This is a genomic window from Streptomyces sp. NPDC021212 (genome assembly GCF_044332925.1).
GTDB lineage: Bacteria > Actinomycetota > Actinomycetes > Streptomycetales > Streptomycetaceae > Streptomyces.
Genome location: NZ_JBIRPZ010000004.1, coordinates 170,430 through 225,587, shown reverse-complemented (window position 1 = coordinate 225,587; position 55,158 = coordinate 170,430). Strand labels below are relative to the sequence as shown.

General features: G+C 69.9%; 51 protein-coding genes, 3 tRNA genes and 1 pseudogene (1 of these 55 cut by a window edge). 30 read left to right on the top strand and 25 right to left on the bottom strand.

The features are described 5' to 3' along the window. Positions 1 to 179 precede the first annotated feature (179 nt). On the top strand, positions 180 to 722 hold the full coding sequence (locus tag ACH4SI_RS12465) for an SRPBCC family protein (protein ID WP_398295651.1): 543 nt from the start codon (positions 180 to 182) through the stop codon (positions 720 to 722). A gap of 100 nt (positions 723 to 822) precedes the next feature. Here ACH4SI_RS12465 and ACH4SI_RS12460 read toward each other — a convergent pair whose 3' ends face one another. Further along, complete coding sequence (locus ACH4SI_RS12460; protein WP_398295650.1) at positions 823 to 1,134, bottom strand: hypothetical protein; 312 nt, start codon at positions 1,132 to 1,134, stop codon at positions 823 to 825. A gap of 209 nt (positions 1,135 to 1,343) precedes the next feature. Continuing rightward, positions 1,344 to 2,246, bottom strand: coding sequence for an SDR family oxidoreductase (locus ACH4SI_RS12455; RefSeq protein WP_398295649.1), 903 nt, complete (start codon positions 2,244 to 2,246; stop codon positions 1,344 to 1,346). A 128-nt stretch (positions 2,247 to 2,374) separates the two neighbouring features. Between ACH4SI_RS12455 and ACH4SI_RS12450 the strand changes: the two genes are divergently transcribed. After that, on the top strand, positions 2,375 to 2,944 hold the full coding sequence (locus ACH4SI_RS12450; protein ID WP_398295648.1) for a TetR family transcriptional regulator: 570 nt from the start codon (positions 2,375 to 2,377) through the stop codon (positions 2,942 to 2,944). Positions 2,945 to 2,979: 35 nt separating this feature from the next. Here the strand turns inward: ACH4SI_RS12450 and ACH4SI_RS12445 are convergent, their stop codons facing one another. Beyond that, on the bottom strand, positions 2,980 to 3,870 hold the full coding sequence (locus ACH4SI_RS12445) for a bifunctional DNA primase/polymerase (RefSeq protein ID WP_398295647.1): 891 nt from the start codon (positions 3,868 to 3,870) through the stop codon (positions 2,980 to 2,982). 419 nt (positions 3,871 to 4,289) lie between these two features. On the opposite strand from ACH4SI_RS12445, the gene ACH4SI_RS12440 reads away from it, so the two are divergent. The 8 genes from ACH4SI_RS12440 to ACH4SI_RS12405 all read left to right on the top strand — a co-directional run bounded on the left by ACH4SI_RS12440 (position 4,290) and on the right by ACH4SI_RS12405 (position 12,649). Further along, on the top strand, positions 4,290 to 5,525 hold the full coding sequence (locus ACH4SI_RS12440) for an acyl-CoA dehydrogenase family protein (RefSeq protein WP_398295646.1): 1,236 nt from the start codon (positions 4,290 to 4,292) through the stop codon (positions 5,523 to 5,525). Further along, positions 5,522 to 6,505, top strand: a complete 984-nt coding sequence (locus tag ACH4SI_RS12435) for a bifunctional MaoC family dehydratase N-terminal/OB-fold nucleic acid binding domain-containing protein (RefSeq protein ID WP_398295645.1) — start codon at positions 5,522 to 5,524, stop codon at positions 6,503 to 6,505. The genes ACH4SI_RS12440 and ACH4SI_RS12435 overlap by 4 nt, the downstream gene beginning before the upstream one ends. Further along, positions 6,505 to 7,623, top strand: coding sequence for an acyl-CoA dehydrogenase family protein (locus ACH4SI_RS12430; RefSeq protein ID WP_398295644.1), 1,119 nt, complete (start codon positions 6,505 to 6,507; stop codon positions 7,621 to 7,623). The genes ACH4SI_RS12435 and ACH4SI_RS12430 overlap by 1 nt, the downstream gene beginning before the upstream one ends. Next, positions 7,620 to 8,063 (top strand): MaoC family dehydratase, encoded by a 444-nt coding sequence (locus tag ACH4SI_RS12425; RefSeq protein ID WP_398295643.1) that lies wholly within the window; start codon positions 7,620 to 7,622, stop codon positions 8,061 to 8,063. The genes ACH4SI_RS12430 and ACH4SI_RS12425 overlap by 4 nt, the downstream gene beginning before the upstream one ends. Continuing rightward, positions 8,060 to 9,226 carry a lipid-transfer protein gene (locus ACH4SI_RS12420; RefSeq protein ID WP_398295642.1) on the top strand — a complete coding sequence of 389 codons (1,167 nt, stop codon included), beginning with the start codon at positions 8,060 to 8,062 and terminating at the stop codon, positions 9,224 to 9,226. The genes ACH4SI_RS12425 and ACH4SI_RS12420 overlap by 4 nt, the downstream gene beginning before the upstream one ends. A gap of 53 nt (positions 9,227 to 9,279) precedes the next feature. Then, positions 9,280 to 10,128 carry a DUF1906 domain-containing protein gene (locus ACH4SI_RS12415; protein WP_398295641.1) on the top strand — a complete coding sequence of 283 codons (849 nt, stop codon included), beginning with the start codon at positions 9,280 to 9,282 and terminating at the stop codon, positions 10,126 to 10,128. A gap of 179 nt (positions 10,129 to 10,307) precedes the next feature. After that, complete coding sequence (locus tag ACH4SI_RS12410) at positions 10,308 to 10,844, top strand: SigE family RNA polymerase sigma factor (protein WP_398295640.1); 537 nt, start codon at positions 10,308 to 10,310, stop codon at positions 10,842 to 10,844. Positions 10,845 to 10,996: 152 nt separating this feature from the next. Next, entirely contained in the window at positions 10,997 to 12,649 is a 1,653-nt protein-coding gene (locus ACH4SI_RS12405; RefSeq protein ID WP_398295639.1) for a long-chain fatty acid--CoA ligase, read from the top strand. A 66-nt stretch (positions 12,650 to 12,715) separates the two neighbouring features. Here ACH4SI_RS12405 and ACH4SI_RS12400 read toward each other — a convergent pair whose 3' ends face one another. After that, positions 12,716 to 17,095: a PAS domain-containing protein gene (locus ACH4SI_RS12400; protein ID WP_398295637.1), complete on the bottom strand. Its 4,380-nt coding sequence runs from the start codon at positions 17,093 to 17,095 to the stop codon at positions 12,716 to 12,718. A 212-nt stretch (positions 17,096 to 17,307) separates the two neighbouring features. Beyond that, positions 17,308 to 17,757: an SSI family serine proteinase inhibitor gene (locus tag ACH4SI_RS12395; protein WP_398295636.1), complete on the bottom strand. Its 450-nt coding sequence runs from the start codon at positions 17,755 to 17,757 to the stop codon at positions 17,308 to 17,310. A gap of 218 nt (positions 17,758 to 17,975) precedes the next feature. On the opposite strand from ACH4SI_RS12395, the gene ACH4SI_RS12390 reads away from it, so the two are divergent. Continuing rightward, positions 17,976 to 18,066, top strand: a tRNA-Ser gene (locus ACH4SI_RS12390). A 272-nt stretch (positions 18,067 to 18,338) separates the two neighbouring features. After that, positions 18,339 to 18,411 (top strand) — tRNA-Arg (locus tag ACH4SI_RS12385). 91 nt (positions 18,412 to 18,502) lie between these two features. Here the strand turns inward: ACH4SI_RS12385 and xerC are convergent. The 7 genes from xerC to ACH4SI_RS12350 all read right to left on the bottom strand — a co-directional run bounded on the left by xerC (position 18,503) and on the right by ACH4SI_RS12350 (position 24,211). Next, entirely contained in the window at positions 18,503 to 19,777 is a 1,275-nt protein-coding gene (xerC, locus tag ACH4SI_RS12380; RefSeq protein WP_398295635.1) for a tyrosine recombinase XerC, read from the bottom strand. Continuing rightward, the gene (locus ACH4SI_RS12375; RefSeq protein WP_398295634.1) at positions 19,777 to 19,965 is read right to left on the bottom strand and encodes a helix-turn-helix domain-containing protein; all 189 of its coding nucleotides are present in this window, start codon (positions 19,963 to 19,965) and stop codon (positions 19,777 to 19,779) included. Before ACH4SI_RS12375 ends, xerC begins: the two co-directional genes overlap by 1 nt. Continuing rightward, complete coding sequence (locus ACH4SI_RS12370; RefSeq protein WP_398295633.1) at positions 19,956 to 21,422, bottom strand: replication initiator; 1,467 nt, start codon at positions 21,420 to 21,422, stop codon at positions 19,956 to 19,958. Before ACH4SI_RS12370 ends, ACH4SI_RS12375 begins: the two co-directional genes overlap by 10 nt. Before the next feature lie 130 nt (positions 21,423 to 21,552). After that, complete coding sequence (locus tag ACH4SI_RS12365; protein ID WP_398295632.1) at positions 21,553 to 22,236, bottom strand: DUF2637 domain-containing protein; 684 nt, start codon at positions 22,234 to 22,236, stop codon at positions 21,553 to 21,555. A gap of 48 nt (positions 22,237 to 22,284) precedes the next feature. Beyond that, entirely contained in the window at positions 22,285 to 23,676 is a 1,392-nt protein-coding gene (locus ACH4SI_RS12360; protein WP_398295631.1) for a cell division protein FtsK, read from the bottom strand. Continuing rightward, on the bottom strand, positions 23,673 to 23,867 hold the full coding sequence (locus ACH4SI_RS12355; protein WP_398295629.1) for a hypothetical protein: 195 nt from the start codon (positions 23,865 to 23,867) through the stop codon (positions 23,673 to 23,675). The genes ACH4SI_RS12360 and ACH4SI_RS12355 overlap by 4 nt, the downstream gene beginning before the upstream one ends. After that, positions 23,864 to 24,211, bottom strand: a complete 348-nt coding sequence (locus tag ACH4SI_RS12350; RefSeq protein WP_398295628.1) for a hypothetical protein — start codon at positions 24,209 to 24,211, stop codon at positions 23,864 to 23,866. Before ACH4SI_RS12350 ends, ACH4SI_RS12355 begins: the two co-directional genes overlap by 4 nt. 145 nt (positions 24,212 to 24,356) lie before the next feature. On the opposite strand from ACH4SI_RS12350, the gene ACH4SI_RS12345 reads away from it, so the two are divergent. Continuing rightward, complete coding sequence (locus ACH4SI_RS12345) at positions 24,357 to 24,797, top strand: GntR family transcriptional regulator (RefSeq protein WP_398295627.1); 441 nt, start codon at positions 24,357 to 24,359, stop codon at positions 24,795 to 24,797. 111 nt (positions 24,798 to 24,908) lie between these two features. Here the strand turns inward: ACH4SI_RS12345 and ACH4SI_RS12340 are convergent, their stop codons facing one another. The 3 genes from ACH4SI_RS12340 to ACH4SI_RS12330 all read right to left on the bottom strand — a co-directional run bounded on the left by ACH4SI_RS12340 (position 24,909) and on the right by ACH4SI_RS12330 (position 27,538). Beyond that, complete coding sequence (locus tag ACH4SI_RS12340; RefSeq protein ID WP_398295626.1) at positions 24,909 to 25,802, bottom strand: GIY-YIG nuclease family protein; 894 nt, start codon at positions 25,800 to 25,802, stop codon at positions 24,909 to 24,911. 155 nt (positions 25,803 to 25,957) lie between these two features. After that, the gene (locus ACH4SI_RS12335; RefSeq protein WP_398295625.1) at positions 25,958 to 26,095 is read right to left on the bottom strand and encodes a hypothetical protein; all 138 of its coding nucleotides are present in this window, start codon (positions 26,093 to 26,095) and stop codon (positions 25,958 to 25,960) included. Positions 26,096 to 27,178: 1,083 nt separating this feature from the next. Then, positions 27,179 to 27,538 carry a DUF6415 family natural product biosynthesis protein gene (locus ACH4SI_RS12330; protein ID WP_398295624.1) on the bottom strand — a complete coding sequence of 120 codons (360 nt, stop codon included), beginning with the start codon at positions 27,536 to 27,538 and terminating at the stop codon, positions 27,179 to 27,181. A 119-nt stretch (positions 27,539 to 27,657) separates the two neighbouring features. Between ACH4SI_RS12330 and ACH4SI_RS12325 the strand changes: the two genes are divergently transcribed. The 6 genes from ACH4SI_RS12325 to ACH4SI_RS12300 all read left to right on the top strand — a co-directional run bounded on the left by ACH4SI_RS12325 (position 27,658) and on the right by ACH4SI_RS12300 (position 32,892). Then, on the top strand, positions 27,658 to 28,401 hold the full coding sequence (locus ACH4SI_RS12325; protein ID WP_398295623.1) for an XRE family transcriptional regulator: 744 nt from the start codon (positions 27,658 to 27,660) through the stop codon (positions 28,399 to 28,401). Positions 28,402 to 28,403: 2 nt separating this feature from the next. After that, positions 28,404 to 28,874 carry an NUDIX domain-containing protein gene (locus ACH4SI_RS12320; protein ID WP_398295622.1) on the top strand — a complete coding sequence of 157 codons (471 nt, stop codon included), beginning with the start codon at positions 28,404 to 28,406 and terminating at the stop codon, positions 28,872 to 28,874. 555 nt (positions 28,875 to 29,429) lie between these two features. Further along, positions 29,430 to 29,723, top strand: a complete 294-nt coding sequence (locus ACH4SI_RS12315; protein WP_398295621.1) for a hypothetical protein — start codon at positions 29,430 to 29,432, stop codon at positions 29,721 to 29,723. 659 nt (positions 29,724 to 30,382) lie between these two features. Then, positions 30,383 to 31,534, top strand: a complete 1,152-nt coding sequence (locus ACH4SI_RS12310; RefSeq protein ID WP_398295620.1) for a hypothetical protein — start codon at positions 30,383 to 30,385, stop codon at positions 31,532 to 31,534. 590 nt (positions 31,535 to 32,124) lie between these two features. Next, the gene (locus ACH4SI_RS12305; RefSeq protein ID WP_398295619.1) at positions 32,125 to 32,457 is read left to right on the top strand and encodes an ArsR/SmtB family transcription factor; all 333 of its coding nucleotides are present in this window, start codon (positions 32,125 to 32,127) and stop codon (positions 32,455 to 32,457) included. 66 nt (positions 32,458 to 32,523) lie between these two features. Further along, on the top strand, positions 32,524 to 32,892 hold the full coding sequence (locus tag ACH4SI_RS12300) for a class I SAM-dependent methyltransferase (protein ID WP_398295618.1): 369 nt from the start codon (positions 32,524 to 32,526) through the stop codon (positions 32,890 to 32,892). 228 nt (positions 32,893 to 33,120) lie between these two features. On the opposite strand, the pseudogene ACH4SI_RS12295 reads toward ACH4SI_RS12300, so the two are convergent. After that, a pseudogene (locus ACH4SI_RS12295) lies at positions 33,121 to 33,678 on the bottom strand (isochorismatase family protein); the annotation flags it as partial. 151 nt (positions 33,679 to 33,829) lie between these two features. On the opposite strand from ACH4SI_RS12295, the gene ACH4SI_RS12290 reads away from it, so the two are divergent. The 3 genes from ACH4SI_RS12290 to ACH4SI_RS12280 all read left to right on the top strand — a co-directional run bounded on the left by ACH4SI_RS12290 (position 33,830) and on the right by ACH4SI_RS12280 (position 35,595). Then, positions 33,830 to 34,471 (top strand): DUF4232 domain-containing protein, encoded by a 642-nt coding sequence (locus ACH4SI_RS12290; RefSeq protein ID WP_398295615.1) that lies wholly within the window; start codon positions 33,830 to 33,832, stop codon positions 34,469 to 34,471. Between the two features lie 83 nt (positions 34,472 to 34,554). Beyond that, positions 34,555 to 34,628 (top strand) — tRNA-Met (locus ACH4SI_RS12285). Between the two features lie 88 nt (positions 34,629 to 34,716). Continuing rightward, on the top strand, positions 34,717 to 35,595 hold the full coding sequence (locus tag ACH4SI_RS12280) for an amidohydrolase family protein (RefSeq protein WP_398295612.1): 879 nt from the start codon (positions 34,717 to 34,719) through the stop codon (positions 35,593 to 35,595). A 34-nt stretch (positions 35,596 to 35,629) separates the two neighbouring features. Here ACH4SI_RS12280 and ACH4SI_RS12275 read toward each other — a convergent pair whose 3' ends face one another. Further along, positions 35,630 to 36,511, bottom strand: a complete 882-nt coding sequence (locus tag ACH4SI_RS12275; RefSeq protein WP_398295609.1) for an LLM class F420-dependent oxidoreductase — start codon at positions 36,509 to 36,511, stop codon at positions 35,630 to 35,632. A gap of 181 nt (positions 36,512 to 36,692) precedes the next feature. On the opposite strand from ACH4SI_RS12275, the gene ACH4SI_RS12270 reads away from it, so the two are divergent. The 6 genes from ACH4SI_RS12270 (at position 36,693) to ACH4SI_RS12245 (ending at position 45,352) form a co-directional block, all read left to right on the top strand. Then, positions 36,693 to 37,430 (top strand): response regulator transcription factor, encoded by a 738-nt coding sequence (locus ACH4SI_RS12270; RefSeq protein WP_398295606.1) that lies wholly within the window; start codon positions 36,693 to 36,695, stop codon positions 37,428 to 37,430. A gap of 101 nt (positions 37,431 to 37,531) precedes the next feature. Next, entirely contained in the window at positions 37,532 to 39,295 is a 1,764-nt protein-coding gene (locus ACH4SI_RS12265; protein WP_398296049.1) for an ATP-binding protein, read from the top strand. A 25-nt stretch (positions 39,296 to 39,320) separates the two neighbouring features. Continuing rightward, the gene (locus ACH4SI_RS12260; RefSeq protein WP_398295603.1) at positions 39,321 to 40,619 is read left to right on the top strand and encodes a glycosyltransferase; all 1,299 of its coding nucleotides are present in this window, start codon (positions 39,321 to 39,323) and stop codon (positions 40,617 to 40,619) included. Further along, the gene (locus tag ACH4SI_RS12255) at positions 40,616 to 42,790 is read left to right on the top strand and encodes an ArnT family glycosyltransferase (protein ID WP_398295600.1); all 2,175 of its coding nucleotides are present in this window, start codon (positions 40,616 to 40,618) and stop codon (positions 42,788 to 42,790) included. The genes ACH4SI_RS12260 and ACH4SI_RS12255 overlap by 4 nt, the downstream gene beginning before the upstream one ends. A gap of 172 nt (positions 42,791 to 42,962) precedes the next feature. Further along, entirely contained in the window at positions 42,963 to 44,489 is a 1,527-nt protein-coding gene (locus ACH4SI_RS12250) for an MFS transporter (protein WP_398295597.1), read from the top strand. 77 nt (positions 44,490 to 44,566) lie between these two features. Then, the gene (locus ACH4SI_RS12245) at positions 44,567 to 45,352 is read left to right on the top strand and encodes a TetR/AcrR family transcriptional regulator (protein ID WP_398295593.1); all 786 of its coding nucleotides are present in this window, start codon (positions 44,567 to 44,569) and stop codon (positions 45,350 to 45,352) included. A 23-nt stretch (positions 45,353 to 45,375) separates the two neighbouring features. On the opposite strand, the gene ACH4SI_RS12240 is transcribed toward ACH4SI_RS12245, so the two are convergent. The 3 genes from ACH4SI_RS12240 to ACH4SI_RS12230 form a co-directional block, all read right to left on the bottom strand. Further along, positions 45,376 to 46,230 carry a YceI family protein gene (locus tag ACH4SI_RS12240; RefSeq protein ID WP_398295590.1) on the bottom strand — a complete coding sequence of 285 codons (855 nt, stop codon included), beginning with the start codon at positions 46,228 to 46,230 and terminating at the stop codon, positions 45,376 to 45,378. Between the two features lie 188 nt (positions 46,231 to 46,418). Then, positions 46,419 to 49,001, bottom strand: a complete 2,583-nt coding sequence (locus tag ACH4SI_RS12235; RefSeq protein WP_398295587.1) for an MFS transporter — start codon at positions 48,999 to 49,001, stop codon at positions 46,419 to 46,421. A gap of 8 nt (positions 49,002 to 49,009) precedes the next feature. After that, positions 49,010 to 49,495 carry a MarR family winged helix-turn-helix transcriptional regulator gene (locus tag ACH4SI_RS12230; protein WP_398295584.1) on the bottom strand — a complete coding sequence of 162 codons (486 nt, stop codon included), beginning with the start codon at positions 49,493 to 49,495 and terminating at the stop codon, positions 49,010 to 49,012. Between the two features lie 200 nt (positions 49,496 to 49,695). Here ACH4SI_RS12230 and ACH4SI_RS12225 point away from each other — a divergent pair, with 200 nt between their 5' ends. Beyond that, entirely contained in the window at positions 49,696 to 49,899 is a 204-nt protein-coding gene (locus ACH4SI_RS12225) for a hypothetical protein (RefSeq protein ID WP_398295581.1), read from the top strand. Between the two features lie 30 nt (positions 49,900 to 49,929). On the opposite strand, the gene ACH4SI_RS12220 is transcribed toward ACH4SI_RS12225, so the two are convergent. The 4 genes from ACH4SI_RS12220 to ACH4SI_RS12205 all read right to left on the bottom strand — a co-directional run bounded on the left by ACH4SI_RS12220 (position 49,930) and on the right by ACH4SI_RS12205 (position 53,044). Further along, the gene (locus ACH4SI_RS12220) at positions 49,930 to 50,784 is read right to left on the bottom strand and encodes a hypothetical protein (protein WP_398295580.1); all 855 of its coding nucleotides are present in this window, start codon (positions 50,782 to 50,784) and stop codon (positions 49,930 to 49,932) included. A 43-nt stretch (positions 50,785 to 50,827) separates the two neighbouring features. Then, on the bottom strand, positions 50,828 to 51,658 hold the full coding sequence (locus tag ACH4SI_RS12215; protein ID WP_398295577.1) for an RNA polymerase sigma factor SigF: 831 nt from the start codon (positions 51,656 to 51,658) through the stop codon (positions 50,828 to 50,830). 182 nt (positions 51,659 to 51,840) lie between these two features. Next, complete coding sequence (locus tag ACH4SI_RS12210) at positions 51,841 to 52,695, bottom strand: RNA polymerase sigma factor SigF (protein WP_398295574.1); 855 nt, start codon at positions 52,693 to 52,695, stop codon at positions 51,841 to 51,843. 184 nt (positions 52,696 to 52,879) lie between these two features. After that, complete coding sequence (locus ACH4SI_RS12205; protein ID WP_398295570.1) at positions 52,880 to 53,044, bottom strand: hypothetical protein; 165 nt, start codon at positions 53,042 to 53,044, stop codon at positions 52,880 to 52,882. A gap of 195 nt (positions 53,045 to 53,239) precedes the next feature. Between ACH4SI_RS12205 and ACH4SI_RS12200 the strand changes: the two genes are divergently transcribed. After that, the gene (locus ACH4SI_RS12200; RefSeq protein WP_398295567.1) at positions 53,240 to 54,265 is read left to right on the top strand and encodes a 6-phosphofructokinase; all 1,026 of its coding nucleotides are present in this window, start codon (positions 53,240 to 53,242) and stop codon (positions 54,263 to 54,265) included. Positions 54,266 to 54,352: 87 nt separating this feature from the next. Here ACH4SI_RS12200 and ACH4SI_RS12195 read toward each other — a convergent pair whose 3' ends face one another. After that, positions 54,353 to 55,158, bottom strand: partial view of a universal stress protein gene (locus ACH4SI_RS12195; protein WP_398295563.1) — the 3' portion only. 88 nt of this gene lie beyond the right edge of the window; the window shows 806 of its 894 coding nt (coding positions 89-894); its start codon lies beyond the right edge, outside the window — the gene reads right to left on this strand; its stop codon occupies positions 54,353 to 54,355.

Genomic DNA, 55,158 nt, shown 5'->3' with positions numbered 1-55,158 from the left:
CGAAGCACGTTATCAACGGGCACTGACAGCACTGGGGCACTTCGGCAAGCGGTGGATTCCTGGCTCAGCGGGCACGACCTCGCCCCTGGGGCAGGTAGCGGGCACGGTGACGATGAGGACGCGCTGTGCGCCCGAGGGGGCTGCGATGAGTCTTCGTCGTCTGCTCGGTCTACGCTCGTATGGATCAAGATTTCGGCGTCACCGGCGCCCGGGCAGAGGTCGAACTATCCGTCGACGTACCGATCGACCAGTTCTGGGAGGCGATCACGGACCTCTCACGCATCGGCGACTGGAGCCCGGAGTGCACGTACGCGGGTTGGCTGGACGGCTGGAGCGAGCCGACGGTCGGCGCGCGCTTCGAAGCCCGCAACCGTTTCCCCAACGGGCTTGTCACGCAGGTCGTATGCGTGGTCGTCGCGGCGGAGCGGCCGTCCTCATTCGGCTGGCAGGTGTTCGGGGGCTCCCCGGAGACCGAGGAGCATTTCGCCACCTGGCACTACGATCTACGGCCCGCCGAGCGACCGGATCAGACGGTGGTCCGTCAGTCGTTCACCCACGGGCCGGGCGACAGCGGAGCCCGCGCGGCGGTGCGGGCCGACCCCGAGAACGCCGCGGCGCTCCTGCGAGGACGGCTTGACCAGCTCCGCCGCAACATGACAACGACGATTGAGGCGATGGTCCGCGACGTCCGAAGCCGGAACACCGGAGGATCTGCGCGGTAGCCGCTCGGAAGAGGGCGCCCCTGCTGGAGGGACACCCCTTCCGCCTGTCCGCCGTCTCACCCCGTGCCGTGGGGGCCGGTCTGCTCCCGTACTCCGGGCGTCAGGGGATGGAGACGCTGCTGCCGAACTCGAACACCTTGGAGGCGTTCGGCGCGATCTGACCGATCCGTGGCCCCTGACAGTTCGGAAGTGCGAAGGCGGTGGCGACCTGGTTGGTGTTGTTCGACACGAACATCGGCCAGATGTTCGTCGTGTAACAGCCACTTGGGTTGGTGTGAGTGATCAGGCCGACGGTCAGGGTGCCCTCGGCCGCCGCGGCCGACCCCGCTGACGACAGGGCGAGGGCCACTGTCCCCAATGCCGACGCCGCCACAAGCCCAATACGACGCATCGTTGCCTCCTGCTCGGACACGATCCGGAGGAGACGCCGACCGCCTCCTGACCCATTGCTAGCGGCGGTCGCTTGACAGGCGCTCACGGCTCGCGTGAGTGCTGCCGGTGCTCCTCACAGCACGAGCGGATCGTTCCCGGGCCGCCCGGCGTGCCGATCTCCATGCCGGGTGGGCAGGGCTACAGAGCCCGGGAAGCCCCACCCACCGGCTCCGTGGCGCAGGCGCCGGGTCAGGCGGCCCGGGCGCCGAAGTAGTGGCCGCGGGCGAGGTCGTCGATGAGACCGGGGCCGGTCGGGTGCCAGTCCAGCAGCTCGCGGGTCAGCGTGTTGGACGCTGAGACGTCGGCGCCGAGGAAGCGTCCCAGCCAGCCGAAGTGCTCGTCCGCCTGCTCGGCGGGGATGGAGACCACCGGCAGGTCGAGGTGACGGCCGATCACCTCAGCGATGGTGCGGATCGGTACGCCCTCTTCGGCGGTGCCGTGCAGCACCGATCCGGCCGGTGCCTTCTCCACGGCCAGTCGGAACAGCCGCGCGGCATCGAGGCGGTGGACCGCGGGCCAGCGGTTGGAGCCCTCGCCGATGTAGCCGGAGACGCCCTTCTCACGGGCGATGTCGATCAGTCTCGGGACGAAGCCATGGTCGCCCTCGTCGTGGACCGATGCCGCGAGACGCACGAGGGACGAACGGACGCCGCGTTCGGCGAGGCCCAGCGTCGCCCGCGCGCCGGCCTCCCGGGGGCCGGCCGAGGCGGGGCCCGGCTGGTCCCGCTCGGTCGCCACCCGTCCCGGGGCGACTCCGAGCAGGCCGGAGGCGACGACGAGGGGGCGATCGGTGCCCTCGAGCGCGGCGCCGAAGGTCTCGATGGCGCGCAGGTCGGTCTTGACGGCGCCCTCGTAGTCCGAGAAGTCGTGGATGAACGCCAGGTGCACGACCCCGTCGGCCGCGGAGGCGCCCGCGTGCAGGCTGTCGGGGTCGTCGAGGGCGCCGCGGTGCACCTCGGCGCCCGCTGCGGCGATGGCCTCGGCCGAGGCGTTGGAGCGCGCGAGGCCGAGGACCTGGTGGCCCGCGCGGAGGAGTTCGGGAACGACGGCGGAGCCGATGAAGCCGGACGCGCCGGTGACGAATACACGCATCGGTGAGATCTCCAGGTGTGGTCTGTCCTCGACGCGCAGGGGCGCGTCCGGACGAGGTGATGTCAGTCGCTGTCATCGAGAGCGTACCACCACGATGTCAGTCACTGTCATCGCGTAGGATCGTGGTCATGGGTCGATGGGAGCCGGGCGCGCGTGAGCGACTTGAACGGGCGGCATTGGAGCTCTATGTCGAGCGGGGATTCGAGCAGACGACGGTCGCGGAGATCACCAACCGGGCGGGCCTCACCGAGCGGACGTTCTTCCGCCATTTCGCCGACAAGCGCGAGGTGCTGTTCGCGGGTCAGGTCGAAGTGCTGGAAGCCTGCGCGAACGCCATCGCCGCTGCGCCAGAAGCCGCAGCTCCCCTCGACGCGGTGGCCGAGGCCCTCCGGACTCTCTCCGTCCGCTTGCAAGAGCGTCGCGAACTCTCCCGGCAGCGTCAGACCGTGATCGCCGCGAACGCCGGGCTTCAGGAGCGCGAGCTGCTGAAGCTCGCCTTGCTCGCCTCGGCCATGGCCGACGCGCTACGCCGACGTGGTGTCGCGGAGCCGACCGCGAGCCTGATCGCCGAGGCCGGGGTCGCGGTCTTCAAGGTCGCGTACGAGCGCTGGATCGGCGAGCCGGGCGGGCGGATGCTGGCTGACATCGTCCAGGACTCCTTCCACCAGCTCAAGGACGCGACCGCGGGCAGGACCTAGCGGCACAACCGGGCCTTCGCGTCCCCGCCCGGCGGTCATGCGACCGGCGGCATGGTGCGGCCGGTGGTGCCGGTGGTGCCGGTGGCGCTGCGGGCCGCCGAGGCGACCGTGGCCTCCGCCTCGCGCCGGGTCAGGCCGGTATGGAGCGCGGCTTCGACGAGGGCCGGGGCCAGTTCGGGCCCCGCGCCCGTCTCGTACGCCCGGCAGGCGGCCCAGAACAGCCGGTCGTTGCGCCGCCCTTCCTGGGATTCGCGGACGAACCGTACGAGGGCGGCGTCGCGCCCGGCCGTTCCGCCGCCGCTCGGGTGGGCCGGCGGCGTACGCACCGAGGGTTGCAGCAGGCCGAGGAGCGCGGGTGGTGCGGGCGCGGGGCGCCAGGCGGGGGAGCCGGGCGCCAGGCGGTAGCGGCCGCGTGACGTGGCCGAGCCGGGGCCGACGAGATAGCCGCCCGTCCCGCGGATGTCGATGCCGGGGGCGATCCGGCCTGCGGAGTTGGGGACGGTGAGCCCGGGCGGCCCGCACAGCCACAGGTGGCGCCCGCCGCCGGGGGTGAGCACGGTGACGGTACGGGGGACCGTGAAGGCGTGCCGGCGGGCCAGCCGCGCGAGTGCGGCGGCGCCGTCGACGCGCGGTTCGTGCTTGAGGTCGAGATCGAGGCCGACGAGATGGTGCGGGGCGCGGCCGCAGGCGATGCCGTAGCCGGTGGCCCAGGGGGCGGCGGCGAACAGCGCCCGGATCGCCTCCGGGTCGGCGGACGCGTCGTGGACCCCGTGGCCGAGCCGCCCGCAGGCGCCGCGGCAGGGCAGGGGCACGGGGTCGTGGTGGTGAGGGGAGCGTACGGCGGGCAGCTTCGCGCGGGTCAGCGGGATCACGCGGAAGCCATGGGCCGCGGCGGCAAGGGCATGGGCGAGTGGAGTGTTCGCCATGTCTTCCATTTTCGGACAAGTGTCCGATAAGAGGAAGGGGGCCTGCCCGTCGGGTCGGCGCTCGCGGCGGCGCGTCGGGGTGCTCGGGGGTGTGCGGGTGCGTCGAAGGTTTGAACGGAGTTCATCATGCTTGCGTGGTAATACGTCGTTCGGTGCGGTTCGTCTGCCGTGTGGTGGGCAACTTCCGTCATGGCAAGTGTTCGCGCATGACCGGCACGAGTGAGTAGTGGTGATTCATTGAGGGAAACGGGACGGGTGAGGTCGTTTACGGTCACGCGGCGGCGCTTCGGTGCCGCCGCGCGGTCGTGTTCGGGCAGTGTTTGGTCAGTTCTTGACAGCATCAATTTATCTGACGGATAGTCAGAAAGCTTTCCCGTGCGGTCGTACGACACCGTCGAGCCCAGGGGAGTCCGCTGCTCATGCACCTCGCCCCCACGCCCCGCCAGCGGCAGCTGCGCGAGGAACTCCGCGCCTACTTTCGCGAGCTGATCACTCCTGAGACCCGTGCGTCCCTGCCGGGCGACCCAGCAGGGCAGCGGCGCCTCTTGCGGCGGATCGGCGCCGATGGGCTGCTCGGACTCGGCTGGCCTGTCGAGTACGGCGGCCAAGGGCGCGGCCCCGACGAGCAGTTCGTCTTCTTCGACGAGGCGTACCGGGCGGGCGCACCGGTCTCCATGGTCACGCTCAACACGGTCGGCCCGACCCTGATGCGGTACGGCACCGAGGCGCAGAAGCGGTTCTTCCTGCCGCGCATCCTCAGCGGTGAGATCGTCTTCGCCATCGGCTACTCGGAACCGGAGGCCGGCACCGACCTCGCCTCGCTGCGCACGAAGGCCGTGCGCGAGGTGAACGGGGCGAAAGAGGGGTGCCGGACCGGGTTCGGCACCAGTGCCGATCCTGATGGCGCGGGCACCGAATCGTGGCGGATCGACGGCGCCAAGACCTTCACCAGCAACGCGCAGAACGCCGACTGGATCTGGCTCGCCTGCCGCACCGACCCGGCGGCGCCCAAGCACAAGGGCATCTCGATCATCCTGGTGCCGACCGACGCCCACGGCTTCTCCTGGACGCCGATCGAGACGGTCGCGGGCCTGACCACGACCGCGACCCACTACGACGCGGTCCGCGTCCCGGCCTCCCACCTCGTGGGCGAGGAGAACGGCGGCTGGGGGCTGATCACGACTCAGCTCAACCACGAGCGGGTCGCGCTCGCCGCCATCGGCATGCAGGCCGAGGACTTCTACGACGCCGTCCTCGCCCACGCCCGTACCCCCGATCCGGACACCGGGGCCCGGCTCGCCGACCAGGACTGGGTACGGGCCCGGCTGGCGGAGGCGCACGCCCGGCTGGCGGCGACCCGGCTGCTCAACTGGCGGCTGGTCGGGGACGTGGGGGCGGGGACGCTGAGCCCGGGCGACGCGAGTGGCGTCAAGTTCGCGGGAACCGAAAGCGCGGTGGCGGTGTACTCCCTATGTCAGGAAATCGCGGGAGAGGCGGGGCTGATCCGGTCGGGGTCGCCGGGGGCGTTCGGGGACGGCGAGCTGGAGCGGATGAACAGGGCCGCGCAGATCAACACCTTTGGGGGCGGGGCGAGTGAGGTGCAGAGGGAGATTGTGGCGACGATGCGGCTCGGCATGCGGCGGGGGCGGCGATGACCGCTGAGGCGGCGATGAGCGCCGAGCCGGAGGAGCTGTACGAGAGGCTGAGGGCGTACGAGGGCCGAGTGGCGGCGAGCGGCGGCGAGGGCAGGGACCCGGTCAACGAGCCCATGATCAGGCACTGGTGCGAGGCGATGGGCGACACCAACCCCGCCTATCCGGGCATCGCACCGCCGACGATGCTCCAGGCGTGGACGATGGGCGGGCTCGGCGGGCACCCCGGCGGCTCGGCCCGGTCGGAGGCGTACGACGAGCTGCTGGCGCTGCTCGACGAGGCGGGCTGCACCTCGGTCGTCGCCACGGACTGCGAGCAGGAGTATGCGCGGCCGCTGCGCCCGGGGGACCGGATCACCTTCGACGCGATGATCGAGTCGGTGTCACCGCGCAAGACGACCAAGCTGGGCACGGGACACTTCGTCACCACGCGGATGGACATCCGGGCGGGCGGTGAGCTGGTCGGGACGCATCGCTTCCGCATTCTCAAGTACGCGCCGGTGCGGCAGACGCCGAGGCAGAAGCAGGCGCAGGCGCAGGAGCCGGAGCGGAATCCGGAGCAGGCGCAGGCGCAGGAGCCGAGGGCGAAGCGTCCGCGTCCCGTCATCAACCGGGACAACGCGGGGTTCTGGGAGGGAGTCGCCGCCCACCAGCTGCTCATCCAGCGCTGCACCGGGTGCGGCACCCTCCGCTTCCCCTGGCTGCCGGGGTGCGGCGGCTGCGGTTCGCCGGAGTGGGACACGGTCGCGGCCTCCGGTGCGGGCACGGTGTTCAGCTATGTGGTCATGCACCATCCACCCTTCCCGGCCTTCGATCCGCCGTATGCCGTGGGCCTGATCGAGTTGGCCGAGGGCGTCCGCATCGTCAGCAATATCACGGGGGTTCCGTACGACAAGGTGCGCATCGGGATGCCGGTCGAGCTGGAGTTCCTGCGGGCCGACGACGAGCTGGAGCTGCCCGTCTTCCGAGGGGCGGTGGCCTGATGGACTTCACGCCCACCCCCGAGCAGCAGGCCGCCCGGGATCTGGCGGCGGAGATCTTCGGCGATCTGTCCACCCACGAGCGGCTGTCGGCTCTCGGCACCGGTATCGACGGCGAGCTGTGGAAGGCGCTCTGCGCGGCAGGGCTGCCCGCCGCCGTGGAGGAGATCGGCCTGGTCGGTCTGGTGCTGCTGCTGGAGGAGCAGGGCCGGGTGACCGCCCAGGTGCCGCTCGCGGCGAGCTGCGCGTATGGCCTGCTGCCGGTGGCCGTCCACGGCACGGCGGAGCAGTGCGCGCGGCTGCTGCCCGCCCTCCGGGACGGTACGGCGGTGGCGACGGCCGCATACCGGTCTGGCTCCCGCCCGGCGGCCTCGGCCCGCCGTACCGCCGCCGGATGGGTGCTGACCGGCACGTTCCCGGTGGTCCCCTGGCTGCGGGCCGCGACTCATGTGCTGGTCCCGGCGCTCACGGAGGAGGGGCACACACGCTGCTTCCTGATCGAGGCCCCGTCCACCTCTGCCCCAGCCACCCCTGCCCCGACCGCTACTGGTGCCACGCATGCCTCCGGTGCGCCCGTCCGGACCGAACCCGTCGAGACCACCGCGCCCTGGGCGGCGGGAAGGCTGACGCTCCACGGCGCACCAGCCGAGCCGCTCGGGGGCGACGGCGCCTGGGCCGATGTGCTCGGTAGGGCCCGTACCGCCTTCGCCGGGGTGCAGGCGGGCGTCTGCCAGGGTTCGGTGGCGCGGGTGGTCCACCACACCTCCGTCCGCGAGCAGTTCGGGCGCCCGCTCTCCGCCCAACAGGGCGTGCTGCTGCGCACCGCGGATGCCCATATGGACACCGAGGCGATCCGGGTGACCGCCTATGAGGCGGCTTGGCGCTTCGACCAGCGGCTGTCGGCGGCCACCCATGCGCTCACCACCGCCTGGTGGGCCTGTGAGGCGGGCAGACGGGTCGTCCATGCGGGGCAGCATCTGCATGGCGGCATCGGCGCCGATGTGGAGCATCCGGTGCACCGGCACTTCCTGTGGGGGCGGCAGTTGGACGCGTATCTGGGCCCCGCCCTCGCCCTGCTGGCCGAGCTGGGCACCCTGCTCACCGAGGAGGCGGCCGCATGACGGTCACGATCCGTGCAGGCGAGGCGCTGCCCCCGCTGCGTATCCCGATCACCCGGACGCTCATCGTCTCCGGCGCCCTCGCCTCGCGGGACTACCAGGATGTGCACCACGATGCCGAGGCGGCCCGGGAGAAGGGCTCTCCGGACATCTTCATGAACATCCTGACCACCAATGGCCTGGTCGGGCGGTATATCACCGATCACTTCGGGCCGCGGGCCCGTCTTCGGAAGGTCGCCATCCGGCTCGGTGCCCCCAACTACCCCGGGGACGAGATGGTGTTGACCGGAGAGATCAGCTCGGTGGCCGACGGCACGGCGGAGGTCGCGGTGACCGGGACGAACGCCATAGGCCGCCATGTGACCGGCACGGTCACGGTGGAGCTGCCCACAGGCACGGGCACAGGCACAAGCACCGGCTCCCCGACCGGAGCGGCCCGATGAGCGCCCGCCGGCCGGACCGGCTCGGGGGGCGGGCGGCCATCGTGGGCATAGGCGCCACCGAGTTCTCCAAGGACTCCGGTCGCAGCGAGCTGAAGCTCGCGGCCGAGGCCGTCCGGGCGGCGCTGGACGATGCGGGGATCGCCCCGGCCGAGGTCGACGGGCTGGTCACGTTCACCATGGACACCAGCCCCGAGATCACCGTGGCCCAGGCGTGCGGCATCGGTGAGCTGACGTTCTTCTCACGGGTGCACTACGGCGGGGGTGCCGCCTGCGCCACCGTGCAGCAGGCCGCGCTCGCCGTCGCCACCGGGGTCGCGGAGGTCGTCGTCTGCTACCGCGCGTTCAACGAGCGCTCCGGCCGCCGCTTCGGATCCGGGGTGCAGCACCGCGAGCCGTCGGCCGAGGGGGCGGCGCTCGGCTGGTCGCTGCCCTTCGGTCTGCTGACCCCCGCCTCCTGGGTCGCCATGGCCGCGCAGCGCTATCTGCACACCTACGGTCTGACGCCCGAGGTCTTCGGTCAGGTGGCCGTCGTCGACCGCCGCCATGCCGCCACCAACCCGGCCGCGTATTTCCACGGCAAGCCGATCACCCTGGCCGATCATGCCGCCTCCCGCTGGATCGTGGAGCCGCTGCGGCTGCTCGACTGCTGTCAGGAGACGGACGGCGGCCAGGCGATCGTGGTCACCAGCGTCGAGCGGGCCCGTGACCTCCCGCGCCCGCCCGTCGTGATCACGACGGCGGCGCAGGGCTCGGGCCGGGCGCAGGAGCAGATGACGAGCTTCTACCGGGACGATCTCTCGGGGCTACCGGAGATGGGCGTGGTAGCGCGGCAGTTGTGGGGCGGCAGCGGGCTGAGCCCCGCCGACGTCGATGTGGCCATCCTCTATGACCACTTCACGCCCTTCGTGCTGATGCAGCTGGAGGAGTTCGGCTTCTGCGAGCGGGGAGAGGCGGCCGGCTTCGTCGCCGAGGGCGCCCTGCCGCTCAACACCCACGGCGGTCAGCTCGGCGAGGCCTATCTGCACGGGATGAACGGGATAGCGGAGGCCGTCCGCCAGATACGCGGCACCGCCGTCAACCAGGTGCCGCACGCCGCCCGTGCGCTGGTCACCGCAGGCACCGGAGTACCGACATCCGGGCTCCTCCTCGGCGCAGACGGCTGAACCACGCGCGTGTCTGCGGCACCGACCCTCCGCTGTCCACATTGACTCCTCATATGAACCGAGGAAAGAAGAGCAGATGGATGTTCATGGGCTGGGCTGCCAGTCTGGTCGCGGTGCTGGTCACAGCGATCACCGGCCCCGCCTCCGCCTCGGCGGAAGTCCTCCCCGACCCGCGGCCCCTGGGCGCCAAGGTCTTCCAGGGCTGGGGCTTCGACACCTGCCACGCCCCCTCGCTCGCCGCCCTGCGTGCGTGGAACGTCTCCCGGTACCGCGCCGTCGGCGTCTACTACGCGGGTCGCGGCCGGGCCTGCCCCAGCCAGCCCAACCTCAGCGTCTCCTGGATGCGCGGCGTGAAGAGCATGGGGTGGCGTGTGCTGCCCATCTTCGTGGGGTCCCAGTCCCCCTGCGTCCGCAACAAGAACAAGAGGCATGTCGCCATCGGCAGCACGCCCTGGGCCCAGGGGCGCGAGGAGGGGAAGGAGGCGGTGGCCCGCGCGAAGGCGCTGGCGATGAAGAAGCGCAGCGCGCTCTACCTGGACATGGAGGCGTACGACCAGGGGAAGGCGAGCTGCGCGGCCACCACGCTCTCCTTCATCCGGGGCTGGAACCGCGAGGTGCGGTCGCACGGCTTCTTCCCCGGTTTCTACAGCAGCGCCGAGTCCGGGGTGCGCCATCTGGAGAGCTCCCGGAAGGCGGGGTTCCGTGATCTTCCCTCCGTGATGTGGTTCGCGCGCTGGAACGGGAAGGCGATGCTGGCCGGTGAGCCGGTCCTGGCCACCAGGGCCTGGCAACCGCACCGCCGCATCCATCAGTACGTGGGCAATGTGAACGAGAAGCACGGCGGCCGGACGATGCGGATCGACCGCAACAAGGTGGACGCGCCGGTCGCGATCATCAGCTGAGCCGTCGGCCGTCGTAGGCCGTCGCAGGGGGGGACCCTCTCCGGCACAACCCTGACGGAAGTCCTCTCCTCTCCATCCCCAGGAGGTGTTGGCAGCCCTACCCCTACAACCTCAGGTTGATTCGGCTTCGGCACTTGTGGCCGATCCGCGGTGAGCGCTCGCTCCCTAGCGTTGGGGGCATGACCACGACCGTGTGCCCAGGGGCTTCCCCCGCCGCGTTCCCGTCGTTCACCTCGTACGTACGGGCGCGGGAGCCGATGCTGCTGCGCACCGCCCGCTCGCTGACGCCCAACGTCTGTGACGCCGAGGATCTGCTGCAGACCGCGCTGGCCAAGACATACATCGCGTGGGAGCGGATCGAGGACCACAAGGCGCTGGACGGCTATGTGCGCCGGGCGCTGGTCAACACGCGGACCTCCCAGTGGCGCAAGCGCAAGGTCGACGAGTTCGTCTGCGAGGAGCTGCCCGAGCCGGACCCGGTTCCCGCCCCCGACCCTGCCGAGCAGCAGGTCCTGCGCGACATGATGTGGCGCGCGGTGCTGCGGCTGCCGGGCCGTCAGCGGGCCATGGTCGTCCTCAGGTATTACGAGGACCTGAGCGAGGCTCAGACGGCGGAGGTCCTCGGGGTGTCCATCGGCACGGTCAAGAGCGCCGTCTCACGCGCCCTCGTCAAGCTCCGCGAGGACCCGGAGCTGTGCCGCGCGGCTGCGGCCTGACGGCGAGCGGTCCGAGAGGGAAAGGGCTCCGGGGCGAGGCGTTCCAGGGCGAAGGGGGGTCCCCGGGACCAAGCTGGGTAGTGACATACCGGCCGGTCGCTTGCACAATCGGCGGACTACCCGCGCGTAACCGTAAAACCCTGGAGGCCACGGTGCTCAGCACGATGCAGGACGTACCGCTGACCGTGACCCGGATCCTCGAGCACGGAGCGCTGGCCCACGGCACGGCTCAGGTGGTCACCTGGACCGGTGGGGGTGAGCCGCAGCGCCGTAGCTTCCACGATGTGGGCCTGCGCGCCACCCGGCTGGCGAACGCGCTGCGCGACGAGCTGGGCGTCGAACAGGGGCAGACCGTGGGTACGCTCCTTTGGAACAACTGCGAGCACCTGGAGGCGTATCTCGCGGTCCCCTCCATGGGCGCCGTGCTGCACACGCTCAATCTCCGGATGCCCACCGGGCAGCTGACCTGGATCGTCAACCACGCCGCCGACCGCGTGATCGTGGTGAATGGTTCGCTGCTGCCGCTCCTCGCCCCGCTGCTGCCCGAGCTGGGTTCCGTGGAGCACATCGTCGTCGCCGGGCCGGGCGACCGTTCCGTGCTGGACGGCTGCCGGGCCAGTGTCCACGAGTACGAGGAACTGATCGAGGGCCGCCCCGAGCGCTTTCCCTGGCCGGTGACCGACGAGCGCCAGGCCGCGGCCCTGTGCTACACCTCCGGAACGACCGGAGACCCCAAGGGCGTGGCCTACAGCCATCGCTCCATCTATCTGCACTCGATGCAGGTCAACAGCGCCGAGTCATTCGGCATGTCCGCGAAGGACACCCTGCTGCCCGTAGTGCCGATGTTCCACGCGAACGCGTGGGGCACCCCGCACGCCGCCTTCATGGTGGGCGCCTCGATGGTGATGCCCGACCGCTTCCTGCAGCCCGCGCCGCTCGCCGACATGATCGAGGCCGCCCGGCCCACCCTCGCCGCCGCCGTCCCCACCATCTGGCAGGGACTGCTCGCCGAACTCGACACCACGCCACGGGACGTATCGAGCCTTGCCCACGTCTACATCGGTGGGTCGGCCTGTCCACCGTCCCTGATCAAGGCGTTCGAGGAGCGGCATGGCATCCGGGTCGTGCACGCGTGGGGCATGACGGAGCTGTCACCGCTCGGGTCCATGGCCCACCCGCCCGCCGGTCTCACGGCGGAGGAGGAGTGGCCGTACCGGGTGACGCAGGGCCGGTTCCCGGCCTCCGTGGAGTACCGGCTGATCGCGCCCGACGGTGCGGTCTTGCCCGCGGACGGGGTCGCAGTCGGCGAACTGGAGGTGCGCGGACCGTGGATCGCCTACGCGTACTACGGAGGGGCGGCGGGCGAGCCCATGCGGCCGGAGGACAAGTTCACCGAGGACGGCTGGCTCAAGACCGGCGACGTCGGCACGATTTCCCCGGACGGCTATCTGACCCTGACCGACCGGGCGAAGGACGTCATCAAGTCGGGCGGCGAATGGATCTCGTCGGTCGAGCTGGAGAACCACCTGATGGGCCATCCGGAGGTCGCCGAGGCGGCGGTGGTGGCGGTGCCCGACGAGAAGTGGGACGAGCGCCCGCTCGCCACGGTGGTGCTGAAGGAGGGCGCCACCGTGGACTACGCGGGGCTGCGGGAGTTCCTCGCCGAGCGGGTCGCGCGCTGGCAGCTGCCGGAGCGCTGGGCCCTGATCCCGGAGGTGCCGAAGACGAGCGTGGGGAAGTTCGACAAGAAGGTCATCCGGAAGCGGTACGCGGACGGGGAGCTGGACGTGACCACGCTCGACTGAGGGCCGTTGCCCTGGGCCGGCGCCGATTCGCCTCGGTCGGCGCCGATTCCCCTCGGGGCCGGGCCCTCAGTTGTTGCCGATCTTCGCCAGCAGGTCGACGATCCGGGCCTGCACCTCCGCGCTCGTCGAGCGCTCCGCGAGGAACAGCACCGTCTCACCCGAACTGAGCCGCGACAGGTTCGCCGGGTCGATGTCCGCGGAGGTGTAGACGACCAGCGGGGTGCGGTTGAGCAGCCCGTTGCCGCGCAGCCAGTCGACGATCCCGGCCCGGCGGCGGCGTACCTGCATCAGGTCCATCACCACCAGGTTCGGCCGCATACGTCCCGCGAGCGCCACCGCGTCCGCGTCCGTCGCGGCCCGTGCGACCTGCATGCCGCGCCGCTCCAGGGCCGCCGTCAGCGCCCCCGCGATCGGCTCGTGTTCCTCGATCAGCAGGACGCGCGGCGGATGCTGTTCGCTGTCGCGCGGGGCGAGCGCCTTGAGCAGGACGGCCGGGTCGGCCCCGTACGCCGCCTCCCGCGTCGCTTGGCCGAGCCCCGCTGTCACCAGCACCGGCACCTCGGCGGCGACCGCTGCCATCCGCAGCGACTGCAGCGCCGTCCGGGTGATCGGCCCGGTCAGCGGGTCGACGAACAGCGCAGCCGGGTACGCGGCGATCTGCGCGTCCACCTCGTCACGGGAGTTCACGATCACCGGGCGGTAGCCGCGGTCGCTCAGCGCCTGCTGCGTGGACATGTCCGGCGCGGGCCACACCAGGAGGCGGCGCGGGTTGTCCAGCGGCTCCGGGGGCAGTTCGTCGTCGGGCGGCGGGGTGCGGTCGTCGACGATCTCGATGGCCCCATTGGGCCCGTCCAGCGGCTCCGGCCCCTCCGCTCCCTCGTCCGGCGCGCCGATCGCGAAGGCGCGCCCCGAACTCTGCGGCGACGCCGGGCGGGGCGGCTGCGGCCCCGGGCCGGGCTGGGTGCGCGGCTGTGCTCCGGGCGGAGGCCCGGCCTGGCCAGGGGCCTGCGCCGGGGACTGGGGGTGGGCGCGGCCGGCCGCGGGTTCCAGCTCCGCCGAGGTGTTCTGCTCCGCCATGTCGGGCCGGGCGGCCAGCTTGCGCCGCCTGCCGGACCCGGAGGTGGCCGTACCGCCGGAGGGCGTCTGGGGCTGCTGTGGCTGGGGAGTGCGTTGGTGTTCGCTGACCTGCTGCGCGAACGGCACCCCTTGGCCCAGCGTGCGCACGCTGAACGCGCGCCCCTGGGTGGTGTCCGCGCCGTGCGGGGCTCCGTGCGGGGCGTCCTGCGGGGGGCTTTGGGGCGCGTTTTGGGGAGCCTGGGGCGTCTGGGGGGCGTTCTGATGCGGGTTCTGGCGCGCGTTCTGAGGTGGGCCCTGGGGCGGCGCGTTGCGCGGGACCTCGGGAGGCAGCTGCTGCGCAGGGGGCTGCGCCCCGGGCGCGGACTCCGGCTGCTCCTCGGAGAGGGGACGCCGGGCGCGGCGCCGCCCGGTGGGCTGGGCCGCCTGCTGGCCGCCGAGGGAGTCCTGCGGCGCCTCGCCCCAGGCGGGCTGCTGCTGTTCGGGGGCGCGGGCCGCGGGGAGCGCGGGCATGGCGGACTCACCCGCTCCGGCGCCCGGCCCTGCGCCTGGCCCGGCACCTGGTCCGGCCGTGCCCGGACGCGGGGCCTGCGGCCCACCCTGCCCTTGGGGCCGGCCCTGCTGGGCCGGTGCCTGCGGGGCCTGCTGCGGAGCCTGAGCGGGACCTGACGGCCAGCTTCCGTTGCGCGCGGTGCCGCCCGGGGGCACGGGCTCGCCCCGTACGGCCAGGCCACCGCCCTGCGGCTGGGCCTGCGCCTGCGGAGCGGCGCCGACGCGCGGGTCCCGGCCGCCGTGCTGCGCGGGGACCAGCCCAGCGGGCCCCGCCGGGCCCAGCTCGGGCGGCAGCGCACCGGGCTGGGCCCGGTCGGCCGCCGCGGGCGGCAGCGCGAACGGAGACCGCGCGGCGCCGGCTTCCCCCGCGGGCTGCGATTGCGGCTGTGCCTGGCGTTGCGTCTGGGCCTGAGGCTGTGCCTGGGGCTGCTCGGGCACCGACCGGTTCGGCGTCTCGGTCAGGGGCCGCCGGGCGCGGCGGCGGCCGCTGGGCTGGCCCGCCTGATCGCCCTCGGCGGAGTCCTGGGCGGCGTCGCCCCAGGCGGGCTGCTGCTGTTCCGGGGTACGGACCGCGGGGAGCGCGGGCATGGCGGACTCGCCCGGACCGGCCGAGCCCGGACCGCCCCCGGCGGGACCGTTCGCGTCCGCCGCCGCCGGAGGCAGCGCGAAGGGGGAACGGCCGCCTCCGCCCTGGGCGCCCTGCTGGGGCGGGTACGGACCGCCGGCCTCCTGGGCCGGGGAGCCGCGCCGCCGACCACCCGCGGCCGGGGGCTGGGGCTGAGGGGCCATGCCCTGCGGCGGTACGACGCCCATCGCCGCGGGGCCGACCGGCTGCGCACCGTGCGCACCGGCACCGGCGCCCTGGCCGTCCGTACCGTCGGTGGCCGCCGCCGACGGGTCCTCGTCGGGGCGCGGGCGCCCCCGGCGCCGCCCGGTCGGCCGCGGCTGGTCCTGCTGCTGATCGGTACCGGCCGCCGCGGGGAGTGCGGGGGGTGCGGAACGGTTCTGCGCACCGCTCGTGTCCGCCCCCGAAGCGACCTGCGGATCGTCCTGCGTATCGCCGTCCGCGCCGCCGCCCGAGGTGCCCGCGTCCGCGCCGGTTCCGCCGCCGGGGGTGCCCTGTCCCTGCGTACCGTGCGTACCGTCCGCGCCCCCGGACGCCGCCTTGGCGTCGGCCTTCGCGCGCTCCTGGTCCGCGGCGTCCGCGGCCGCCGCCGAGATCGGCACCTCCAGGACATAGGCGTGCCCGCCCATGCCCGGCATCTCATGCGTCTGCAGCACACCACCGTGCCGGCGCACGATCCCGCGCACGATCGGCTCGTGCACCGGGTCGCCGCCCGCGTACGGCCCGCGAACCTCGAACCGTACGACGTTGCCGCGCTGCGCCGCCGCGACCACGATCGTCGAGTCCCCGGACGCGCCGCCCCCGCCCGAGGCCGCCTTGCCGGTCGAGTCGACCCCCGCCACGTCCGCGATCAGATGGGCGAGCGCCTGGGCCACCCGCTGCGCGTCCACTTCGGCCTCGATCGGCGGGGCGTGCACGGCGAACTGCGCACGCCCCGGGCCGATCAGCTCGACCGCGCCCTCCACACCGGCCGCCACGACCTCCTCCATCGAGACCGCGCGCCGGACCAGCTCCTCGCCGTCCGCGTCGAGCCGCTGATAGCTCAGGACGTTGTCGACGAGCGTGGTCATCCGGGTGTACCCGGCGGCCAGGTGGTGCAGGATCTGGTTGGCCTCGGGCCACAGCTGCCCGGCCGGGTCGTCGGCCAGGACGCCGAGTTCGCGGCGCAGCTCCAGGAGCGGACCGCGCAGCGACTGGTCGAGCACCGCGAGCAGCTGGCCGTTGCGGGCGGCGAGGGCGTCCAGCCGCTCCGCGTACGTCTGCCGCTCCCGGTCGAGCTGTGCCTGTAGCTCCTCCAGCGCCTTCGCGTGCTCGTCGCGAAGCTCCTCCAGCTCCTTGCCGTGCTGCGCCGTGAGGCTCTCCACCTCCTCGGCGTGCGTCGAGGCGAGGGCTTCCTCGGCGCGCCGGTCGGTGAAGGTCATGACGGCGCCGACGAGTTGCTCGCCGTCCCGTACGGGCGCGGTCGTCAGGTCGACCGGTACCGGGCTCCCGTCCTTGGCCCACAGCACCTGGCCGCGCACGCGGTGCTTGCGGCCGGAGCGCAGGGTGTCGGCGAGCGGGGACTCCTCGTACGGGAAGGGGGAACCATCCGGGCGCGAGTGGTGTACAAGAGAGTGAAGCTCCTGACCGCCCAGGTCACTGGCCCGGAAGCCGAGGATCTGTGCCGCGGACGGGTTGACGAGGACCACCTTGCCCTCGGTGTCCACGCCGACCACGCCCTCCGCGGCCGCGCGCAGAATCATCTCGGTCTGGCGCTGCTGGCGGGCGAGTTCGGCCTCGGTGTCGAGCGTCCCGGTCAGGTCCCTCACGATGAGCATCAGCAGCTCATCGCCCGTATAGCTGTACTGATCCGCGTACGGAGTCCGCCCGTCCTCCACGTTCGCGCTGGTCACCTCCACGGGGATCTGGGCCCCGTCGGTGCGCCGCGCGATCATCCGGGTCGGCTTGGTGCCGGTGGCCCGTTCCGCGTCCTCGGGCCTGCGCATGGACCCGGGGATCCGATTGGGATCGAAGGAGGGGAGAAGATCGAGCAGACCACGGCCCACGAGCGCGGTGCCCGGCGCCTCGAAGAACTCCAGCGCGATGTGGTTGGCGTTGACGATCGTGCCGTTGCAGTTGACCAACACCAGCGCGTCGGGAAGTGCGTCGAGTATCGCTGCGAGGCGAGCAGCGCCTCGGGATGGCCTGCTGCTCACGACGACGCTTCCTCCCTGACTTACCGCACCTTGCTGACACCCGCGGTCATTGTGCCGCCCGTCCGTGGAGTGTCTCAGGGGAGTCTACGGGCACCAAGGGCGGGCGCGGCGGTAGATGAGAGGGAGGTCGCAGCACGACCTGCACGTCTCGGCGCACGCCCGGACAAACCTCGCGGGCCCCTGTGCCGCACACTCCCGGCCCAATCCCCAGGTCAGCTCCCAGGCAGACGCAAAACGATCGAGAAACGATTCCATCGGGCGATTTCACATCCGTTCGTTCGCGTGAAGCGAGCATTGACGGGACGACCCGCCCAGTGCCCCCGCACCGTCGCCGTGGCCTCCCCGCCGTACTGCCCCGTGCACATCGCCCCGGGCGGCACCGGCGCGAACGGATCCCGCCCCCACACGGTCTGCTCCTCCAGCTGCCGGCAGGCGGCCCGGGCCCGGGGGTGCGTACCGCCGGTGGGATGGCACGCCAGTACGTACCGCACGGCGTCGAAGTACCGGCCCGTCTCGCTCACCCTGATGACGAGACGGTCGGAGCTCTCCCCGTCGTACGACACCGGCAGCGGCAGCGGCGTGGCCCCCGCGGGGCTCAGCGCGGCCACGGTGGCGGCGACGGCGGCGGCGGTGGTGACGGCGAGGCGATGCAGCAGGGGCATGTCAGTACTCCTGGTGTGATCGGACCGGGGCACGCTGCCCCTGCCCCTGCTAACGCGCCTCCGCCGCGGGCGTTGCGCCGCCATCCGGGCATTACGCCCCCAAAGAGCTTTGCGGTCCCGCCCGCCTGCCGAGTACCGTAGGCCGCGATTGGTGACATCCCGCTGGGCTGTGACATCATCTGCACACACCACATCGCGCTCGCGCGACACGGTGTGCTGGAGGCTTCGCCTAGTCTGGTCTATGGCGCCGCACTGCTAATGCGGTTTGGGCCCTAAAGCCCATCGAGGGTTCAAATCCCTCAGCCTCCGCTTCTCGAGAGCCCCGGTCGATCGCGACCGGGGCTCTCGCGCGTACGCCCTCCGAGTGACGAACCCCCTCCGCAGCGTCACCCCGCCGAAGTGCTCCCGAGCCGTCGCCGGCCGGGCCTCCTCCCCCGCTGCGGTGGCGGGTCTCGCCGACCTCAAAACAGGTATTTGCGCAGGTCAGAGTGGGTGAGGGAAACGGATTTCGCGTGACGGCGCAGGTCATGTAATGTTGTCCCCGCAACGCCGACCGGCAAGAAAAACCGCCGGGAAGCCAAGCGCTCGTAGCTTAACGGATAGAGCACTTGACTACGGATCAAGAGGTTGCAGGTTCGAATCCTGCCGAGCGCGCAGCAGCTCAGAGGCCCCTTCCACTCGTTGGAAGGGGCCTCTTGCATGTGCGTTGACATCCAAACTGACATCAGCCGCCGGGCGGGCGGGATCAGGCTGGAACGGGGACGCCGCTCGGGCCGTCATCGTCATCGCCGCCGCTGATGTCACGCAGGGCATCGCCGACGCGGTCGAAGGCCGAGCGCTGAGAGTCCAGCCGGACGAAGGTGTAGATGTCCATCGTCACGCGGATCGAACTGTGCCCGAGCACTTCCATGATCATCCGTGCGTCGGCTCCCTGCTCGTGGAGGAGGGATGCGCAGGTGTGCCGGAGGTCATGGAAGCGGACGCGCCGGACACCCGCCTTGTCGCACAGGAGAGTGAAGGACCGGTTGAGGTTGCGCGGTTCGATGGGTGTTCCGTTCTTCGTGGTGAAGACGAGATCGCTGCCGTTGTCCTTCCACCTGTCCCCGGCCGCAAGCCGATCCCCGTGCTGCTGGGCACGGCGAGCCCGGAGCGCCGTCACACACTCAGCGGGCAGTGCGACCCGGCGGGCCGACCGCTGAGTCTTCGGGGCGGCTATCAGCAGTTCCCCGCCAACGCGCTGGAGGGTCTGCCGGATGGTGATCGTCCCGTCCGTCAGGTCCACGTCCTTCCAGCGGAGGCCGAGGACTTCCCCGCGACGCAGGCCGATCCGTACGGCCAGCTCGTACGCCGCCCAGAGCCGGTTGCCACGTGCCGCCGCCAGGAACTGACGACCTTCCTTCACGGTCAGCGGCTCTATCTCTCGCTTGGTGCCCATGCTCAGCTCCACGTTCTTGGCCACATTGCGGGGCAGCTCGTCCTCGCGTACTGCGTGTTGCAGCGCGGCCCGCAGCAGCACCAGGAGGAACCGCACGGTCCGGTCGGATGGGTACGACTTGCAGCACTGGCCCAGCGCGCAGCAGCGTTGTTTCCGCTCAGGGCGCGCCTTGTCCTTCCTCTGAGCGCAGCACTGGCAGGTACGGGCCGTCGTGGCGAGGAAGGTCCGGATGTCTCGCGCGGTGAGCCGCGCCAGCTTCTTCTTCCCCAGGCCCGGAGCGAGGTAGTTCCGTACGAGGGAGTCATAGGCCGCGTACGTGGCCGGACGAACCTTGATGCGCGCGACGTTGGCCAGCCAGTACGTGAGGTATTCGCCCAGGCTCAGCTTGCTCGTGACGATCGGAATCCCGCTCTGCGAATCCGCCTTGAGCCGGGTCAGCTTGTCGTGCACGTCGTCCCAGCTCTTGCCGTAGACGAAGCGCCGTTTGTACGTGCCGTCGGGCGTGAGGACGTACGCGGCTCCGTGCCAACGGCCGTCCTTGCGCTGGACGATCGTGCCCTCTCCGTTGACGTTCCTCTTGCCCATCAGGCGGCCTCTCGTTCGGTCTGGCGTGCGATGTAGTCGTGCAGTGCGGTTTCGGTGATGCGTCGGCAGCGGCCGATGGTCAGGGAGGCCAGATCGCGGGAACGGATGAGGTTGTAGACCGTCCAGCGGCTCACCTGGAGCCGGGCGGCGACCTGGTCCACGTTGAGCAGCCCCGGAGTCACAGCCACGGGTCTCCTTCTGTCTTGCGGCGTTCGGCTTCATCGCGTGCTTGGGTGAGGTCGTGGCGTACCTGGGCGGCGAGGAGTTCTTCGCCGGGGCTGTATCCGGAGGCCAGGTATTGCCAGTGGGAGACCACGAGGGTGGTCTCGTCGTCCAGCTCGGGCCGGTCGTCGTCGGCGGCGCGGGCTTGCTCGGTACGCCAGGTACGGCGGACGTCGCGGAGCGCGCCGAGGGTGGTGGAGTAGCGGCGGGATTTGCTGGAGAAGTGGCCCCGGAAGCCGAGCATGTGGGCCCATTTCCAGAGCTTGAGGTCGGCGAATTCCGGCAGGTGGCCGAGGTGCCATGCGGTGCGGATCATCTGGCGGATGTGGCTGTGCACGCGCAGGTCCGCGATGGGCTCGGACTGTCCGGTGCCGTCGCACTGGCCGCACAGGTCCCGGAAGCCGTCCGGACCGCGCTGGTACCCGCGTCCGGTGCAGTGGGTACAGCGCAGGGAGCGATCTACCGTGCCGGAGTCCTCAGCGCTCTTGGTGGCGTACTTGGCGACGTAGGCCGCTACCTTCTGATCGGTCAGTTCGCTGTCCCCCAGGGCCGCGATTTCGCGGATGTCGATCTGATCGCCCCAGGTGATTTCGCGTTCGCCGATGGCGCCGGAGGCCACGGTGAGCACGGCGCGTTCACGCGCTTCCTTGACCGCGTGGGTGAGCGCGTCAGCGGTGGCCCACTGGGGTGGAGGCTGGTTGCTGCCTTCGGGGCCGTCGAGGCGGATCACGGTGTGGAAGTGGACCTGGCCGCGCTGCTGGTACTCGGCGACCTTGGCGAAGGAGACGCGCACGGCTGCTTTCAGCGCCTTCTGGGTGATGCCGAGGTGGGCGGCCAGTTCGCGGCGCAGGTAGGTGGTGAAGCGGGCCCACAGGGCTCCGGCGTGGGCGTTCCACAGCACGGCTCCGGCGTAGTCGTAAGTGGCCGGGAACAGCGGCGTGCCCAACGCGGGGTCGTCGGCGGGGTGGCGTTCGCCGCAGCGGCAGGTCAGGGTCTCGCCCGCGTCCGTGGTGAGCCGGTTGTGGACTGGCCCGAAGGACGGCGCGGTGAGGGTGACGAACAGGCGCGGGTGGGTGCGGACGGTTTCCGGGACGTTCTTGCCGCCGGAGAGTCCGGCTCGGATCAGGTGGTAGGTGTCGGCTGCGTAGAGGCGGGAGCAGGAGGGGCAGCGGGAGGAGCGGCGGTTGCCGCAGGCGGTCAGCAGGCGTCCGGTGGGTTCGTCGGCGGTGCTGTAGGAGCGGAGCACGGTGTCCGTCGCCGCGTCCCGGGTCTCGGTGGAGCCGATGAGCTGGACGGGTCGGGTGCAGCCGCGGATTTGGTTGATCTGGTCGTGGATGCGGTCGAAGTTGGGGTGGTGGGCGAGGTGGATGAGGTCCCGCAGGGCCAGGCTCGCCACGTGGCGCAGGTCCAGGGGGGCTTTCACGGGTGACGCGTCCTTTCGGGGGAGAGGGCCCCAAGCAGCACCAGGCCAGGGGATGAGTGCTGCTCGGGGCATGACGGACCGAGCCCGGTGGGGGCTGAGGGTCTGGGTGCCGGAACGGCCGGCGGGGGGATCAGGCGGAGAGCTGGGCGTGGGCGGCGGTGGCCAGGGGCAGCGCGACGCCGAGGCGGGCCCGGAGCTGGGTTGCGCTGATGGGTTCGCCGTGTTCGGCCTGGTAGGTGTCGGCGATGGTGCGGGCCGCTTTCAGCAGTGGCGCGGGCACGGTGACCGCCGGGGAGGTCTCCGGCTTGGGCGTGACCGGCGGTGCCACCGGTTCGGGGGCCGGGGCAGGCGCACTCTCGACCACCGGCGCTGGGTCTCCCTCTGGCTCTGGGGCCGCCTGAGTGGCGGTGCGAGCCACGGCGTGGAAGTGGCGCAGGAGCTGCGGACCAACTGCTCCCCAGCCCAGCAGGAGGAGCGGAGCGACCGCGTCCACGGCGGCGCGGCCATAGTGCTCGGCGACGATGGGTTCGGCGATGTTGAGGGCCAGGGTCAGCAGCCCGGACAGATGCATGAGCCGGGTAGCGGCTTTGATCTGCTCGGCGGGGACGCCGCGCAGGGACAGGTAGCGCAGGGCCACCAGGAGGCCGACCACGGACAGGTCCACCATCGGCGCGATCAGCGGCGCGATCGGGGCGGGGACGCCGAGGCGCAGGGCCAGGGCCCAGACGTTGCCGAAGGAGAAGACGAACGCCAGGGCCGCGATGATGCCCATGACCACGGTCACGGTGCGCTGAGTGATCCGGTCCTCAGACATGGGGGATTCACCTCCTTCCGGGTGTCGGGATGATCGAGCGAGGACGAGTCAGGCCGCTTCCCACTTTGGGATCGGGCTCTCGGTCCACAGGACGGAGGCCGACAGTTCTTCGAGGAGTTCGGCGGGGTCGCGGGTCAGGTGGGCGGTGTCGGCGGCGATGCGAGCCGCGTCCGCGTCGGCCACGTACGGCGTGCGAATCCGGGTGAACCCGGGACGCCCCTGGTGAGCCATGGAGGCAACGCCGACGTAGGCCGGGTCCTGGAGAGCGGTCGGGTTGCGGTCCGGCCAGTTGCGGATGTCCTCCCCCAGCGCGACCACGGCCGCCTCAGCGGTCTTCTGCGCGAAAGACATGCCGACCGGGCACACGTCCCGGATGAAGGTGGGGATGGCATCCCCGGTCGCCTTCTGCGTCGCGATGATCACCAGAATGCCGACGCTCCGGCCCTTCTTCACCAGGTCCTCAACCAGCCGCGCGTTCTCGGCTGCCAACGCGGCGAGCTTCTTGGTCTGCGGGTTCGACCCCTTGTAGTCACGGAAGTAGGTGTGCGCCTCATCCACGATGAGCACGGTTAACGGCCAAGAGGCGGAGGGCCCAACGTGCCACATGTTCTTGACGCCCAGCAGGGCACGGACGGACGCCGAGCGGCCCCGCCGCAGCTTCACCAACCGCTTGAACAACGCGTTCGCCTCCGTGAGGTCATCGCCGACGAACGCGAACGCCCGCTGCGCCAGGTCGGCGTAGTCGCCCTCATGGGATGAGGTCACCTTGCCGTCGGCCACCGCGTACTGAATCGCCGCCGAGGGCGCGGTGTCGCACAGGAAGCGGTTCACCAGGGACGTCTTACCGAAGCCGGGCAGCCCGGCCACGGTGACCCCGGGCACGTCCGACAGGCTCACGTCCACCGGCTGCGCGTACTCGTCCAAGCCCAGGCGCCACAGGGCCAGTTCCTCGGGCACCTCACCGGTGGGGGTGTGCTCGGTCGGCACGACCAGCGGATCAACCCGCACCCCACGGATCACGAGCTGCCCTGGCTGGTCCGGGAGGACGGAGACCCGAGCGCAGCGCCAGGCGTCGGCCAGGTACGGGGCTGCCCGCTGGAACTCCGCCAGGCTGACCTTCGGCAGGCACACCGCGCGCACCAGGACCCCGTAGCGGTCTGCGGTGACCTTGATCTTGGGGATGAGGATCTTGGGCTTGGGCACCTTCCCGTCCGGTGCCACGATCACGGCCGGAGGGGTCTTGTCGGTCACCGACAGCCCGGCCATCGGAGCCAGCCGACGCCAGCCACGGCGGACACGTATCGCCTGCCGGATGCTGGCCCGCGTCATCGCGTCGGCGCGTATGTAGCGCACCAGCCACCACAGGGCCCATACGAGGGCCGGGGCCAGGGCCGCCCCGGCCAGAGCCGGGGCAGACCCAATGACTTCCTGAATCGTCACAGTGCGTCCTTGTAGAGGAATCGGTAGAGGGAAATACGGAGTTCCAGCAGGTCACGGCCGGAGGTGAACGTCGGGTAGCCGTGCGCTTCGATCACCTCGGCCACGTCCAGCGCCAGGCCGTTGGTGAAGCGCGAATCGGTATCCCCGCTCTCTGGGGCGACTGGGTAGGACCGTTCGGGAGTGGGCGTCACTTGGCCACCGCCGCAAGCTCCAGCTTCGCCGCCCGGTAGGCCACGCCCTCGGACAGTTGGCCGTTGAAGATGCGCGCCCACGGGGTGGCGAACAGGTCCGTCACCCGCACCGGGGTGCCCGGCTGGAGACCGTCCGGCAGACCGCTCTCCGGCACGGTGAGCTTCATCTGCTCCGCCCGGCCCTCCTCCATGAGGAACACGGTCAGCGTGTGCAGGAACTCCCCGGTGTCGCGGTCGGTGGCGAGGGTCCCGGACTCCGGGTCCTTGATCTTCGGTACCGGGGCGGTGCCAGCGATGAACTGCGTCGAGGGCAGCAGCCCCACGCGGATACGGGTCATAGCCATGCCTTTTGCTCCCTTTCGTTGCCAGCCGCTTGTGCGGCCGGGCCACCAACTATGAGGTAGCTAGGCTAGCTAGGTCAAGTGAGCTAGGTATCTGAGTTCAAAGGTCTGGGTGTGTTAGGTGGGCTAACACGGCTACCCTGGGGCCATGACGCCGCCGACGCACGACGCCCGCCCGCCGTACCAGCAGGCAGCCGAGGCCATCCGGAGCGATATCAAGGCGGGCAAGATCAAGCCGGGGGAACAGCTCCCCTCGCACCGTGAGCTGCAAGAGCGGTTCGGCATCGCCAACATGACCGCCCGCAGCGCACTGCGCGTGCTCCGCGAAGAGGGCTTGATCTACACCGTGCAGGGGCGCGGCAGTTACGTCGCCGACGTGATCGGCCCCGAAGGCGAACTGATCGAGCCCAAGCGAATCGAGAGGCCCCGAGCGGCCTCCGAGGCGGAGACGGACCCGGCCAGCGAGGAAGCCGCCGGGACCCTCGCGCAAGCACTCCTAGAGGTCCGGGAGCAGCTCCGTACCTTGAACGCGGAGGTCCAGACCCTCAAGCAGGAAGTCGCCGAACTCAAGTCGCGGCAGAAGGCATAGGATTTGCCCGGCGGATCATGGCCGGACAGAGCTCAGTGTCGATCGCTGGACCCGCCTGTTGTGCCCTGGCAGGGGATTGCCCTGTGCCCCGCGTCGTGACCCAGCTCGCGTCTATTCGTCGTCCTCGTAGAAGTACTGGGACAGATGGCCAGCCTTTCGGAACTGGGCTTCCAGCCGCTTTGCGGTCTTCCTGACCACCTCTACGGGGTCGCCAAGCGAAGTCAAGTCGAACCATTCGCCACGGACCCGGTACTCGTCCAGCTCGCGATGTATAGCGTTCTCCAGTGCCCGAGTACCTTCCTGCTGCCAGACAACGGCGATTTTCCCCGGGCTCCCGGTTTGCAAGGCCAGTGCCCGCTGGCGCGGGGACAGCGCTACGCCGATCTTGACGGGCTCTACACCTTCGCAGGCCATGAGATACACAAAGGTGCGTCGTTCCTTCGGGACGCTGCTGCCTCGGGTGGGCCTGGGCCGGGGGACGCGGCCTTGTTTTTGGAGTTCGCGTGTCTGGGTGGCTGCTGTTCTCTTCTGCTGCGTGGTCAGCTGGCCGAGGATCTCGGGGGTCTGCTCGTACTCGGCCCTGACCCAGCCATTGACCAGCCCTGCGGCGTAGGCAGCTTGGGGGGTGAATGGCTGAGAAGCGGGATACCGGCGACTCTTCAACCAGGCGTCACTGGCTTTGAGGGACTTGTCGTAAACATATGCTTCTGGGTCAAAATTCTTCAATTTTGCCTGGTGTGCCGCCATATCTTCACTTAACTGTTGAATTCGCTTCTCGCGATCCTTTAGGTCTCGCCGCTTACGGGGCGTCTCTCGGGCCTGGAGGAGCACCAGGAGATCTTCCAGCCGTTCCAGATCACTCGCGGTCTCGTCGTAGCCATCAAGTTCGGCAGGACCTTCCACGGAGAGCAGGTATCCCTTCCGGTACCCGATCCAGTAGGAGCCGAGCAAGTCATCTTCGAGATCGATGTTGAGAACGGCGATGGTGGTTCGCGGATCTTTCACGCTGGCCTTCCTGAATCACCCGCCCCGGATCACGGCCCGGGGCTCCTTCGTGCGTGTGCGAGCACGGTAGTGGGAGGGTCTGACAGATGGCAGTGGGAACAACCCCTGGGCGGTATCGGATTGCTGGGCCGCTACTCCCCAGCGCAGCGATCCGCTTATGGTTTCGGGCAGAATCTGGCCGGTCCCCGCTGGAGGTCCGCCACCTCGGCGCTTACGTCTTCCAGCTCCCCGCGCAGGCGCTCAGCCATCGCCGCGATCTCCGCCAGCAGCGCCCGCTCCTGCTCGGTCAGCACCAGTTCCCCCTTATTTGCTGCGCGTTGGCTGCGCGCACCCCGCATTGCGATCCTTCCTGGCCTTCCTTGCCCGAGCTGTTCAGAGTTTCTTTACTGGATCAAGGCGGCCCGCTTGCGCGGGCCGCGCGCGCTGGCGGCCCGTGGCCGCCGCCCGCTCCTGTCTGCCGCCCCGCTCAGCGGCGCCCCCGGGCCACTCAGCGCGCCACCCCGACTCAGCGACCCACAAGACACAGCCAGCACCGGAAACAGCCGACCCCGTACGCCCCGCCGATCGCAGCGGACACGCAGAAGCAGCGGCACGACCAGGACCGCGCGCCCAACCGGCCAGCCATCGAAGGGCGGCTACGCAGAGCGGCTTACATGGCCAGCCGTCCGCCGACTGCGGCCCTCGCTGTTGTGCGCGTAGGAACGGCCAGCAGCGAGGGAGGGGAGCCCGGGCATGAGGCAGGTCGGTCGTCGTCCCCGGCTCCATGTGGCCGGCCGCCGTACTGCCACCGTCACGGATGCGGCCGCGTGAGCAGACGTGCCGCGCCGGATGTGGCGGGCGGGGAGCAGCTGCTGCCGCGCGGTGGTTGAGCCCGTCGTGGTCGCTCCGCGTCGGTGCCCGTATCGCCGTGGCTGAACAGCGTGTCGTCAACGCATCGCGCATCTCCACCGTCGAACCCACCTCGTCGTGCATGCCTCGCACTTGTCACGATCCCTTTCTTCACCTGGACTCATCCGGGGCAAGGCAATGCCAAAGCGAGCACGACAACCACCCCGGTACCATCGGCACCGGGGTCCTGATCAGGGACTTCCGACCGGACCACCCCTTGGCCTGCCAGGGTTTTGAGGGGTGGTCCGGTTTTCCGTCTGCGGTTGTTGTGCGCGGCCCGGCTCCCCTCCCGCGGAACGGGTTGGAGCGAGCAAGGGAGCCGGACCGCTGACAGCGGACGGTGCAGTGTCCGCCGCCCCCGGGCGTGATGGATGCCATCTGAGGAATGGCGAACGGGGCGATGTCCGCCCCACAGTCACCACACGCCGGGGTTGGGACGGGAGCTGCGGGTCCTTCCCATGGGCAGCAGCCCCCGCCCGGTCTTCAGGTCACCGGTCGCGCTCCTGCACGAGCCCGGCGTTGTCGAGCAGGAACTGCAACGTGTAGCCCAGGCTCCGCACGTGCCAGTCAGCGGACTGCAAGCCGGAGCCGAGGCCCTGAGCCAGCTCGTGCGGGATGGTCTTGAGCCTGCTCTGCCTCTCGTACCAGGCCACGGTGCCCCGGTTCAGACGGGCGATTTGCTTCTCTGCCAGCGGCATTAGTGTCTGGACGTGCTCCACCAGTGCGTTGTACAGATCACGCAGTTCCTCGTACGGAGGCAGTGCCGTCCGCTTCACCAGGGCGCGGACGATCGCCGCCTTGATTACGTCGACGTCCACGTCTGCTCGAAGAGTCTTGTCGGTGCCCATGAGACGCATCCTCTGGCCATTCGCCAGGACGCAGGAACCACCGCCAAATCCCACTTGGGGACGTCCCGCGTCGGGTAAAACGTCCCTAGTGCCGTCCCCGGATGCAGAGAGAGACTCGGATGCCGAACGAAAGGCTACGCGCCGCCATGGCGGCTGGCTGCTGGACGTATGCCAACCTCGCGGAGAAGGTCGAAGTGGACCCCAAGTCCGTTGAGCGATGGGTGAACCTCGGGCGTACGCCGCGCCGCGCCACAGCTATGAAGGCGGCTGAAACCCTGGGAGAAGACGTGCACGCACTATGGCCATCGCTCCGGCAGTCGCGCCCCGCCCGCTCGGTGAGCCCCGAACTTGTCGCGCTCTACGACCAGCGGGCGGACATCCCTGTCTCTGCGTTCGTGGACATGTTGGCCCAGGCCCGCGAGCGCATTGACGTCCTGGTGTACGCCGCCGTCTTTCTGCATGAGGCGTACCCCCGGCTCAACGACCTCTTGCAGGAGCGAGCAGCCGAAGGCTGCGCGGTCCGTATCGCCATCGGTGACCCCGACAGCGAGAACGTCCGACTGCGCGGCGAGGAGGAGAAGTTCGGTCACGGGATCGAATCCCGCTGCCGACTTGCGCTCATGCACTACCGCTCACTGATCGGGACACCGGGCATCGAGGTGCGGACCCATGGCACGACGCTCTACAACTCGATCTACCGCGCCGACGACCAAGTGATGGTGAACGCCCATGTCTGGGGTGTGAATGCCTTTGCTGCCCCCGTGTGGCATCTGCGGCGAAGTGGGGTAGGTGGCATGTTCGACACCTACGCCGCCAGCTTCGATGCGGTGTGGGCGACAGCGACACCCGTAGAGGAAGCCTGACTGTGTCACGCACCGAGTACTACGACGACCCGAACGCACCCGAGCCGAACAGTTTGGTGGTCGCCGCGTCCGCAGTCGTCACCGACGAGGAAGGCCGCATCCTGCTCCAGCGCCGCCGGGACAACGACCTGTGGGCACTCCCCGGCGGCGGCATGGAGATGACCGACTCCCTGCCGGGGACGGCGGTCCGCGAGGTCAAGGAGGAGACCGGGTTGGACGTCGAGATCACGGGTCTCGTCGGCACGTACACCGACCCTCGGCACGTCATCGCGTACACGGACGGCGAGGTGCGCCGACAGTTCAACGTCTGCTTCACGGCTCGGGTGGTTGGCGGCCAACTCGCTATCTCGGACGAGTCCACGGAACTCCGTTTCGTGTCGCAAGAAGAGCTGGACGAGCTGCCCATGCACCACACACAGCAACTCCGGCTGAACCACTTCCTTGAACACCGCGAGCGTCCGTATCTGGGTTGATGATCGCGCTGACCGCTTGTGCGCGGCTCCAACGAACCTAGGCTTGAGCATTGGACTCGGGGGATGCAGTGGACGCGTACACGCTCTCATTGCCGCAGCTGGAACGCTCTCTGGCCCCATCGTCGGGGGACTACTCCAAGCCCGTGAGTCGGTTCAGCAGCGGTAGTGGCAGAAGCAGATCTTCACCGACAGGAATTCTTGGCCCTCGTCCAGTCATCGAGCGCAGCGTTTGAGCAGCGAGAGCAGGTTCTTTGGCGCGAATGGTCGCTTCTTAACCGGAGAATTGGTCGCTGACCTGCCAGGATGGTGGTTGGCAGACATCACGGCCGGACGCCGTGTCGCCGCCGTTGACCATGTTCGTTCGTCCGTTCTGATACGTACCTAGTCCGGCTATGCCCTTCTTAGCGGCTCTGCATGCACCCCGTGGCCCCCAGCGCCACGGTGAGCCCTGCGAGGTCGCAGGTACCGCAGCATTGGATCTCTGCAACATGCGCGGACCCCGCACCTGCGCCACGATGGAACTACCAGACCGGTCTGAGCTGGGAGAGGTACGAGGTGGCTGAGGAGCGTATCCGTAAACAGATCGCCGACAGTGCGCTGGACCGAGTGACGATTCTGGTCAATATCTTGCTTGATCTAGCGCTTGTGGGAGCTTGGTTCACTCTCCTCTGGCTCTTCGACATAGCGTTTGGATCAATTAAACAATATGCCGAAGCCGAATGGGATGTCCGTCTCGGGAAAGCTTTTTTCGCGATCTCATTGCTAGTCGCCATCGCTATCATTCTGTACTGGGACCTCAGAACGATTCATCGACGTCTCTCGCTAAGGTTTCATGCAAATGGACAATAGCTCACTAAAACGTGACTCCCAAAGCTTTTTCCGAATGCTGATAGAAACTGCTCAGAGCCGGGACATATTGCTGACCGATATGAAGCTGCGTAGTGCAGTCTGCGTCTACCTCGCCCGGTGCTTCCTGCTACTCCTTGTCGCCTTTTCCTGTGCATTCTACTTGCTTATTTTCTTCATACTCCCCCTTCCAGTCGCGCTCTCAATTCTATTGCCTGTCACGGTTTATGTAATCGTCCATTTGACTGAATCGACAGGGAAGGGGAAGTTGATACGCGAGCAGAAGCGCGATGTCCGGCGGGCTGAGCGTGAGGCGTTGCGCGGGCGAGGATTCGTTTTTGGCTCACCAACCAAGTCGAGTACCCCGAAAAGTCCCCCCGAGGAGTTGGGTTGTAATCGACTTATCGATGTGGCGCGGAGGCTTCGCGCTGCCGCTACCCGCCTCATAGAAGGAAAGCCCCGTGAGTAATCCTCGAAATAGGGCGAGTTTTTGTTTTGGGTGCGCAAATGAGCACTGTGCTGTCCGGGGGGTTGCAGATAATTTTTACAATCCTTGGCCCCAACTGGTTGATGAGGCGAAGCTTCAATACATGCGAAGTCAGCCTCTGGTTCGAATGGTATATTCGCCACTGAAAAGATTCACCTTGGCTAAGGGGGTGGGGGTGGGGGAGCATGAAAGGTTTCGAGACTCTATAAATCTCCTTCATGAATTCGCCCATTATGGCAGACTCGAACATACGCCTGCCAAGGAGCAAGCCAGGCTATACCTGGCAGCCGTTTATGCGTCTATTGAGAACGCTCTGCTTCTTCCTCTCGATGATTCAGAAGTAGAGCAGGTTGTTAGATCGTTCTGGTCAGGGCATTCGCATCTGCAGCGCATACTAGAGGGGATCGGCTCAAGTGAAGAGTTGCTCGCCACCGCATTGACATTCGACATAGCGCGGCGGGCTGTTGCTTCAGGTGCACCGTTGCAATCCATGCGTGATGAGTCCATGGCCCTAGAGCTCGAAGCGCTGGAGATGGAAGAGCAAGGGTATCCGGGTGAATTCATTAAGTACTATCCTGGTATTTCCAGGTTGGTGCATATGATGTTTGGTGGCACTGAAGAGGCAGGGGCGCTTCGATCCCTCGCGTTTCCCTTTATGCAGCCGGTTAAATACGTTGGCGAGGTTGCTGATTACGTCGTTGAATCTATGGCGAGTCTCGCCGTATTGCTTGACGTCGTTGACCAGACTGAAAATACCGAAGAAGTAATCACTCGGCTGCGCACTATGATGAGAGACCTTCGACGAGACTGGGAGACCTCGCTGAGTGTGTCCGTCGGCTCGGTACAGGATTTGCCGCTCCACTATCCGTTTGTTGAATTCGTGCGGAATCTCTGGACGTTGAGTAGACCTTCGGTTTTCTTTGACGAAGAAAGTATTCCAGCAGGGCGGGCTGCCGCAGAGTTCATTACTCAAAGCTTTCTAACTGGAGATATTCTAGGGAAAGAGGAGGCGCATCTCCTCGTTGCTAGTCCGCGAAATGTTGGGGCGCTTTGGGATGGAGTCGAAGTGAACATGTTGTATGCCAATTCAGGGAAAGTCCGTCGCACCGAACATGCGAGCATTCTGTTCTATGAAGCTTTGAGGCAGCAACTGCAGACTGGAATTGGTATTGTGTGTCCTTTGAATGACTCATATGTCAGACCGTGTTGCTGCAATGATTCCGTTCGGAAATGCTTGCAGCGGCTATACTGGCTTGTCAAGCAAGGTTTCTTCGGCGATGCCGATTGGTCACCTCCTCCCTGTTTTCGTTCTGCATCCATTGTGTGATCGGGTATATGCATGGCGCCAAAAGATCAGCCTTCATGAGCGGCCCGGAAGCTGTGCGTGACTCGGGCAACATCAGGCTCGTCGATGGTGACTGCCTAGAGCTTTGGAGCGTCGGCCACACCGGGAACGACGGCGTCCCTGCCCTCTGTCAAGGCGCTTGCTGTTGGCGTGACGGCAACTGTGACGGCAACAAGGGCACACGTTCCCCGTCAACCGCTCACGCCGAACACCACGTCAGACCGCCGTCGAGGTCTGCACCAGCCGCCTGCCCGAACCTACGGATCAAGAGGTTGCAGGTTCGAATCCTGCCGAGCGCGCATACGCCAGAGGCCCCTTCCGAACATCGGAAGGGGCCTCTGGCGTATGCGATGACGGCAACAGCGACCGTATCGGGATGTGTGCGGTCAGAGGGTCAGGAAGTGCGAGTGCTCGGCCAGCAGGAGTTGCCGCAGCAACGACCGGATGCGGGGCAGGATGCGGTGATGTGGCGATGCAGGTGCAGACATGGCTCCCCAGCAGCGGTAAGGTACGCGTGAGTGCGTACCTCTGAAAGGTACGCAAGTAGGCGTACCTTGTCGAGGGGTGGAGTGATGGCGGCGGGCGAGTTGGCGCACCCTCGTGTTGAGGAGTTGGACGTAGGGGCCGTTCTTCTGGCGCTGGCTGACGCGAACCGGCGTCGGGTCGTGGCTGAACTGGCCGCACGGCCGGATGAAGAGCGGCTGTGTGCCTCCTTCGATCTGCCGGTGGGCAAGTCCAGTCGCACTCGTCACTGGCGCGTACTGCGCGAGGCAGGCTTGGTGTATCAGCGCGATGCCGGGAACGGGCTGTATATGCGCCTGCGCAAGGAGGACTTGGACCGTCGGTTCCCGGGCCTGGTCCAGGCCGTCATCGCGGCGGACCAGCGGTCGCTGCCGATGAGCTAACGCCGTATGTCCGGTCGCCCGCTCAGGCCTGGTGCTGGTGGTGGGGCCTGGGTAGGGTCCGGGCGCATGGGGGTGAACTTCAACGATCACTACCATCCGCTGCTGCTGAAGCAGGTGCCGGACGGGGCGCGGACGGCGCTGGAGGTCGGGTGCGGGGCAGGGCGGTTCGCGCGGCTGCTCGCTCGGCGGGGGCTGGAGGTCGAGGGAGTGGACGCCGACGCGGGCGTCATCGCGGCGGCGCGAGCGGCCGGGGGCGGCCCTCGGTACCGGCAGGTCGATGTGCGCGAGGCGCGACTGGCGGATGGCCACTACGACTTCATCTCGTGCGTCGCCAGCCTCCACCCCATGCCGTTCGAGACGGTGCTGATGTTGCGGCGGGCCCTTGCCCCGGGTGGGGTTCTGGTGGTGCTGGGGCTCTATCCGTCAAGACGGTGACCGACTTCGTGTGGGCCCTCCCGGCGCTGTCCCTCCTCAGGGTCGACGGGCTGCTGAGCAGGGGCCGCTCTGCTCCCTCCGTTCAGGTCCCGATCGTCTGGCCGCCGCCGCTGACGTACGCGCGGACGCGCGCCGAATCCGCGCGCCTGCTGCCCGGGTCGACGCTGCGGCGTCTGCTGTTCTGGCGGTATCTGCTGGTGTACCGGGCCTAGCCGCGTCCGGGGGCGTGAAGGCGACGTCGGCGGAGTGGGCGATGATCTCGATCTCGTCGCCCAGCGCCCATTCGGCGACTCGCGACACCATCGCCGCCGGTACGGCGTCGCTGATGCCCGCCGCCGCGGGGATGTCGTACGTCGCGTGGGCGTCGTGGGGCATGACCACCCGGTAGCCCAGTTCCAGGGCCGTGCGGGCTGTCGCGCTGACGCACATCTCGGACATCACCCCGCACACGGCCAGGGCCCGTACGCCATGGCCGGTGAGCAGGTCGCCCAGTGACGTCTCGTGGAAGCCGTCGTCATCGGTCTTGCGGATCACGACCTCGCGATGACTTTCGCGGACCGGCAGGTGCAGCTCCCAGCCGGGTGTCTTCGGCTCGTCGGATGCGCCCGTGGGGCCGTCGTTCTGGAGGTGGACGAGGAGCGAGCCGCCGGCGCGTGCCCTGGCGATCAGGTCGGTGGTCCGGTCGAGGAGCCGGGGTGCGTCCGGGACGGCGTCGGGGCCCGTGACGAAGGCCGACTGGACGTCGACGACGGGGAGGGCTTGTAAGGGCGGCACGGGATCCGTCATGGGGTGATTGTTTCGGACGGCCTTGAGACCAGGCCAGGGCCGGTGCGTTAGCGATGCGTTAGTGGTGTGCCACTGGCGTGTTAACAGGGCACTAGCGCGGATTGTCAGGGTTGTTGGTGCGAGATTCGCACCCATCGATCCAGGGGGATCCATGTCGCACATCACGCTCACCAGCCGGGGCAAGGTCGTCGTCGCCACGATGGCGGCGGTGGCGGCCATGGGGATCACGGCCTGTCAGGGCACCGAGCCCAAGCCTGCGGGGAAGGACGCCGCGGCCTCCGTCTCGCAGGAAGAAGGGAAGGAGGCGAAGGGCGGCGACGCGGCGACGGGTTCGTCGGCGGCCGGTGAGGAGATCGGGTCGAAGGCCGGCAGCGCCGGCGACGGGCGGTGTGAGTCCTCGTCGATGGGCCTGCGCGTGGGGAGGGCCGACGTCGGGGCGGGCAACATCCGCTACTCGCTGGTGTTCACCAACAAGGGGAAGAGCGCCTGCACGCTCAACGGCTTCCCCGGGGTGTCGCTGATGGCCAGGGACGGCCAGACGATCGGCAAGCCCGCCGAGCGGGAGGGCGCCACGGGGAAGCCCGTCACGGTGGCCGCCGGGGGCAGCGCACACGCCGTGCTGCACACGATCAACGACGGCCTCTCGGACAAGCCGTGCTGGAAGAGCGCCTCTCTGGTGCAGGCTTACCCGCCCGGGTCGAAGGAGGCCATGACCGCGCGGGTCTCCTCGGGGCTGCGGGTGTGCGGGGACGAGTTCACCGTCACGGCCGTCACGTCCGGGGCCGGTGCGTAGGCAGGAGTGTGGGGGCCTGGAGGTGCTTACCGCGGAACCGATTTCCCTCAGCGGAGCGAATGACGTAGTGTTGCATTCACCGACGCGGGGTGGAGCAGCTCGGTAGCTCGCTGGGCTCATAACCCAGAGGTCGCAGGTTCAAATCCTGTCCCCGCTACTTGAGATCGAGGGCCCGGTACCAGAAATGGTGCCGGGCCCTCGTGCGTGCGGAGCCGTACAAGGGTCTGCGTCGTACCGTGATCCATATGACTGATCCCGCCGCCGTTCCGGTCCGTCGTTTCTGGCAAGGGCTCGGACTGCCCGGCGTCATCGACGTGCACACGCACTTCATGCCGAAGAACGTCCTGGACAAGGTCTGGGCGTACTTCGACGCCGTCGAGCCGCTGGTCGGCATCGAGTGGCCCATCACCTACCGGGCGGACGAGGACGAACGGCTCGCGCTCATACGGCAGTTCGGGGTGCGGGCCTTCACCTCGATGGTCTACCCGCACAAGCCCGGCATGGCGGTGTGGCTGAACGAGTGGGCGGCCGGATTCGCCGCCCGTACGCCCGACTGTCTGCACACGGCGACGTTCTTCCCGGAGCCGGGCGTCGGGAGTTACGTGCGCGCGGCGCTCGACGGCGGGGCGCGGGTGTTCAAGGCCCATGTGCAGGTGGGGGCGTACGACCCGGGGGACGCGCTGCTCGACCCGGTGTGGGGGATGCTCGCCGAGGCCGGTACGCCCATCGTCGTCCACTGCGGTTCGGGCCCGGCGCCCGGCAAGCACACCGGCCCCGAACCGGTGGCCCGGCTGCTGGCGCGACACCCCCGGCTGCGGCTGGTCGTCGCGCACATGGGGCTGCCGGAGTACGCGGACTTCCTGGGGCTCGCGGAGCGGTACGAGGGGGTGCACCTGGATACGACGATGGCCTTCACCGACTTCGCCGAGAGCCACTGGCCGTTCCCGCCGGAGGAGCGGGGGCGGCTCGGTGCGCTGGGCGACCGGGTGCTGTTCGGGAGTGACTTCCCCAACATCCCGTACGGGTACGGGCACGCCCTGGAGGCGCTGACCCGGCTGGATCAGGACGACGACTGGCTGCGGGGGGTGTGTTACGGGAACGCGGCGCGGTTGTTCGGCCTGTGACCCGTGGCCCGAAATACCCCCCCGCAGCGGTGCGTCAGCTGTCGCCGAGGGGGAGGGCCTCGGCCAGGGTGCGCCACTCCTCGCGGGGGAGGGAGGTGAACGGGTTCTCGGTCACCACCTGGACCGCCAGATGGTCCGCGCCCGCCTCCAGGAACGTGTCGACGCGACGCCGGATCGCTTCCACGTCGCCCAGGGCGAAGACGGACGCCAGCAGGCGCTCGCTGCCGCCGTCCGCGAAGTCCTGCTCCTCGAAGCCCAGCCGCAACAGGTTGTTGGTGTAGTTGGGCAGCTTCAGGTACATGGACAGATAGTCGCGGGCGATGGTGCGGGCGCGGTCGAGGTCGGGTTCGAGGACGACCTTGAGTTCCGGGGCGAGCAGGGCGCCGTCACCCAGGATCTCCCGCGCCTCGGCCGTGAACTCCGGGGTGACCAGGTACGGATGGGCGCCCGCGGCGCGGTCGCGGGACAGCTCCAGCATCTTCGGCCCGAGGGCGGCCAGGATGCGCCGGGAGGCGGGGACCGGGATCGGGGCGGAGTCCAGGGCCGTCAGGTACTCGCGCATCGCCGAGTACGGGCGCTTGTACCGCTCACCGGCGAGTGCGCTGTGGCTGACGCCGAGGCCCAGGACGAAGCGCCCGCCGTGGGCCGCGTCGATGGCGGCGTACCGATCGGCCACGTGGGCGGCCTCGTGGTCCCAGATGCTGAGGATGCCGGTCGCGACGGTGATCCGGTCGGTGGCGTCGAGGAGGGGCACGACCTGGTCCGCGCTGGGGCTGCCGCCGAACCAGATGGTGCCGTAGCCGAGCGCCTCCAGCTCGGCCGCCGCCTCGCCGACCTGCTGCGCCGAAAGGGAGTCCGTGACCCGCAGGGCCGCGGTCCAGATGCCGATCTTGCCGAGGGCGGGTTGAGTAGCCATGTCCTCGCGAACCCGGAGGGTGATTCCGCCTATTCCCGGGGGCCGGGGAATGAAGCCATTCGGGGGTCATCCGGGGGCATCCGGAGGCCAGTTCGGGGCTCTTTCCGGCCTCATAGGATTCTCAGGTCATTCACAGCCGGCCGAAAGGAAGCTCTCAGACCGTCGCCGGAAGCTGACGTTCATGATGGCGACCTCGCCCCATGGGCGTACCGAGCTGCTGCGACCCGACGGGAGCCCCGTCCGGGTGCTGGTTGTGGACGACGAGGCGGCCCTCGCCGACCTGCTGTCGATGGCGCTGCGCTACGAAGGCTGGGAGGTGCGGACGGCGGGCGACGGCGCCGAGGCGATCCGTACGACCCGTGAGCTGCGCCCCGACGCGGTCGTCCTCGACGTCATGCTGCCCGACATGGACGGGCTCACCGTCCTGGGCCGGTTGCGCCGCGAGCTGCCCGAGGTGCCGGTGCTGTTCCTGACCGCGCGGGACGCGGTCGAGGACCGGATCGCCGGGCTGACGGCGGGCGGCGACGACTACGTCACCAAGCCGTTCAGCCTGGAGGAGGTCGTCGCCCGGCTGCGCGGGTTGCTGCGCAGGTCGGGGGCGGCGGCCGCGCGCAGCGAATCGGTGCTGGCGGTCGGCGATCTGGTGCTGGACGAGGACAGCCACGAGGTGTCCCGGGCGGGCCAGGAGATCCACCTCACCGCGACCGAGTTCGAGCTGCTGCGCTATCTGATGCGCAACCCGCGCCGGGTGCTCAGCAAGGCGCAGATCCTGGACCGGGTGTGGAGCTACGACTTCGGCGGCCAGGCCAACGTCGTCGAGCTGTACATCTCGTATCTGCGGCGCAAGATAGACGCCGGCCGCAGCCCGATGATCCACACCCGGCGCGGCGCCGGGTATCTGATCAAGCCCGGGGAGTAGACACCGTGGTGCACCCGACCCCGCCGTCCCGGCCCGAGCCCCCTTCCCGGCCCCCGCGCGCCAGGAAGAAGACCAGGGCCGCCGTCCGGCGGCCCTGGTCGCTGCGCACCCGCCTGGTCGTCTCGGCGGTGTCGCTGATCGCCGTGGTCTGCGCCGTGATCGGCACGGTCACGACGATCGCCCTGAACTCGTACCTGGAGGGCCAGGTCGACAAGGACCTGCGCTCGTCCCTCGGGCGTGTCCTGGGCAAGCCGGGGACCCCCATGGAGGAGCGGAACGACGTGTTCTTCGTCGCGTTGCCGGGCCAGGCCATCGGCACGGTCGGCGCGCGCGTCGACCCGCGCGGCGACATCGTCCAGTCCGGCAAGAGCAACGACCAGCCCATGACGGGCGACGAGAAACCCTCGGACCGGGTGGACGCCCTGACCAGCGGGCAGCTCAAGGCCCTCCGCTCCGTTCCGCTGGACGATGACGTTCACACCCTCGACCTGCCCGGGCTCGGCAGCTATCGCGTCGTGACCAGGTGGGACAACGTCCGTGGCGGGGTCATCCTCGCCTTCCCGCTCAACCAGACCCAGGACACCGTCAACACCCTCATCCTGGTCGAGGTCTGCGTCGCCGCCTCCGGGCTCGTCGCGGCCGGGCTCGCCGGGGTCACCATGGTCGGCATCTCGCTGCGCCCGCTGCGCCGGGTGGCCGCGACCGCGACCCGGGTCTCCGAGCTGCCGCTGCACAGCGGCGAGGTGGCGCTGCGGGAGCGGGTCCCGGCCTCCGAGGCCGATCCGCGGACCGAGGTCGGCCAGGTCGGGGCGGCGCTCAACCGCATGCTCGGGCACATCGAGTCGGCGTTGGCGGCCCGCCAGGAGAGCGAGACGCGGGTGCGGCAGTTCGTCGCCGACGCCAGCCATGAGCTGCGGACCCCGCTCGCCTCGATCCGCGGCTACGCCGAGCTGACCAGGCGCGGCCGCGAGGAGATCGGGCCCGACACCCGGCATGCGCTGGGCCGGGTGGAGTCCGAGGCCGGGCGGATGACCGGGCTGGTGGAGGATCTGCTGCTGCTGGCCCGGCTGGACGCCGGGCGGCCCTTGGAGTGCGCCGAGGTGGATCTGTCCCCGCTGGTGGTGGACGCGGTCAGCGACGCGCGGGCGCTCGGATCCGACCACCGGTGGCGGCTGGAGCTGCCCGACGAACCCGCGCTCGTCCACGGCGACTCGGCGCGGCTGCACCAGGTCCTGGTCAACCTGCTGGGCAACGCCCGTAACCACACCCCGGCCGGTACGACCGTCACCGCGCGCGTGCTGGGGGGCGGCCCGCACAGCTCGCCGCGCCCGTCGCCGTACCTGGCGCCGTACGGGATGGTGCACGGACCGTCGTACGAGTCTCAGAACAACCCGGGGAACGCAGGCGGCTTCGGGCCCGGCTCGCCGTACGCCTTCGGCCACGGCACGGAGCACGGCACGGGTTCCGGCGACGGCGTGCCGTCCGGCGGCGGGTCCTGCTCGCGCTACGCGGCGCCGTACGGATCCCCGTACGCCATGGCGCAGACGGCCGCGCACCCCGGCACCTTCGGGCCGCCGCAGCCGCCCTCGTACCTTTCCCTCCAGATCGAGGACGACGGCCCCGGCATCCCGCCCGATCTGCTGCCGCACGTCTTCGAGCGCTTCGCGCGGGGTGACGCCTCGCGCTCGCGCACCGCGGGCAGCACCGGTCTCGGGCTGGCCATCGTGCACGCGGTGGTCGCAGCGCACGACGGTCAGGTGACGGTGGACAGCGTGCCGGGGCGTACCGTCTTCGGCGTCCATCTGCCTGTTCACCAGGGCGTAACGCACTCACAGCCAGGCCACAGGCTGACCACACAGCCGTGACAGCGCCGCTCGCGAATGTCGTTCCATGCGAACCGACACCCCTCTTGAGGCGCCGCCCGAGACACCCCTGCAGACCTTGCCCGCGCGCCGGCACATCGTGGTCGACCGCAGCCGCCCAGTGCTCGACGTCGTGATCCCCGTCTACAACGAGGAGGCGGACCTCGAGCGGTGTGTGCGGCGGCTGCACGACCATCTGACGCGCACCTTCCCCTACCGATTCCGGATCACCGTCGCGGACAACGCCAGTACGGACCGCACGCCCCATGTGGCGGCCTACCTGGACGACACCGTGGAGGAGGTGACGGCGGTCCGGCTGGAGCAGAAGGGCCGCGGGCGGGCGCTGCGCACCGTCTGGTCGCTGTCCGAGGCGCCGGTGCTCGCCTACATGGACGTCGATCTGTCCACCGACCTCAACGCGCTGCTGCCGCTGGTCGCCCCGCTGATCTCCGGCCACTCGGACCTGGCGATCGGGTCGCGGCTGGCGCGCAGCTCGCGCGTCGTACGCGGCACCAAGCGGGAGTTCATCTCGCGCGCGTACAACCTGATCCTGCGCGGCAGCCTGGCGGCCCGTTTCTCCGACGCCCAGTGCGGCTTCAAGGCGATCCGCAAGGACGTCGCGGAGCGGCTGCTGCCGATGGTCGAGGACACCGGGTGGTTCTTCGACACCGAGATGCTGGTGCTCGCGGAGCGGGCGGGGCTGCGCATCCACGAGGTGCCGGTGGACTGGGTCGACGACCCGAACAGCACCGTGCACATCGTGAGGACGGCCACGGACGACCTCAAGGGCGTCTGGCGGGTGGGGCGCGCGCTGGCCACCGGCGGGCTGCCGCTGGACCGGCTGCGCCGCCCGTTCGGTGACGATCCGCGCGACCGGGAACTGAGCGGCGTGCCGGGCGGACTGGCCCGCCAGCTCGTCGGGTTCTGTGTGGTGGGCGGGCTGTCCACGTTCGTCTATCTGGCGCTCTACACCCTCTTCCGGCTCGGTACGGGACCACAGGTGGCCAACGCGTCGGCGCTGCTGCTGTCCGCGCTCGGCAACACCGCGGCCAACCGGAGGCTCACCTTCGGCGTCCGCGGGCGGGACCGGGCGATCCGCCACCAGGCGCAGGGGCTGGTCGTCTTCGGCATCGGCCTCGTGCTGACCAGCGGCTCGCTGGCCGCCCTCGACACCGCCCCCGGATCCCCCTCGCACGGCACCGAACTGGCCGTGCTCATCGCGGCCAACCTCGCCGCGACCGTTCTGCGCTTCCTGCTCTTCCGGGCCTGGGTCTTCCCGTCGGACAGCGGGGCCACCACCGACCACGACCCGAGGACCGACCGATGACGACGTACGACTACGGCACCCGGGAAGCCGGTCCGCCGCCCCTGCCCGCCTCCTCTCCTCAGGTTCCTGATGGCTCGCGCCCGGCGCGGGCGTGGCGGGGCCGCCCGGAGGACCCCCGCTGGGCGCGGCCCGCGCTGTGGGCCCTGCTCGCCGTGACCACCGTGCTCTACCTGTGGAGCCTGGGCGCCTCTGCTTACGCGAACCAGTTCTACTCGGCCGCCGTGCAGGCGGGCAGCGAGAGCTGGAAGGCGTTCTTCTTCGGCTCCTCGGACGCCGCGAACTCCATCACCGTCGACAAGCCCCCGGCCGCGCTGTGGCCGATGGCCCTCTCGGTGCGCGTCTTCGGTCTCTCCTCCTGGGCGATCCTCGTCCCCGAGGCGCTGATGGGCGTCGCGACGGTCGGTGTGCTCTACGCGGCGGTACGCCGCCGGTTCAGCGCGGCCGCCGGGCTTATCGCGGGCGGCGCGCTCGCGGTGACCCCGGTCGCGGCGCTGATGTTCCGCTTCAACAACCCCGACGCGCTGCTGTGTCTGCTCATGGTCGTGGCCGTCCACTGCGTGCTGCGCGCGCTGGAGGACGCCCGGACGAAGTGGCTGGTGCTGGCGGGAGTCTGCTTCGGCCTCGGCTTCCTCACCAAGACGCTCCAGGCGTGGCTGATCCTGCCGCCGCTCGCGGTGGTGTACGCGGTGTGCGCCCCGGCGAAGCTCGGCCGGCGGATCGGGCAACTGCTGCTCGCGGGGCTCGCGATGGTGATCTCCGGCGGCTGGTGGGTCGCGATCGTCGAGCTGTGGCCCGCGTCGTCCCGGCCGTACATCGGCGGCTCGCAGAACAACAGCTTCCTGGAGCTGACCTTCGGCTACAACGGCCTGGGCCGGATCAACGGCAACGAGACCGGCAGTGTCGGCGGCGGCGGTGCGCGTGGCGGTGGCGGCGGGATGTGGGGCGAGACCGGTATCGACCGGCTCTTCGGCTCCGACATGGGGGGCCAGATCGCCTGGCTGCTGCCCGCGGCCTTCATCCTGCTGGTGGCGGGGGTCTGGTTGACCTGGCGGGCCAAGCGGACGGATACGCAGCGCGCGGCGTTCCTGGTCTGGGGCGGGTCGTTGCTGATGACGTTCGCGACGTTCAGCTTCATGTCCGGGATCTTCCACCAGTACTACAACATCGCCCTCGCGCCGTACATCGCCGCGATCGTGGGCATGGGCGCGACGATGCTGTGGGAGCGGCGGCAGGCCGAGGGCCGCGTCGGCGCCGCGGTCTCGGTGGTGCTCGCGGTCGCGGTCGCGGTCACGGCCTCCTGGTCGTACGTGCTGCTGGGCCGGTCCGCCGACTGGCACCCGTGGCTGCGCTGGGCGGTGCTGTTCGCCGGGTCGGCGGCCGCGGTCGGGCTGCTGTTCGCGGCGTGGCTGGGGCGGACGCTCGCGCTGGGCGTGGCCGCGCTCGGTCTCGCGGCGGCGCTGGCCGGGCCGGTGGCGTACACGCTCAACACGGTGGAGACGCCGAAGAGCGGCTCGATCATCACGGCCGGTCCCACGGTGTCGGGCGGCATGGGCGGTCCCGGCGGCGGCGGTCGTCCCGGCGGCGGCCGCATGGGCGGCCCGCCGGGGATGCCGGGCGGCCAGCAGGGCCAGGGGCAGCAGGGCATGCCGGGCGGCGGCCCCGGTGGTAACTTCCCCGGCGGCAACCAGCCGCAGCAGAACGGCAATGCCAACGGCAACGCCCAGGGCCGGAACGGTCAGCCCGGCATGATGCCCGGCGGCATGGGCGAAGGCGGCCGGCGCGGTATGGGCGGGCTGCTCAACGGCCGGCAGGTCAACGCCAAGGTGAAGGCGAAGCTGGAGAAGAACGCCGACGACTACACCTGGGTCGCGGCGGCCATCGGTTCGCAGAACGCCGCGAGCTACCAGCTCGCCACCCAGGACCCGGTGATGGCCATCGGCGGCTTCAACGGCAGCGACCCGTCGCCGACCCTCGCCCAGTTCAAGGAGTATGTGAAGCAGGGGAAGATCCACTACTTCCTCTCCTCGGGCAACGGCATGGGCGGCGGTCCGGGCGGTGGCGGCAACGGCACCTCCTCCAAGATCACCACCTGGGTCGAGGCGCACTACAAGAAGGTCACCGTGGGCAGCACCACGCTCTACGACCTGACGCAGAAGAAGTCCTCCAGCTGACGCCTTCAGTCCCGTCCGAACGGGCCGGTGGCCGGGTTCCCCCCGTAGCCACCGGCCCGTACTCGTGTGGGCGTACGGGCGCGGAAATTCGCTGTACGGCGTACAGCGGCATTTGTACGGTGTACGGCGAACGCGTAGCCATACACCGTACAAACGTCTCCCTGGAGTCCCCATGACGGCCCCGACCGCCGATACCGGACCCGCCGCCCCGCCCGGCACCGCCTCCGGTGGCCATCCGCAACGCTGGCTGATCCTCGCCGTGATCTGCCTCGCCCAGCTCACCGTGTTGCTGGACAACACGATCCTCAACGTGGCGGTCCCCTCCCTCGCCCGGGAGATGGACGCGACCACCGCCGACATCCAGTGGATGATCAACGCCTATTCGCTGGTCCAGTCCGGGCTGCTGCTCAGCGCGGGCAGCGCCGCCGACCGCTATGGGCGCAAGAAGATGCTGGTCGCGGGCCTCGCCCTGTTCGGGGTGGGCTCGCTGATCGCGTCCCTGGCGCAGGGGGCGGGCCAGCTCATCGCCGCCCGCGCCGGGATGGGGATCGGCGGCGCGCTGCTCATGACCACGACGCTCGCCGTCGTGGTGCAGATCTTCGACGACACCGAGCGGACCAAGGCGATCGGCGTGTGGGGCGCGGTCAGCTCGCTCGGCTTCGCCGCGGGGCCGCTCATCGGCGGCGGCCTGCTGGAGCACTTCTGGTGGGGGTCGATCTTCCTGATCAACATCCCGGTCGCCCTGCTCGGTCTCGCCGCCGTGGTCTGGCTCGTCCCCGAGTCCAAGAACCCGACCGGCGACCGGCCCGATCTGCTCGGCGCGCTGCTCTCCACGGTCGGCATGACCGGGATCGTCTACGCGATCATCGCCGGACCCGAGCACGGCTGGACCTCGGACCGGGTGCTGCTGTCCGCCTTCGTCGGCGTCGCCGTGCTGGCCGGTTTCGCGCTGTGGGAGCGTCATATCCCCTATCCGATGCTGGACATGCACTTCTTCCGCAACCGCTCCTTCGTGGGTGCCGTCGCGGGCGGCATCCTCGTCGCCTTCGGCATGGGCGGCTCGCTCTTCCTGCTCACCCAGCATCTGCAGTTCGTGCTCGGCTACGACGCCCTGGACGCGGGACTGCGCACCGCGCCGCTCGCCCTGGTGATCGTGGCGCTCAATCTCACCGGTGTCGGGGCCCGGCTGCTGCCGAAGCTCGGCACACCGCTGACGATCGTCACCGGCATGGGGCTGCTCGCGCTCGGTCTCGCGCTGATCGCGGTCCTCGGCAAGGACGGCTACGGCGGGATGCTGCTGGGGCTGGTGGTGATGGGGTCCGGTATCGCGTTCGCCATGCCCGCGATGGCGAACGCCATCATGTCGGCGATCCCGCCGGAGAAGGCCGGGGTGGGCGCGGGCGTCAACGGCACCCTCACCGAATGCGGCAACGGGCTCGGCGTCGCGGTCCTGGGCGCGGTGCTGAACTCCCGCTTCGGCTCAGCTCTGCCCGCGGCCGCCGCCGGGGCCGGCTCGCTCCCGGCCGCCCTTGGCGCGGCCCGCACTCCCGGGGACCGGGCGGCCGTCCTGGACGCCTTCGCTTCCGGGGTGGAGACCAGCCAGCTGGTCGGCGCGGCGGCCGTGCTCGCCGGTGGGGTGCTGGCCGCGCTGCTGCTCCGCCGGGCCGAGCGATCTTCACGGATGGCTCCGGCGGCATAGCATCGGACATGTATGACCCGTCGCGCATCGTGTCCGCCTGATACGCGGCAGCAGCGCAGCGCAGAAGGAGAGCCGCCATGGCAACCGGCAGCCGTGTCACCCGCCCACGGTCCAGCGTCTGGCTCTCCGAGCGCAAGGCCCCCAAACGCAAGGGCGATCAGCAGCCGGTCGGTCTCGACCACGTGAAGATCATCGCGGCGACCGTCCGGCTGCTGGACGCCGAGGGGCTCGCGGGCTTCTCCATGCGCCGGCTGGCGGCGGATCTGGGGGTCACCGCCATGTCGGTCTACTGGTACGTGGAGACCAAGGACCATCTGCTCGAACTCGCCCTCGACGCCGCCATGGGAGAGATCGTGCTCCCTCCGGAGGCCGGCCGGCCCGGCGAAGGGCCGGCGCACCTGGCCACCGGGGACCGGGACTGGCGCGAGCAGCTGCGCCAACTCACCTTCGAATACCGCCAGGTGCTGGTCCGCCACCCCTGGCTGTCCCCGCTGCTGGGGGAGTACTTCAACATCGGCCCGAACTCGATGGCCTTCTCCAACGCCGCGCAGCGGGTGATGCGCAACAGCGGACTGCCGGACGAGAAGATCACCCCCGCGCTCTCCCTCGTCTACCAGTTCGTCTACGGCTTCGGCACCATCGAGGGCCGCTTCTCCGCCCTGTGCCGGGCGGCCGGGGTCACCCAGGACGAGCTGCTCGACGAGGTGATGAGCTCGGTCGAGGGCCGCCCGGAGTTCGACGAGTCGCGCAGGACCATGGAAGCGAGCCGCGGACAGACCGTCGAGGAGATACGCGAGCGGGAGTTCACCATCGCGCTGGACTTCGCGATCGCCGGTATCGAGGCCCTGCGGGACGCCCCCTAGCCCCGTGCCGGGCGGCGTGGCGGTCATGCCGCCGCCGGAAGCTCCTCGCCTTGCACGGCCTGTATGTCCAGCTCCACCCGCAGGGTGGTGCCGATCGCCGCGATGCCCGCCGCGACCACCTGGTTGTAGTTCATCGCGAAGTCCTCGCGGCGCAGCTCCGCGGTCGCCCGGAAGGCCGCCCGCACCCCGCCCCAGGGGTCGGGGCCCGTGCCCAGATAGGTCAGGTCCAGGTCCACGTCCCGCACGACACCGTGCATGGACAGCTCGCCGTGCACCGTCCACCGGTCAGGACCGGACGCGCTCAGATGCGTGCTCTGGTAGGTGAGGACCGGGAACTGCTCCACATTCAGGAAGTCGGGCGATTTCAGATGGCCGTCCCGCATTCCGTTCCCGGTGTCGATGCTGGCCGCCTGGATCACGGCCTCGACCCGCGACTTCTCGACGTCCTCGGCGATCTCGATACGCCCGCCGAAGTCCGTGAACCGCCCGTGGACACTGGAGATCCCCAGATGCTGCGCGACGGCGCCCACCGTCGAATGCGCGGGATCCAGCGTCCACGCCCCGGGCGGCGGCAGCTCCACCCCGCCCTGCCGGGCCAGCACCAGCGTGCCCACGTCGGCGCGCCCGGCCGCGGTGACGATCGCCGTCGACGCCACCGGTGCGTACCCCACCGCGGTGGCGATGATCGTGTACGGACCGGGCGGCAGCGGCTCCTCGCTGCGCACCGAACCGTCCTCGGCGGCCTGGGCGCGCAGCACCTGCCCGCCCGTCATATCGGTGACCGTCAGCACCGCGTGCTGCACCGCCCATCCGTCGCGGGTGAGGATCCGGGCGCGCAGCCCCGCTCCCCCGCCTGCTCCTGCCCCAGTGGTCGTCATGCCGTCTGCTGTCTCCTGCTCCCGTGGTGCTGTGGTCCTCGCGCCCGGACCGGGCAGCGGTGTGAGGCCGTCCCCTGCCTGATGTACACCGCTGCCCGGCTCCGGGTTCCGGGTCCGGCGGAATGCGCGCCGCCCGGGCCGGGGCCGGGGCGCGTCTCCGCTCTGCGCACGTCCCGGCCCCGGGGTTCTCAGTCGCCGGGGTGGGCGAGTTCGACGTCGTGTCCGTCGATCCCGTGCCCGGCGACCGTCAGGTTGCCCGCGACCGGCGGGTAGCCGCTCGCGATGACCGTGTAGTCGCCCGCGTCCAGGTCGGTGAAGGCGTACGCGCCGTCCTCCCCGGTGGTGGCGGTGGCGACCACGTTCCCGGCCGCGTCGACCAGCGTGACCCGCGCGTCCGGAAGCGGACGGCGGTTCGCCCCGGCCCGTACGGTGCCCTGCACCCGGGCGCCGGCCTGGAGCGCTATGTCCAGCCGGGTCAGGCCCTGCGAGCCGACCTCGACGGGCAGCGCGGCGGGCCGGTGGCCGGGCGCGTTGACCGCGACCGTGAAGGTCCCGGCGACCAGCTCCTCGAAGCTGAACTCGCCCTGCTCACCGGTCTTGCCGCTGGCCAGCACCTCGCCGCGGACATCGGTGACCACGACCATCGCCGCATCCACCGGCTGCCCGTCGGCGGCGCCGCGCACGGTACCCACGAGCCCACTGGTGGCCGACAGCACGATGTCGAAGTCGAGCGGCTCGTCGCCGACGACGACCGTGGAGGCCTGCGGCTGGTGGCCGTCGGCGGCCGCGATCAGCACGTACGAGCCGGAGCCCGGGGCGTCCAGGGCGTACGAGCCGTCGGTGTGCGCGACCGAACGGCCGAGCTGCCGGCCGGCGAGCGAGATCAGCGTCACCGCGGCGCGCGGGACGGCGCCGCCGTCCGCGTTGCGCACGAAGCCGTGCACGCCCTGCCGGGGCTGGTGTCCGGACCCGCCGTCACCGGCCGAGGCGTACGCCGCCAGGCGCTGCGGGGCGACCGCGGCGGCCGGGGCGCGGCCCGCGTCCGACGTGGACAGATCGGCGGACGGGGCGCCCACCAGGGCGGGCTCCCGCTCCTCGGTCCGGCCGGGGCCGGTCTCCGCGGTGGCCTCGGCGGGCTGCTGGGGGCCGGGCACGGAGCTGGCGTTGGTACGCAGTGCGACCTCCTTGATGAACAGGGTCAGCAGGAAGGCGAGCAGCGCGGCCGGCGCGGCGAACAGGAAGACATCGCCGATGCCGTGCCCGTAGGCGCTCTCCATGATCGTGCGCATGGGCTGCGGCAGCGCCTTCACGTCGGGGATGCCCCCGCCGCCGGTGCCGCCATGACCCATCGCCCGACCCTTGGGGCCGAGTTCGGCGAGACCGTCCTTGACGTACCGGGTGACCCGGTTGGCGAGCACGGCGCCGAGCGCCGAGACGCCGACCGCACCGCCCAGGGAGCGGAAGAAGGTGACGACGGAGCTGGCCGCGCCGAGGTCCTGCGGAGCCACCTGGTTCTGCGTGGCGAGGACCAGGTTCTGCATCATCATGCCGATGCCGAGGCCCATGAGCGCCATGTAGATCGACAGGTGCCAGTACGGGGTGTCGTACCGGATGGTGCCCAGCAGCCCGAGGCCCGCCGTCACCAGCGCACCTCCCGTGACCAGCCACGCCTTCCAGCGACCGGTCTTGGTGATGATCTGACCGGAGATGGTCGACGAGATGAACAGTCCACCGATCATCGGGATGGTCATGAGACCGGACATCGTCGGCGTCTTGCCACGTGCCAGCTGGAAGTACTGGCTGAAGAAGACGGTGCCGGCGAACATCGCGATACCGACGAAGAGGGAGGCCAGCGAGGCGAGGGTGATCGTCTTGTTGCGGAACAGCCGCAGCGGAATGATCGGTTCGCTCGCCTTGGACTCGATCAGGACGAAGAGCAGGCCGAGCACGATCGAGCCGCCGACCATCGCGTAGGTCTGCCAGGAGAGCCAGTCGTACTTGTCACCGGCGAAGGTCACCCAGATCAGCAGCAGCGAGACCGCGGCGCTGATGAAGAAGGCGCCGCCCCAGTCGACCTTGACGTCCCGCTTCACGACCGGGAGCTTCAGGGTCTTCTGCAGCACGATCAGTGCGATGAGCGCGAACGGGACGCCCACGTAGAAGCACCAGCGCCAGCCCAGCCAGTCGGTGTCGGTGATCACGCCGCCCAGCAGCGGACCGCCGACGGTCGCGACGGCGAAGGTCGCGCCGAGGTAGCCGCTGTAGCGGCCGCGCTCGCGCGGGGAGATCATCGCGGCCATGACGATCTGGGCGAGGGCGGACAGACCGCCGACGCCGACGCCCTGAACGACACGGCAGGCGATCAGCATGCCGGGGTTCTGCGACAGACCGGCGACCACCGAGCCCGCTACGTAGATCACCAGGGCTATCTGGACCAGCAGCTTCTTGCTGAAGAGGTCGGCGAGCTTGCCCCACAGCGGGGTGGTGGCCGTCATGGCCAGCAGCGTCGCGGTGACCACCCAGGTGTAGGAGGACTGGCTGCCGTGGAGATCGGCGATGATCTTGGGTAGTGCGGCGGAGACGATGGTCGACGACAGGATCGCGACGAACATGCCGAGCAGCAGCCCGGACAGCGCCTCCATGATCTGCCGATGGGTCATCGGTGCCGCGCCGTCGGCGCCGTGGCCGTGGTGCCCTCCTCCGGCGCGCTTGGCGTGGGCGGGGTGCCCCGCGGGTCCCCGCACACCGCCGTCCGGTGTGGTCGTTGCCATGAATGTCCTTAACTTTGCGAAGGTGTACGGGTGGTGCTTTCGACCTGGTGCGGCGGGGGCCGGTGTCGGGTGTCACCGAAGCTCGTCCGCAGCCGGGCGAGAAGTTCATTGAGGCGGCCGACGTCGTCGTCCGACCAGTCGCTCAGACAGCTCGCGAGCGCCTGTGTGTAGCGCTCGGACACCTGGCCGAGCAGCTTCAATCCGCTCGCGTTGATGCTCAGCAGCCGTGAGCGCCGGTCGAGCGGATCGGGCTTGCGGTCCACCCATCCGCGCTCGGCGACATGGGCCACATGGCGGCTGGTGACCGACATGTCGATGCCGAGCAACTCGGCGAGTTTGCTCATGCGCATCTCGCCGTAACGCTCGAGGAGCATGAGGACGACGGCCGAACCGGCCGGGCAGTCGGACGGCAGGGAGCGACCCAGACCGCGCTTGACGGTGCCGATGGCGCTGAGCTGACGGGCCAGCTCTTCGTACTGACTCTGCGCTGCCATCGCACCTCCCTGACTTTAGGTTGCTTTAGGCAACCATAGAAGAAGTTAGTTGCTACAGGCAAATGACGGGGTGGTTTGAGGAGGTAAATTCCCCTTAAAGACTTGTCCTCTTATCGGTCAAATGAGGCTGCTGAGATGTGAGGTGCCTGGAGTGACCCAGGGGTGGGCGGGAATCCGCTCGTTCGCTAGGGTCTGGGCCCATGGCGAACAACCCCCAGAGCCCCAGCGGCAACCACGATCCGGCCGGTTCCACCCAGATGTTCCGCGCGTTCGTCGACGACGGCGACGGACGGCAGCCGCAGACGGCCGCCCCGGCGAGCGGCGGCTCGCGCGTCGGCGTGATCGTCGGTGTGGTCGCCGCGATCGTCATCGTCGCTGTGGTGGCCTGGCTGGCGCTGGGCTGATCCCTCGGGTCCTCGGGACCTGTCAGGACTTCACGACACCTCGGGTGTCCCGGACTTCCGGGGCTTCGGGGGCTTCCACGGCTTCCAGTCGGCCGAGACGTCCCGGGTCTCGATGTGCATCCCCAGGGGTACCCGCCAGGCGTCCACGCACACTTTCCAGCTCCGCGTGCGCTTCTGACCCGCGCCGATCGGCGCGGGCAGCTTCCTCTTCGACGTGAGCGTCGCCCAGTCGAGGCCGAGCGCGTCGATGACATGCGTCGACAGCGTCACCGTCCCCGATGCGACGGGCAGCCCACCGGTGTTGCGGAACTCGACCGTCACCTTCTCGCACCAGCGCTCGTCGGTCGCCGTGCGCTCGGGGTCGCCGACCTTCAGGGCGGCCGGCCCGCCGGGTGCGGAGGGCGAGGGGGATGTGGTGCCGGGCGGGGGCGAGGGGGCGGGATCGTCGTTCGTACTGGTACGTCCGTCGCCGGGGTCCGTATCGCCGTCGCCGCCCGGTGAGCCGGTGCCCGGGGGCTGCGGCGACGCCGGTGGCGCGGGCGCGCGTGAACGGGAATCGCTGCCGGATCCGGCGGTGGGGGGTGCGCCGCTCGTTTCGTCCGTGCCGACCCTCCCGGGTGCCCCGCGCGGCCCGCTCTTCCCGTCCGCCCGGCCGTGCTCGCCGGAGTCGCCGTCCTGGTCCAGCGGTACCAGGTCCATGCCGCCCTCCGGGGGGACGGCCTTCGTCGGGGCCCGTCCGTCGCCTGGGCCGGCCGCCCCGGTCGCGACATGGCCCGCGCCGCCTCCGGCGCAGCCGCTGAGCAGTGCGCCCAGGCACAGCGCGGCCGCCGAGGAGGCGACCGCCGTGCCTCGGCGGCCCGTTGTCCGGCTCCCTGCGGGTCGCATCGGGCCAGTGTGGCTGACGGCCCGTCAGGAGTACAGGGCCAGTTCAGTCCGCGATGAGTCCCTCGCGCAGCTGGGCCAGGGTCCGGGTGAGCAGCCGGGAGACGTGCATCTGGGAGATGCCGACCTCCTCGCCGATCTGGGACTGCGTCATGTTGGCGAAGAAGCGGAGCATGATGATCTGGCGCTCGCGCGGGGGCAGTTTGGCGAGGAGCGGCTTGAGCGACTCGCGGTACTCCACGCCCTCCAGGGCGCTGTCCTCGTACCCGAGCCGGTCGGCCAGGGAGCCCTCGCCGCCCTCGTCCTCCGGGGAGGGGGAGTCCAGCGAGGACGCGGTGTAGGCGTTGCCCACCGCGAGCCCGTCGACCACGTCCTCCTCGGAGACGCCGAGCGCCGTGGCCAGCTCGGTGACGGTCGGGGAGCGGTCGAGGCTCTGGGCCAGCTCGTCGCTGGCCTTCGTCAGCGCCAGCCGCAGCTCCTGGAGCCGCCGCGGCACGCGCACCGACCAGCTGGTGTCGCGGAAGAAGCGCTTGATCTCGCCCACGACGGTCGGCATCGCGAAGGTCGGGAACTCCACGCCCCGTTCGCAGTCGAAACGGTCGATCGCCTTGATCAGGCCGATCGTGCCGACCTGGACGATGTCCTCCATCGGCTCGTTGCGGCTGCGGAACCGGGCCGCCGCGTAGCGCACCAGCGGAAGGTTCAGCTCGATGAGGGTGTCACGTACATAGCCGGCTTCCTCGCTGTCCCGGTCGAGTGCGGCAAGCCGCAGGAACAGGGAGCGGGAGAGGGTGCGGGTGTCGATGGCGTCGCAGTCGTCAAGCACGTGCGGTGCGTCGTTGGTGAGCACCTTCGAGCTGCCCAGTTCTACGGACATGCCACCCCCTTGAGGTCGCGGACGGATCCCAGTTGCGCTCTGAAGCGTTCAACGCAGCCTTCCCCTGAATACCGGAGGTCGGGCCGCCGCAAACGCGACTCCAGCAGAATGTCACATGTCGGCAACACGCTGTAGCGCCATGTCGACATTACAGCGCCGAAGGTCCGGGGTGGGGTCCCCCGTCACGATGACGGTTCGATCCGATTTGCGGATCTCAGCCGGGCGAAGCTGCGGGAGAGCAGCCGGGACACATGCATCTGCGAGACACCTAGTTCGGCGCTGATCTGAGATTGAGTCAGATTGCTGTAGTAACGGAGCAAAAGGATACGCTGCTCGCGCTCGGGCAACTGTACGAGGAGGTGGCGCACCAAGTCGCGGTGCTCGACTCCGGCGAGCGCCGGGTCCTCGTAGCCGAGCCGGTCGACCAGCCCCGGCAGTCCGTCGCCCTCCTGGGCGGCCTCCAGCGAGGTGGCGTGGTACGAGCGTCCGGCCTCGATGCAGGCCAGCACCTCGTCCTCGCCCAGTCCCAGCCGCTCGGCGATCTCGGCGGTGGTGGGCGAGCGGCCGTGCAGCACGGTCAGGTCCTCGGTCGCGCCGTTGACCTGCACCCACAGCTCGTGCAGCCGGCGCGGTACGTGCACGGTGCGGACGTTGTCGCGGAAGTAGCGCTTGATCTCGCCGACCACGGTCGGCATCGCGAAGGTCGGGAACTGGACGCCGCGCTCCGGGTCGAACCGGTCGATCGCGTTGATCAGGCCGATCGTGCCGACCTGGATCACGTCCTCCATGGGCTCGTTGCGGCTGCGGAAGCGGGCGGCGGCGTAGCGGACCAGTGGCAGGTTGGCCTCGATCAGCGCATCGCGCACCCGGGTGTGCTCGGGGGTGCCGGGGGTGAGGCCGGACAGTTCGGCGAAGAGCACCTGGGTGAGGGCTCTGGCGTCAGCCCCGCGGCTTCTGCCGCTCTCGCTGCCGCCGTCACCTCTGCCGCCATCGCCTTTGGGCGGGGTTCTGGGCGCGGTACGGGCCGACACGGTCACGCCACCCCTTCACGATGTACTCACCCGGCAAAGCGGTCATAGCATCACAAGACATGTGCACTGTGCGCAAGCACCGCTTTACTACGTGTTGGTGGCGAAATTGCCCCGTAGCGGGGCAGGTGGTTCCGTCGGTACTCGGAAGGCGGAGCGGGTGATCACCCGGGTGCTGACCCCGGGCGCCCGGTCAATTGACCAGTTCGCTCATGAACTCACCGACGCTCTTCGCGGCGTCCGATATGCCCTCGAACCCCACCTGGACGAGGTCGGCCGCTCGTGCCGGGGAATTGATGATCGTGTACAGCACGAAGACGATCAGCATGTAGAGCGCGATTTTTTTCGCCTGGGCCATCTTCGTACTGCCTCTCCCACCGTGTTCCCTGGGGCAATCGCGGCGGAGTCTATCCACACCGCAGAAACATCAGTCTTACCAGTCCGATCATCAGATAGGTGATCCACAGGTGCGGGCTTCGTGGAGTGGGCGCGCAGGCGACGATGGGTGGACTCTGGAAGGGGCGGGCCGTGAAGGCCATGGAGGGAGGCGGAGATGCGTGTCGGTGTGCTGACCGGTGGCGGCGACTGCCCGGGGCTGAACGCGGCGATCCGCGGCATCGTCCGCAAGGGCGTCGAGGTGCACGGCCTCGACTTCGTCGGGGTGCGGGACGGCTGGCGCGGCGCCCTCGACGGCGGGATCGTGCCGCTGGACGTGCAGGCCGTGCGCGGCATCCTGCCCCGCGGCGGGACCATCCTCGGCTCCTCCCGCACCAACCCGCTCGCCAGTGAGGACGGGGTGCGCCGGGTCCGGGAGACGCTCGCCGACCACGACGTGGACGCGCTGATCGCCATCGGCGGCGAGGACACGCTCGGGGTGGCCGCGGGCCTCGCGGACGAGGGGATCGACGTGGTCGGCGTGCCCAAGACCATCGACAACGACGTGGCGGGCACCGACAGCACCTTCGGCTTCGACACCGCGGTCAACATCGCCACCGAGGCCATCGACCGGCTGCACACCACCGCCGAGTCCCACACCCGCACCCTGGTCGTCGAGGTGATGGGCCGCCACGCGGGCTGGATCGCCCTGTACTCGGGCATCGCGGGCGGCGCCAACGTCATCCTCATACCCGAGCAGCCCTTCGACGTCGACCAGGTCTGCGGGTGGGTGGAGGACCGCTTCAAGATCAGGTACGCGCCGATCGTGGTGGTGGCGGAGGGGGCCGTGCCCAAGGAGGGGCAGATGGTGGTGAAGGACTCGGCGCTGGACGAGTTCGGCCATGTGCGGCTGTCCGGCGTCGGGGAGTGGCTGGCCCGGGAGATAGCCGACCGCACCGGCAAGGAGGCCCGCACCACCGTGCTCGGGCACATACAGCGCGGCGGCACGCCGAGCGCCTTCGACCGCTGGCTCGCCACCCGCTTCGGGCTGCGCGCGGTCGACGCGGTGGTGGAGCGGCAGTTCGGCGTCATGGTCGCGCTGCGCGGTACGGACATCGTGCGCGTACCGCTCGCGGAGGCCGCGGCCGGGATCAGGACCGTCGACCCCGCGCTGTACGCGGAGTTCGGCGTGTTCTTCGGCTGAGGGGAGATGAGGGGATACGGGGGACGGAACTGAGGGGGAGGGGGCGGGGCTGACATGGACTGACGGGGGTGAGGCGTACGTCCGTGGTCAGGCGGGGTGCGGTACGACGGCCACCGGGCAGTGCGCGTGGTGCAGCACCGCGTGGGTGACCGGGCCCAGGCGGCGTTCGGCCACCCGAGGGCTGGTACGGCGCCCGACGACCAGCAGCCGGGCCCGCTCCGACGCCCGCACCAGCGCCTGTGCCGCGCCCAGCAGCACCACGTCCGGCACCACCGCGACCTGCGGGCACTTCTCCCGCCACGCCCGCAGGGCGTCGGAGACCACCTGGCTCTCCTGGTCCTCCCACAGGCCGCGGTCCTCCTCCAGTACGGTCAGCATCCAGGCGGAGGGCGACGCCGGGGGCAGCGCCCAGGCGTGCACGACCCGCAGCAGGGCGTCCCGCTTCCGGGCGGCGCGGAAGGCGAAGCCGAGCGTCTCGTCCGCCGGGGCGTGCGCGGTGAAACCGGCCACCACCTCGTCCGCGTCCGGCGGCCGCACCGCCGGGTCGGGCACGGTCACGACGGTGCAGTCCGCGGTGGCCGCCACATGCAGCGCCACCGACCCGACCGCGAGGCCGTCGAAGCCGCCCCAGCCGCGCGCCCCGACGACCAGCAGTCCGGCGTCCGCCGCGGCCGCGAGCAGCGCCTGCTCGGGTTCGGTGTCGCGGTGCACCCCCACGACGTCGAGGCCGGGGTGGCGGCCCATGAACTCGTCGGCCGTCCGCCGCAGCATCTGCTCGCCCACATGCTGCCAGGCGTCCACCCCGGGCACCGGGGACACCCTGGGCGGCAGCGGCGGGCACGCGTGCGCCAGCAGCAGCCCGGCCCCGCGGCGCAGCGCCTCCCGCGCGGCCC

What these genes read in the sequence shown, in the direction of transcription:
- ACH4SI_RS12465 (WP_398295651.1), top strand. Translation starts at nt 180, where the DNA reads ATGGATCAAGATTTCGGCGTCACCGGCGCCCGGGCAGAGGTCGAACTA.
- ACH4SI_RS12455 (WP_398295649.1), bottom strand. Translation starts at nt 2,246, where the DNA reads ATGCGTGTATTCGTCACCGGCGCGTCCGGCTTCATCGGCTCCGCCGTC.
- ACH4SI_RS12450 (WP_398295648.1), top strand. Translation starts at nt 2,375, where the DNA reads ATGGGTCGATGGGAGCCGGGCGCGCGTGAGCGACTTGAACGGGCGGCA.
- ACH4SI_RS12445 (WP_398295647.1), bottom strand. Translation starts at nt 3,870, where the DNA reads ATGGCGAACACTCCACTCGCCCATGCCCTTGCCGCCGCGGCCCATGGC.
- ACH4SI_RS12440 (WP_398295646.1), top strand. Translation starts at nt 4,290, where the DNA reads ATGCACCTCGCCCCCACGCCCCGCCAGCGGCAGCTGCGCGAGGAACTC.
- ACH4SI_RS12435 (WP_398295645.1), top strand. Translation starts at nt 5,522, where the DNA reads ATGACCGCTGAGGCGGCGATGAGCGCCGAGCCGGAGGAGCTGTACGAG.
- ACH4SI_RS12430 (WP_398295644.1), top strand. Translation starts at nt 6,505, where the DNA reads ATGGACTTCACGCCCACCCCCGAGCAGCAGGCCGCCCGGGATCTGGCG.
- ACH4SI_RS12425 (WP_398295643.1), top strand. Translation starts at nt 7,620, where the DNA reads ATGACGGTCACGATCCGTGCAGGCGAGGCGCTGCCCCCGCTGCGTATC.
- ACH4SI_RS12420 (WP_398295642.1), top strand. Translation starts at nt 8,060, where the DNA reads ATGAGCGCCCGCCGGCCGGACCGGCTCGGGGGGCGGGCGGCCATCGTG.
- ACH4SI_RS12415 (WP_398295641.1), top strand. Translation starts at nt 9,280, where the DNA reads ATGAACCGAGGAAAGAAGAGCAGATGGATGTTCATGGGCTGGGCTGCC.
- ACH4SI_RS12410 (WP_398295640.1), top strand. Translation starts at nt 10,308, where the DNA reads ATGACCACGACCGTGTGCCCAGGGGCTTCCCCCGCCGCGTTCCCGTCG.
- ACH4SI_RS12395 (WP_398295636.1), bottom strand. Translation starts at nt 17,757, where the DNA reads ATGCCCCTGCTGCATCGCCTCGCCGTCACCACCGCCGCCGCCGTCGCC.
- xerC (WP_398295635.1), bottom strand. Translation starts at nt 19,777, where the DNA reads ATGGGCAAGAGGAACGTCAACGGAGAGGGCACGATCGTCCAGCGCAAG.
- ACH4SI_RS12365 (WP_398295632.1), bottom strand. Translation starts at nt 22,236, where the DNA reads ATGTCTGAGGACCGGATCACTCAGCGCACCGTGACCGTGGTCATGGGC.
- ACH4SI_RS12350 (WP_398295628.1), bottom strand. Translation starts at nt 24,211, where the DNA reads ATGGCTATGACCCGTATCCGCGTGGGGCTGCTGCCCTCGACGCAGTTC.
- ACH4SI_RS12345 (WP_398295627.1), top strand. Translation starts at nt 24,357, where the DNA reads ATGACGCCGCCGACGCACGACGCCCGCCCGCCGTACCAGCAGGCAGCC.
- ACH4SI_RS12330 (WP_398295624.1), bottom strand. Translation starts at nt 27,538, where the DNA reads ATGGGCACCGACAAGACTCTTCGAGCAGACGTGGACGTCGACGTAATC.
- ACH4SI_RS12325 (WP_398295623.1), top strand. Translation starts at nt 27,658, where the DNA reads ATGCCGAACGAAAGGCTACGCGCCGCCATGGCGGCTGGCTGCTGGACG.
- ACH4SI_RS12305 (WP_398295619.1), top strand. Translation starts at nt 32,125, where the DNA reads ATGGCGGCGGGCGAGTTGGCGCACCCTCGTGTTGAGGAGTTGGACGTA.
- ACH4SI_RS12300 (WP_398295618.1), top strand. Translation starts at nt 32,524, where the DNA reads ATGGGGGTGAACTTCAACGATCACTACCATCCGCTGCTGCTGAAGCAG.
- ACH4SI_RS12290 (WP_398295615.1), top strand. Translation starts at nt 33,830, where the DNA reads ATGTCGCACATCACGCTCACCAGCCGGGGCAAGGTCGTCGTCGCCACG.
- ACH4SI_RS12280 (WP_398295612.1), top strand. Translation starts at nt 34,717, where the DNA reads ATGACTGATCCCGCCGCCGTTCCGGTCCGTCGTTTCTGGCAAGGGCTC.
- ACH4SI_RS12275 (WP_398295609.1), bottom strand. Translation starts at nt 36,511, where the DNA reads ATGGCTACTCAACCCGCCCTCGGCAAGATCGGCATCTGGACCGCGGCC.
- ACH4SI_RS12270 (WP_398295606.1), top strand. Translation starts at nt 36,693, where the DNA reads ATGATGGCGACCTCGCCCCATGGGCGTACCGAGCTGCTGCGACCCGAC.
- ACH4SI_RS12260 (WP_398295603.1), top strand. Translation starts at nt 39,321, where the DNA reads ATGCGAACCGACACCCCTCTTGAGGCGCCGCCCGAGACACCCCTGCAG.
- ACH4SI_RS12255 (WP_398295600.1), top strand. Translation starts at nt 40,616, where the DNA reads ATGACGACGTACGACTACGGCACCCGGGAAGCCGGTCCGCCGCCCCTG.
- ACH4SI_RS12250 (WP_398295597.1), top strand. Translation starts at nt 42,963, where the DNA reads ATGACGGCCCCGACCGCCGATACCGGACCCGCCGCCCCGCCCGGCACC.
- ACH4SI_RS12245 (WP_398295593.1), top strand. Translation starts at nt 44,567, where the DNA reads ATGGCAACCGGCAGCCGTGTCACCCGCCCACGGTCCAGCGTCTGGCTC.
- ACH4SI_RS12240 (WP_398295590.1), bottom strand. Translation starts at nt 46,230, where the DNA reads ATGACGACCACTGGGGCAGGAGCAGGCGGGGGAGCGGGGCTGCGCGCC.
- ACH4SI_RS12235 (WP_398295587.1), bottom strand. Translation starts at nt 49,001, where the DNA reads ATGGCAACGACCACACCGGACGGCGGTGTGCGGGGACCCGCGGGGCAC.
- ACH4SI_RS12230 (WP_398295584.1), bottom strand. Translation starts at nt 49,495, where the DNA reads ATGGCAGCGCAGAGTCAGTACGAAGAGCTGGCCCGTCAGCTCAGCGCC.
- ACH4SI_RS12225 (WP_398295581.1), top strand. Translation starts at nt 49,696, where the DNA reads ATGGCGAACAACCCCCAGAGCCCCAGCGGCAACCACGATCCGGCCGGT.
- ACH4SI_RS12220 (WP_398295580.1), bottom strand. Translation starts at nt 50,784, where the DNA reads ATGCGACCCGCAGGGAGCCGGACAACGGGCCGCCGAGGCACGGCGGTC.
- ACH4SI_RS12215 (WP_398295577.1), bottom strand. Translation starts at nt 51,658, where the DNA reads ATGTCCGTAGAACTGGGCAGCTCGAAGGTGCTCACCAACGACGCACCG.
- ACH4SI_RS12205 (WP_398295570.1), bottom strand. Translation starts at nt 53,044, where the DNA reads ATGGCCCAGGCGAAAAAAATCGCGCTCTACATGCTGATCGTCTTCGTG.
- ACH4SI_RS12200 (WP_398295567.1), top strand. Translation starts at nt 53,240, where the DNA reads ATGCGTGTCGGTGTGCTGACCGGTGGCGGCGACTGCCCGGGGCTGAAC.